Annotated in this window: 48 protein-coding genes and 4 tRNA genes (1 of these 52 running past the window's edge); 17 read left to right on the top strand and 35 right to left on the bottom strand. The window is 54.1% G+C overall.

What is annotated here, in order from left to right; translation table 11 throughout:
• Positions 1–567, top strand: partial view of a GntR family transcriptional regulator gene (locus tag ACLHIJ_RS05415; RefSeq protein WP_411296528.1) — the 3' portion only. It extends 135 nt beyond the left edge of the window; only the last 567 of its 702 coding nucleotides appear in the window; the start codon falls outside the window, past its left edge; it ends in the stop codon at positions 565–567.
• 583 nt (positions 568–1,150) lie between these two features.
• On the opposite strand, the gene ACLHIJ_RS05410 is transcribed toward ACLHIJ_RS05415, so the two are convergent.
• Positions 1,151–2,080, bottom strand: coding sequence for a sugar phosphate isomerase/epimerase family protein (locus ACLHIJ_RS05410; RefSeq protein ID WP_411298608.1), 930 nt, complete (start codon positions 2,078–2,080; stop codon positions 1,151–1,153).
• A 417-nt stretch (positions 2,081–2,497) separates the two neighbouring features.
• Between ACLHIJ_RS05410 and ACLHIJ_RS05405 the strand changes: the two genes are divergently transcribed.
• Complete coding sequence (locus ACLHIJ_RS05405; protein WP_411298607.1) at positions 2,498–3,265, top strand: SDR family NAD(P)-dependent oxidoreductase; 768 nt, start codon at positions 2,498–2,500, stop codon at positions 3,263–3,265.
• A gap of 65 nt (positions 3,266–3,330) precedes the next feature.
• Positions 3,331–4,698 carry a GntP family permease gene (locus ACLHIJ_RS05400; protein WP_411298606.1) on the top strand — a complete coding sequence of 456 codons (1,368 nt, stop codon included), beginning with the start codon at positions 3,331–3,333 and terminating at the stop codon, positions 4,696–4,698.
• Between the two features lie 470 nt (positions 4,699–5,168).
• On the opposite strand, the gene ACLHIJ_RS05395 is transcribed toward ACLHIJ_RS05400, so the two are convergent.
• The 7 genes from ACLHIJ_RS05395 to ACLHIJ_RS05365 form a co-directional block, all read right to left on the bottom strand.
• Complete coding sequence (locus ACLHIJ_RS05395) at positions 5,169–7,787, bottom strand: ATP-dependent Clp protease ATP-binding subunit (protein ID WP_411296532.1); 2,619 nt, start codon at positions 7,785–7,787, stop codon at positions 5,169–5,171.
• 216 nt (positions 7,788–8,003) lie between these two features.
• A complete protein-coding gene (gene dtd / locus ACLHIJ_RS05390) occupies positions 8,004–8,609 on the bottom strand; it encodes a D-aminoacyl-tRNA deacylase (protein WP_411298605.1) in 606 nt (201 codons plus the stop codon).
• Positions 8,609–8,974, bottom strand: coding sequence for a hypothetical protein (locus ACLHIJ_RS05385; protein ID WP_411296534.1), 366 nt, complete (start codon positions 8,972–8,974; stop codon positions 8,609–8,611). The genes dtd and ACLHIJ_RS05385 overlap by 1 nt, the downstream gene beginning before the upstream one ends.
• Complete coding sequence (locus tag ACLHIJ_RS05380; RefSeq protein WP_411298604.1) at positions 8,971–10,431, bottom strand: YgfZ/GcvT domain-containing protein; 1,461 nt, start codon at positions 10,429–10,431, stop codon at positions 8,971–8,973. The genes ACLHIJ_RS05385 and ACLHIJ_RS05380 overlap by 4 nt, the downstream gene beginning before the upstream one ends.
• An 11-nt stretch (positions 10,432–10,442) precedes the next feature.
• Entirely contained in the window at positions 10,443–11,111 is a 669-nt protein-coding gene (locus ACLHIJ_RS05375; RefSeq protein WP_411296536.1) for an FABP family protein, read from the bottom strand.
• Positions 11,112–11,120: 9 nt separating this feature from the next.
• Complete coding sequence (locus tag ACLHIJ_RS05370; RefSeq protein ID WP_411298603.1) at positions 11,121–12,119, bottom strand: hypothetical protein; 999 nt, start codon at positions 12,117–12,119, stop codon at positions 11,121–11,123.
• A 565-nt stretch (positions 12,120–12,684) separates the two neighbouring features.
• Positions 12,685–13,542 (bottom strand): purine-nucleoside phosphorylase, encoded by an 858-nt coding sequence (locus ACLHIJ_RS05365; protein ID WP_411296538.1) that lies wholly within the window; start codon positions 13,540–13,542, stop codon positions 12,685–12,687.
• A gap of 252 nt (positions 13,543–13,794) precedes the next feature.
• On the opposite strand from ACLHIJ_RS05365, the gene ACLHIJ_RS05360 reads away from it, so the two are divergent.
• Complete coding sequence (locus ACLHIJ_RS05360) at positions 13,795–15,291, top strand: purine-cytosine permease family protein (protein WP_411296539.1); 1,497 nt, start codon at positions 13,795–13,797, stop codon at positions 15,289–15,291.
• Positions 15,292–15,803: 512 nt separating this feature from the next.
• Here the strand turns inward: ACLHIJ_RS05360 and ACLHIJ_RS05355 are convergent.
• On the bottom strand, positions 15,804–17,339 hold the full coding sequence (locus tag ACLHIJ_RS05355) for an alanine/glycine:cation symporter family protein (RefSeq protein WP_411298602.1): 1,536 nt from the start codon (positions 17,337–17,339) through the stop codon (positions 15,804–15,806).
• A gap of 265 nt (positions 17,340–17,604) precedes the next feature.
• Here ACLHIJ_RS05355 and ACLHIJ_RS05350 point away from each other — a divergent pair, with 265 nt between their 5' ends.
• Positions 17,605–18,234, top strand: coding sequence for a DUF47 domain-containing protein (locus tag ACLHIJ_RS05350; RefSeq protein WP_411296542.1), 630 nt, complete (start codon positions 17,605–17,607; stop codon positions 18,232–18,234).
• Between the two features lie 3 nt (positions 18,235–18,237).
• Positions 18,238–19,239, top strand: a complete 1,002-nt coding sequence (locus ACLHIJ_RS05345) for an anion permease (protein WP_411296543.1) — start codon at positions 18,238–18,240, stop codon at positions 19,237–19,239.
• Positions 19,240–19,889: 650 nt separating this feature from the next.
• On the opposite strand, the gene ACLHIJ_RS05340 is transcribed toward ACLHIJ_RS05345, so the two are convergent.
• The 4 genes from ACLHIJ_RS05340 to ACLHIJ_RS05325 form a co-directional block, all read right to left on the bottom strand.
• Entirely contained in the window at positions 19,890–20,864 is a 975-nt protein-coding gene (locus ACLHIJ_RS05340; RefSeq protein ID WP_411298601.1) for an NUDIX hydrolase, read from the bottom strand.
• Positions 20,865–20,894: 30 nt separating this feature from the next.
• Positions 20,895–23,249, bottom strand: a complete 2,355-nt coding sequence (locus tag ACLHIJ_RS05335) for an RNA degradosome polyphosphate kinase (protein WP_411298600.1) — start codon at positions 23,247–23,249, stop codon at positions 20,895–20,897.
• A gap of 19 nt (positions 23,250–23,268) precedes the next feature.
• Positions 23,269–23,883, bottom strand: a complete 615-nt coding sequence (locus ACLHIJ_RS05330) for a hypothetical protein (RefSeq protein WP_411298599.1) — start codon at positions 23,881–23,883, stop codon at positions 23,269–23,271.
• Positions 23,884–23,991: 108 nt separating this feature from the next.
• Complete coding sequence (locus tag ACLHIJ_RS05325) at positions 23,992–26,577, bottom strand: VaFE repeat-containing surface-anchored protein (RefSeq protein ID WP_411298598.1); 2,586 nt, start codon at positions 26,575–26,577, stop codon at positions 23,992–23,994.
• Positions 26,578–26,811: 234 nt separating this feature from the next.
• On the opposite strand from ACLHIJ_RS05325, the gene ACLHIJ_RS05320 reads away from it, so the two are divergent.
• Positions 26,812–27,987, top strand: coding sequence for a glycosyltransferase (locus tag ACLHIJ_RS05320; protein WP_411296548.1), 1,176 nt, complete (start codon positions 26,812–26,814; stop codon positions 27,985–27,987).
• Between the two features lie 198 nt (positions 27,988–28,185).
• On the opposite strand, the gene ACLHIJ_RS05315 is transcribed toward ACLHIJ_RS05320, so the two are convergent.
• The 12 genes from ACLHIJ_RS05315 to mtnA form a co-directional block, all read right to left on the bottom strand.
• Complete coding sequence (locus tag ACLHIJ_RS05315; RefSeq protein ID WP_411298597.1) at positions 28,186–29,244, bottom strand: glycosyltransferase; 1,059 nt, start codon at positions 29,242–29,244, stop codon at positions 28,186–28,188.
• 247 nt (positions 29,245–29,491) lie between these two features.
• Entirely contained in the window at positions 29,492–30,274 is a 783-nt protein-coding gene (locus ACLHIJ_RS05310; protein WP_411298596.1) for a nucleoside phosphorylase, read from the bottom strand.
• 87 nt (positions 30,275–30,361) lie between these two features.
• Positions 30,362–31,144, bottom strand: coding sequence for an MTAP family purine nucleoside phosphorylase (locus ACLHIJ_RS05305; protein WP_411296551.1), 783 nt, complete (start codon positions 31,142–31,144; stop codon positions 30,362–30,364).
• A 63-nt stretch (positions 31,145–31,207) separates the two neighbouring features.
• Positions 31,208–31,969, bottom strand: a complete 762-nt coding sequence (locus ACLHIJ_RS05300; RefSeq protein ID WP_411298595.1) for an SDR family NAD(P)-dependent oxidoreductase — start codon at positions 31,967–31,969, stop codon at positions 31,208–31,210.
• Positions 31,970–32,194: 225 nt separating this feature from the next.
• Positions 32,195–32,821, bottom strand: a complete 627-nt coding sequence (locus ACLHIJ_RS05295) for a class II aldolase/adducin family protein (protein ID WP_411298594.1) — start codon at positions 32,819–32,821, stop codon at positions 32,195–32,197.
• Positions 32,822–32,823: 2 nt separating this feature from the next.
• Positions 32,824–33,597, bottom strand: a complete 774-nt coding sequence (locus ACLHIJ_RS05290) for a GntR family transcriptional regulator (protein WP_411296554.1) — start codon at positions 33,595–33,597, stop codon at positions 32,824–32,826.
• Between the two features lie 135 nt (positions 33,598–33,732).
• Positions 33,733–34,194: a cupin domain-containing protein gene (locus ACLHIJ_RS05285; protein WP_411298678.1), complete on the bottom strand. Its 462-nt coding sequence runs from the start codon at positions 34,192–34,194 to the stop codon at positions 33,733–33,735.
• A gap of 23 nt (positions 34,195–34,217) precedes the next feature.
• Positions 34,218–35,117: an ABC transporter permease gene (locus ACLHIJ_RS05280; RefSeq protein ID WP_411296555.1), complete on the bottom strand. Its 900-nt coding sequence runs from the start codon at positions 35,115–35,117 to the stop codon at positions 34,218–34,220.
• Positions 35,110–36,246: an ABC transporter permease gene (locus ACLHIJ_RS05275; protein WP_411296556.1), complete on the bottom strand. Its 1,137-nt coding sequence runs from the start codon at positions 36,244–36,246 to the stop codon at positions 35,110–35,112. Before ACLHIJ_RS05275 ends, ACLHIJ_RS05280 begins: the two co-directional genes overlap by 8 nt.
• A complete protein-coding gene (locus tag ACLHIJ_RS05270; protein WP_411296557.1) occupies positions 36,246–37,757 on the bottom strand; it encodes an ABC transporter ATP-binding protein in 1,512 nt (503 codons plus the stop codon). Before ACLHIJ_RS05270 ends, ACLHIJ_RS05275 begins: the two co-directional genes overlap by 1 nt.
• A 122-nt stretch (positions 37,758–37,879) precedes the next feature.
• Complete coding sequence (locus ACLHIJ_RS05265; RefSeq protein WP_411296558.1) at positions 37,880–38,932, bottom strand: BMP family ABC transporter substrate-binding protein; 1,053 nt, start codon at positions 38,930–38,932, stop codon at positions 37,880–37,882.
• Between the two features lie 130 nt (positions 38,933–39,062).
• Positions 39,063–40,085, bottom strand: a complete 1,023-nt coding sequence (gene mtnA, locus ACLHIJ_RS05260; protein ID WP_411298593.1) for an S-methyl-5-thioribose-1-phosphate isomerase — start codon at positions 40,083–40,085, stop codon at positions 39,063–39,065.
• 284 nt (positions 40,086–40,369) lie between these two features.
• On the opposite strand from mtnA, the gene ACLHIJ_RS05255 reads away from it, so the two are divergent.
• Positions 40,370–40,651: a hypothetical protein gene (locus ACLHIJ_RS05255; protein ID WP_411296560.1), complete on the top strand. Its 282-nt coding sequence runs from the start codon at positions 40,370–40,372 to the stop codon at positions 40,649–40,651.
• A 140-nt stretch (positions 40,652–40,791) separates the two neighbouring features.
• Here the strand turns inward: ACLHIJ_RS05255 and ACLHIJ_RS05250 are convergent, their stop codons facing one another.
• The 3 genes from ACLHIJ_RS05250 to ACLHIJ_RS05240 all read right to left on the bottom strand — a co-directional run bounded on the left by ACLHIJ_RS05250 (position 40,792) and on the right by ACLHIJ_RS05240 (position 43,172).
• A complete protein-coding gene (locus tag ACLHIJ_RS05250) occupies positions 40,792–41,490 on the bottom strand; it encodes an ABC transporter permease (protein WP_411298592.1) in 699 nt (232 codons plus the stop codon).
• 106 nt (positions 41,491–41,596) lie between these two features.
• Complete coding sequence (locus ACLHIJ_RS05245) at positions 41,597–42,568, bottom strand: ABC transporter ATP-binding protein (RefSeq protein ID WP_411298591.1); 972 nt, start codon at positions 42,566–42,568, stop codon at positions 41,597–41,599.
• Positions 42,569–42,782: 214 nt separating this feature from the next.
• Positions 42,783–43,172, bottom strand: a complete 390-nt coding sequence (locus ACLHIJ_RS05240) for a YccF domain-containing protein (RefSeq protein WP_411296587.1) — start codon at positions 43,170–43,172, stop codon at positions 42,783–42,785.
• Positions 43,173–43,919: 747 nt separating this feature from the next.
• Here ACLHIJ_RS05240 and ACLHIJ_RS05235 point away from each other — a divergent pair.
• The gene (locus ACLHIJ_RS05235) at positions 43,920–44,342 is read left to right on the top strand and encodes a hypothetical protein (RefSeq protein ID WP_411296563.1); all 423 of its coding nucleotides are present in this window, start codon (positions 43,920–43,922) and stop codon (positions 44,340–44,342) included.
• A 116-nt stretch (positions 44,343–44,458) separates the two neighbouring features.
• Here ACLHIJ_RS05235 and ACLHIJ_RS05230 read toward each other — a convergent pair.
• From ACLHIJ_RS05230 to ACLHIJ_RS05205, 6 genes are all read right to left on the bottom strand, one after another.
• Positions 44,459–44,530, bottom strand: a tRNA-Lys gene (locus ACLHIJ_RS05230).
• 256 nt (positions 44,531–44,786) lie between these two features.
• On the bottom strand, positions 44,787–45,737 hold the full coding sequence (locus tag ACLHIJ_RS05225; RefSeq protein ID WP_411296564.1) for an EamA family transporter: 951 nt from the start codon (positions 45,735–45,737) through the stop codon (positions 44,787–44,789).
• Positions 45,727–46,653, bottom strand: a complete 927-nt coding sequence (locus ACLHIJ_RS05220) for an AEC family transporter (RefSeq protein WP_411296565.1) — start codon at positions 46,651–46,653, stop codon at positions 45,727–45,729. The genes ACLHIJ_RS05225 and ACLHIJ_RS05220 overlap by 11 nt, the downstream gene beginning before the upstream one ends.
• Positions 46,654–46,891: 238 nt before the next feature.
• A complete protein-coding gene (locus tag ACLHIJ_RS05215; RefSeq protein ID WP_411296566.1) occupies positions 46,892–47,662 on the bottom strand; it encodes an endonuclease/exonuclease/phosphatase family protein in 771 nt (256 codons plus the stop codon).
• Positions 47,663–47,671: 9 nt separating this feature from the next.
• Positions 47,672–48,076, bottom strand: a complete 405-nt coding sequence (msrB, locus tag ACLHIJ_RS05210) for a peptide-methionine (R)-S-oxide reductase MsrB (protein WP_411296588.1) — start codon at positions 48,074–48,076, stop codon at positions 47,672–47,674.
• Entirely contained in the window at positions 48,069–49,928 is a 1,860-nt protein-coding gene (locus tag ACLHIJ_RS05205; RefSeq protein WP_411296567.1) for a mechanosensitive ion channel family protein, read from the bottom strand. Before ACLHIJ_RS05205 ends, msrB begins: the two co-directional genes overlap by 8 nt.
• 148 nt (positions 49,929–50,076) lie before the next feature.
• On the opposite strand from ACLHIJ_RS05205, the gene ACLHIJ_RS05200 reads away from it, so the two are divergent.
• The 7 genes from ACLHIJ_RS05200 to ACLHIJ_RS05170 all read left to right on the top strand — a co-directional run bounded on the left by ACLHIJ_RS05200 (position 50,077) and on the right by ACLHIJ_RS05170 (position 55,872).
• Positions 50,077–50,149: transfer RNA gene (locus ACLHIJ_RS05200), tRNA-Glu, on the top strand.
• Between the two features lie 70 nt (positions 50,150–50,219).
• Positions 50,220–50,293 (top strand) — tRNA-Asp (locus tag ACLHIJ_RS05195).
• Positions 50,294–50,333: 40 nt separating this feature from the next.
• Positions 50,334–50,409, top strand: a tRNA-Phe gene (locus ACLHIJ_RS05190).
• The gene (locus ACLHIJ_RS05185) at positions 50,409–51,638 is read left to right on the top strand and encodes an ATP-grasp domain-containing protein (RefSeq protein ID WP_411296568.1); all 1,230 of its coding nucleotides are present in this window, start codon (positions 50,409–50,411) and stop codon (positions 51,636–51,638) included. Before ACLHIJ_RS05190 ends, ACLHIJ_RS05185 begins: the two co-directional genes overlap by 1 nt.
• Positions 51,639–51,655: 17 nt before the next feature.
• On the top strand, positions 51,656–54,118 hold the full coding sequence (gene murJ / locus ACLHIJ_RS05180; RefSeq protein ID WP_411298590.1) for a murein biosynthesis integral membrane protein MurJ: 2,463 nt from the start codon (positions 51,656–51,658) through the stop codon (positions 54,116–54,118).
• A gap of 909 nt (positions 54,119–55,027) precedes the next feature.
• Positions 55,028–55,549: a phage holin family protein gene (locus ACLHIJ_RS05175; RefSeq protein WP_411296571.1), complete on the top strand. Its 522-nt coding sequence runs from the start codon at positions 55,028–55,030 to the stop codon at positions 55,547–55,549.
• Positions 55,546–55,872 (top strand): DUF3618 domain-containing protein, encoded by a 327-nt coding sequence (locus tag ACLHIJ_RS05170; protein WP_411296572.1) that lies wholly within the window; start codon positions 55,546–55,548, stop codon positions 55,870–55,872. The genes ACLHIJ_RS05175 and ACLHIJ_RS05170 overlap by 4 nt, the downstream gene beginning before the upstream one ends.
• A gap of 217 nt (positions 55,873–56,089) precedes the next feature.
• On the opposite strand, the gene ACLHIJ_RS05165 is transcribed toward ACLHIJ_RS05170, so the two are convergent.
• Positions 56,090–56,299 carry a BldC family transcriptional regulator gene (locus ACLHIJ_RS05165; RefSeq protein WP_411296573.1) on the bottom strand — a complete coding sequence of 70 codons (210 nt, stop codon included), beginning with the start codon at positions 56,297–56,299 and terminating at the stop codon, positions 56,090–56,092.
• 864 nt (positions 56,300–57,163) lie between these two features.
• Between ACLHIJ_RS05165 and ACLHIJ_RS05160 the strand changes: the two genes are divergently transcribed.
• The gene (locus ACLHIJ_RS05160) at positions 57,164–57,379 is read left to right on the top strand and encodes a DUF3073 domain-containing protein (protein ID WP_411296574.1); all 216 of its coding nucleotides are present in this window, start codon (positions 57,164–57,166) and stop codon (positions 57,377–57,379) included.
• The last annotated feature ends 292 nt before the right edge of the window (positions 57,380–57,671 follow it).

Below are 57,671 nucleotides of genomic sequence, written 5' to 3'. Positions count from 1 at the left end.
GTCCGAGAAGCTCTGGCCGAGCTAGAACACACCGGCTTAGTAACACGCGCCGCCCTCAAGGGATACCGCGTCGCACCGCCCATTACTGCCGAGCAAATCCGTCAGTTAGTGGATGTGCGTATCATCCTAGAAGTTTCTGCACTAGAACGCGCGTACCCACACCGTGCAGACATGCGCGACCGCCTTCTGACCACCCTCGAATCGCACCGGCGCGCCGCCCAAGATCTGCTGGCCGCCCACGACGGCGATACCTTGCCCTCTTACAAAGCATATTTCGCCGAGGATTGGGGCTTACATCAGGTATTCCTTGACTACTGCGACAATCAATACCTATCTGATATGACGAATTCTTTGTCATTTAATATGCATCGCATGCGCCAAGCCGTCGGTACGAACACCACCGACGCTGAAGACGCAGTGCGGGAGCACGAGGCTGTCGTTGAAGCTTTCCTCAACGGTTCACTCGAAGAGGCAAAAGCTGCACTGGTCACCCACCTACGCGGAGTTCTCGAACGTTCAGTTTCTGACGTGGAAAAGGCACATCCGGAGGCTGGCACGCGCAAATAATTGCGCGCATCGATAGTAGCCCAGTATCTAGCAACGCCGATAGCGATCCAGAAATATGCCGCGTCCTAGCTGCGTTCCATCGGCGTATTCGCCGACCTGCCGCATAGTAGCGCCCAGCCCCCATCACAGCTACGCACCGCCCCTCTTAAAAGCGTGCCATCTGAGGCTAGCGGCGGTAATACCCGCAGCTAAACCCATAACCTCGGGGTATTAGGCAAAATGTGTGGGCGGAATGTAACCCTGGCTATGTTCTAGTGCGGCAAGCTCTCAGCACATCTTAGTAACCATACATGACAGAAAGAATTAGCTTTGACCACCGCAAAACATTGAGAAGATACTGCCGTGCAAGAGGTGATAGGTAGCGCAGGACCGCTCGCCGACGCTGAGGTCCGTCGGTTTTCCTCAGCTTTTACTGTTATGGCACATCCTGCTTGCCGCCGAAAGGCATGTGAGGCACGGGAACATACCTATGCACCTACGGTAGCGGCACGTTATTTATGGCGAATACCAATGTGGGGCGCGGGAACACAACGACCCACACCCCACATTCGCTATAGCCGACATCTCGACGTCGAGCTGCTCACTACTCCTCAATCAGATACATCGCATTGCGCAAAACTCCGCGAATAAACGCCATATTCTTTGCTCCGACGCTCAGCCAGTCGCCACCGTAATGCTCCGTTTGGAACACTCCACGATAGCCGGAAGCAACTGCTTGTCGGATAATCATGCGGTAGTCAATAAGCCCATCCTCCAGCGGAACAGGGAAGGAGAAGTAGGCTCCCGTGGCTGGATCAAAGTCCCGCATATAGTTCTTAATATGCCAGAAATTGATATACGGCATAACCAGATCAAAGCTTTCCTGCCACGGATCAATCTCCCGATGCAGTCGAATCAGATTCCCGAAATCCGGGTTGATTCCTAAGCCCTGTGGGCCACAATCCTCAATGAACTGGACGGCGTCACGCGCACTGCCCAAGAAAGTATCCTCATAGATTTCCAGGGAAATCTCCATATCGTTGCGCAAGGCATGATCGCCCAACTCACGGATACGCTCCAGAGCCAGATCCCGCTTCGTAGGGTCATCCTTATGCCCGTCAACATGCCAGAACCACAGCGCCTTTTCCTGCTCTGGCGTCAAGGCCTGCATAAAGCCGATATTAACGATCTTCGCACCCAGTTCGCGCCCACGATCCAACATCCGATGCATGGATTCCACATGCGCTTGCCCATTTTTATCATCAATAGGCGAGCGGCGACCGAAGGAGATAGCCGGCACTTTCACGTCGAATTCATCCAGCAGCCCACAAAACTCTGCGAAGCGCTCATCAGAAATATCGGCAAGCTGGATCCAATCATCAATGGGATCAATGTATTTATATCCCATGTCTGCCACCTGGCGAATCTGATCCGCCCATACGGATACTGGCGCGTCATTAACGTGCCGCCCCTGCGCGTCGCGAGCAGGGAAGTTCATCTTGGCCGCAATTGGCCACGTCTCAGCGGTATACATCGTTGTACCCTTTCAGTTTCGAATTCAGCGCGATAACATTCCCCTGCTCTAAGGAGTAGAACAACGCCATACGCCGTGCACTCGTCGAGTCATGAATCTACATTCGACATCAAACATTCTATAGGATTTTCGTCAATTGCGATGCGTGAGCGGCACACATGGGCAAATATCCAGCGCCTACGGTAGAGAATCGCACGGTTTCACGAATGTTTTAATCTCTAACCCACATCTATTAAATATGATATAGGATCTATTCTGTGGCGATTGGCTACAGGCTCTCAAAGTCGAGATCCCCTACCCCGCTAACCGCCTTCTCAAGCGAAGAAGCTGGATGAATAACCGACGACCTGCCGTACATTCCATGAGCTTCTCTACCTGAGAGCCACAAGACAATGACCTAGTTACAAGGAGCATGACATGACCTACCCCACCGAAAAAGCTGCAGTTGTCACCGGCGTTGGCGCCCCGTCAGGAATTGGCCGCCACATTGCTCGTCGGCTTTTGAAAGACGGATTCGACGTTGCCGTGGGCGACATCCAATTCGATAACGTTGATTCATTCGTCGAGGAAATCCGCACCGAATTCCCCGAGCGGAAAATCATCGGCCTGCACCTGGACGTCTCCTGCGAAAAATCCGTCACACAGGCATACGAAAAAGTCGCAGCAGAGCTCCCCCAGCTCGTCGCCCTCGTCAATCCCGCCGGTATCGCCTGCCCCATCGCTATGGAAGACATCAGCGTCGAAGAATTTGATCGCGTTTTTAACGTCAATTGCCGCGGCACCATGCTCATGATGCGTGGCGCATACAAACTCATGAAGCCACACGGCCTAGGGCGAATGGTTAACTTCTCCTCCATCACCGCTTACGATGGCGGCGGCACCTTCTCGAAATCCACGTATGCTGGCGCTAAGGCCGCCATTATCGGTCTCACCCGTGGCGGCGCCCGTGAATTTGGCACACATGGCGTGACGGTAAACGTCATCGCCCCTGGGCCAATTGACACCGAAATCATGGGCGGAAAGCTCACCGACGAGCGCAAAGCCGCTATGTCCTCGAATATCCCGCTAGGTCGCGTTGGCCAGCCCGAAGAAATCGCTGCCCTGTGCTCGTTCCTCGTCTCTGAGGATTCCTCCTTTGTTAACGGCGACGTCATCAACGCCGACGGCGGAAAGCACATGCACTAATCCAGCTCATACCTGCACCGCTTTCCTGTGTTGCCACAGGAAAGTACAGATAAGGAGGTCCTGTGATGAGCCCAGGATTAATGATTGTGCACCTCGTACTGGCAATTGCGATCATTTTGATCGGCATTATCGTCCTCAAACTCAATGCCGCTATCTCTATGGTTATTGCCTCCGTCTATCTCGGCATCGCCGTCGGTCTGCCACTGATGGAAACCGTTGACGCAGTAGGTAAAGGATTTGGCAATATGATGGCAGGAATTGGCCTGCCCATCGGATTCGGCATCATATTGGGGCAATTGCTCTCAGATTCGGGCGGCGCAAACGTTATTGCGGAAAAAATTATGGCGGCGCTACCGGAACGTCGAGCTATCTGGGGTGTATCGCTGGCGGGTTTCATCCTGTCAATCCCCGTCTTTTTCGACGTCACTTTCGTGATCCTTATTCCCATCGGCATCACCATCGCAGCCCGAATCAACGTCAAAATGGCCTACGTTACTGGCCTGCTGACGATTGGGGCAACCACTGCGCACTGCGTCGTGCCACCTACGCCCAATCCTCTAGCCGCAGCCGAGATATTCAAATTTGATCTCGGAATCATGCTCGGTGTCGGCCTGGTGGTCGGGTTGATTACTGTGATTTTGTCGAATTTCATCTACATCTGGATCCATGACAAGTTCAAGATCTGGAACGAGAAGAAAGACGTCAATCACTCCTCAAACATCACAGCTGAGCTGATCGCCCGACGGGAAGCCGGATTAGAATCGGGAACGCAGCGCCCATCCCTGCTGCTCGCCCTGGTTCCTATCATCGTCCCCATCGTGTGTATTCTCGTCGGGACGGTGGGCAAAGCCCTGTTTGATACTCAACCCGTATGGTCGAAATTCCTAGGCGACAAGACCATCGCTATGCTGCTGGGAACCCTAGGAGCCTATGCGATTTCAGCGAAGTACATCGGCCGCAACAAGCTGGAAGATTCCGCCGGTGAAGGTCTGAAATCTGCCGGTGTCGTGCTGCTGATTACCGGCGCTGGTGGCGCTTTCGCCAACGTTATTGCCACCGCTGGCGTGGGAGATTCGATCTTGTCACTGCTGAACACTGGCACAAGTTCCAAACTCGCAGCCATGTTCCTTGCTTTCACTATCGGTCTGATTTTCCGAGTTGCTCAAGGCTCGGGAACAGTGGCCGGCATGACGGCAATGACGATCATGGCCTCAATGGCGCCCGCTATCGGTATTCATCCGGTGTGGATTGCGCTGGCATGCCTTTCCGGTGGAAACTCGATTGGTCACGTCAACGATTCGGGCTTCTGGGTGGCGACGAATATGTCCGGGTTAACCGTCACCGGCGGGCTAAAAACCTACACCCTCGGTTCGTTCATCTCGGCAATTTTGATCTTCATTCAAGCGCTACTTGGTGCAATGATTATCGGATAACGAGCATACATACCGCTTAGGCGTGACCGTCAGAAAGACGATAAGGCGTCACGCAGATAGAGCAGTAAATCGCAATGGAGCTGCTTGTCACGAAGGATTCCCTTTCGGCAAGCAGCTCCATTGCGCTGTGTCTTGCGGTTATACGATTTTTTCTCGTCAGCAGCTTCGCTTTACTTTTCCGTCACGGTTCCCCGATGTGAGCGGGTATCCGTTTTAAGAACGGACGCGCTTTCGAGCTTTATATTTCGTCATCCCGCTGCGGCATTTTGTGATCGGTGCAGCAAAACTGAAAGATATTCAGGTTTATTCTTCAGAAGATGCAAAAGCCCAGGGTGCATAATGTCTAAGCACCCTGGGCTCGATGATTTTATTGCACCATCTAGCGGTGTTTTATGCGGCATCTAGCAGCGCCGTATCGCGACAGCCAACAATCTGGCAACGCGCACACGTGCTAAACGCCGGTGGGCTCGCTACTCCTCGGCCAGCCCAGTGCCGGGATCCATTGCCCGCTGCGAGCGTTCCGCGTCATCATAGTTCGCTTCACCCTCCGGCACAATTGAGGTCGGCTGCGCTAAACCGTCAATCTCTTCCGCATCCGGCGACGGCTGCACCGCAACCGGCAACTGGTACTCCGAATCATGCCCCGCGAAAGTGAAAGTCTTAGGAGTGGCACTCGCATCCACATCCACGACGATCGTCTGCCCCTTCGTGAACTCACCAAACAGCAAACGCTCAGAAAGCGCATCCTCGATCTCCCGCTGGATTGCCCGACGCAACGGACGCGCACCCAACACCGGATCGTAGCCGCGATCCGCTAACAACTGCTTCGCGTCTTCCGTCAGGACAATCGACATACCCTGATCCCACAAACGCGCACCCAACTTGGCAATCATCAGATCGACAATCTGCAAAATCTCTTCGCGCTGTAACTGCGGGAACACGATGATGTCATCGACACGGTTCAAGAACTCTGGCCGGAAATGATTCTTCAACTCCTCCGACACCCGCGACTTCATCCGCTCATACGAGGTGCGCGTATCGGCATCGAACTGGAAACCAGTTTGCACACCCTTCGCAATATCTTTCGTTCCCAAGTTCGTCGTCATAATAATAATCGTGTTCTTGAAATCGACGACGCGCCCCTGAGAATCCGTCAGACGCCCCTCTTCCAAAATCTGCAACAACGAGTTGAACAGATCCTGGTGAGCCTTCTCGATCTCATCGAACAGCACGACGGAGAACGGCTTACGGCGCACCTTTTCCGTTAGCTGACCGCCCTCGTCATAGCCGACATATCCCGGAGGCGCACCAAACAGCCGCGAAACTGTGTGCTTCTCGGAGAACTCCGACATATCCAAAGTAATGAGGGAATCTTCATCACCGAACAGGAACTCTGCCAATGCCTTAGCCAATTCCGTCTTACCGACGCCCGTCGGACCAGCGAAAATGAACGAGCCACCCGGGCGGTTGGGATCCTTCAAACCAGCGCGCGTCCGGCGAATAGCCTGCGACAACGCAGTAACCGCCTCGTACTGACCAATCACACGCTTGTGCAACTCGTCTTCCATGCGCAGCAACTTCGCCGACTCCGCTTCCGTGAGCTTAAAGACTGGAATACCCGTGGACATCGACAGCACTTCAGTAATGAGATCCTCATCCACCACCGAGACAACATCCAGATCGCCCTCTTTCCAGGCACGTTCCCGCTCCTGGCGCTTCTCGATTAACTGCTGTTCCTCATCACGTAACGAAGCCGCCCGCTCGAAATCCTGCCCGTCAATCGAGGCCTCCTTGAGACGCTTAATATTCGCGATTTCTTCATCCAGTTCACGTAATTCTGGCGGCGCAGTCATCTTCCGAATCGCTAAACGCGCCCCCGCCTCATCAATCAAATCAATCGCTTTATCCGGCAAGAAACGGTCATTAATATAACGATCAGCCAACATCGCAGCCGACTCCAAGGCCTCATCCGTGATCGTCACACGATGGAAAGCCTCATAGCGATCCCGCAATCCTTCCAGAATTGCAATCGTCTCTTTCACCGAGGGTTCATCTACCTGGATTGGCTGGAACCGACGCTCCAATGCCGCATCCTTCTCAATGTATTTGCGGTATTCATCAAGTGTCGTCGCCCCGATGATCTGCAACTCGCCCCGAGCCATCATCGGCTTCAACAAAGACGCCGCATCCAATGCACCCTCTGCTGCACCAGCTCCGACCAGCGTATGCACCTCGTCGATAAACAAAATAATATCGCCGCGCGAATTGATCTCCTTCAAGATCTTCTTCATACGCTCTTCAAAATCACCGCGATAGCGCGACCCAGCAACCAAGGATCCCATATCCAAGGAATACAGTTGCTTCTCTTTGAGCGTTTCCGGCACATTCCCAGCAGCGATAGCCTGCGATAGCCCCTCGACAACCGCCGTCTTACCCACACCAGGCTCACCAATCAAAACCGGATTGTTCTTCGTCCGACGGGACAGCACCTGCATAACTCGCTGCGTCTCCGTATGACGGCCAATGACTGGATCAAGCTTATTTTCACGCGCGGCCTGGGTGAGATTGCGACCGAACTGGTCAAGGATCGTCGAACCAGCCTTTTGACCTTCCCGCGGCCCGCCGCCACCGACGCCCACAGCTTCCTTACCCTGATAGCCAGAAAGCATCTGCGTGACCTGCTGACGAATCTGTTGCAGATCAGCACCTAGTTTCACCAAAACCTGAACTGCCACGCCATCTTGCTCGCGACACAAGCCCAAGAGCAGATGTTCCGTGCCGATATAGGAATGACCTAATTGCAGACCTTCCCGCATGGCATACTCAAGGACTTTCTTTGCACGTGGAGTAAAGGGGATATGACCCGTCGGCTGCTCTTGACCCTCACCAATAATCTCAATCACGCGCTCTTGAACAGCCTCGTAGGTGATCCCCAGAGATTCCAGCGCCTTTGCAGCGACGCCTTCACCTTCCTTAATTAGACCCAGCAAGATATGCTCCGTGCCGAGATAGCTATTCTTCAAGCTGCGTGCGGATTCCTGAGCGAGCACGATGACTCGCCGTGCACGATCGGTAAACCGTTCAAACAATGTACGACTCCTCGTCCAGATGATTGCCGCCTGGGCAGGTGCAGTCTACCCAGTGGTCCTTTCTTAACAGTAAACGAGGAGCTATTGAATCTACGGTGCTATTTCGCCGCAGGCGTGAGAAATTGCGGGTAAATCCGGAGCTTATGCCCAGCTACACCGCATGCAGACGATCAAATTTCCGCGTTAGCGCAGATCTCACCGGATCCCATCGCCCATTTAGACCTCGGCGATAATCGTCATCGGCCCATCGTTAACTAATTCGACGTCCATCATCGCGCCAAATTCTCCGGTATGCACCTCAACACCGTGTGCTCGCAAGGTCTGAACGAGCTGGTCAAAGAGTGGCTCAGCCACTGGAGCTGGCGCCGCATGAGACCATGACGGTTTACGCCCTTTGCGCACATCGGCATATAACGTAAACTGAGAAACGAGCAGCACCGGAGCGCCACTATCCTCAACGCTGACCCGATCCCGCGCGTCATCACTACCGCAGGAAGCACGCAACAGTTTCAACTGCGCAATTTTGCGCGCCATCTTCGCTATCTGCTCTGGGCCGTCCTCATGAGTGATACCAATAAGCACACACAATCCAGAACCAATCTGCCCTACAAGCCGCCCTGCCGGCTCTGCCAGCACATCTACCTGCGATAATCCTTGAGAGGAGGAGGGCATCCGTGCCACCGACGTCGCGAGCGCCCCACTACCGCTAGCACACTGAGTATCGCTATGCGATCCGCCAGTTTCCGGATACTGGTATTCCTCCGGTACATCGTCATGCACACGAACGCTGGCCCGCTTCACCCGCTGAATAACCGCTCGCATTACCAGCCTCCTCGCGATCCGCGCCCGCCACGGAATCCGCCGCGAGGCCCTAACCTTGAGCGTTCTGGACCCAGGTAATACACCAAAGCAATAATTAACAGCAAACTAATCCACGTCGCCCCCGGTATCCACAACGGGAGAAACCACAAGGCCGCATAAACTAATCCCCCGATCCCTAACAATCGCACCCAAAACTGTTGAGATCGGGACGCATTGTAGAACTGGGAGCGCGGGCGGGTGAGCGCGTCAGCGAACGCCAACGCAAAACAGGCCACAATAATCAGCGGTAACACCACGTTCAACAGCACCGAGAAAGTATGCGATATTCCGTAAATCAGTTTTCCGTGCACCACCACCAGGGTCATAATGTGCCTCCACAATTGCCGTGCGGCTTTCTCTCAGGCATATCACCTACATGCTCCGCCTGCTGCCTGGCTGATCCCTGCGCCATATCAGAACCAACTCGACCAATCCCCCGACGGAGATTCACACCCGGATGTTGCGGCAAGGACACCGACGACTTCCCATCCGCACTGACGATCACCTGCTGCGAGGCACAAAACTGCCCAACCTGCAGCACCGCCTCAGCACTGGTATTGCGTTTGATAAGCGCTAACGCAACTGGCCCCTCATCTACATCCCGTGCCACTGACGTCAGATAGCCGACGTTGCGATCTCCAAGAAAAACCGGCGTGCCCGGCTCCGGCAGATCACCGTCGGGTCCTTCAAGATATAGATAGGTCAGGCGTCGCGGCGGCTTACCAAGATTAACGATCTTCGCCACCGTCTCCTGCCCGCGATAACACCCCTTATTGAGATGAACGGCCGTGCGTAACCAATCGAGTTCATGCGGTAAAACGCCAGCATTCCAGGCACGATACGCCCTCGAATGCGCGCCGGCAGGCACCTCACTCCCATGATCTCCCTCCACAGCCGAGGAATGATCTCGTAGCCGCGTACCAACCTCTGCGGCTAAGCGTGGCCGCCAATGCCGAATACGCAATGCTTCCCACGCCATCACCCCAGCCATCGGCATATTTTCTTGCCGACACCATTCACGCACATCCGCCTCGGCGATACCCGCTCCACGCATATCCCGCTGAGCCGCACCTGGCGTAGCATTTCCCAACTCAGCCCCAACCAGCGCAGAAGTCTCCACGTCAACTCCCGACCGAGGAATAACACATAGTATTCGTTGAACACCATATCCAGGATGGCGCTCATCGCTCACCCCGTAATGCGCCCCGCCGGCGCGTACCCGCGGCCACGGATCTACCCAGATAATCTGGCTAGCTCGCACCACAAAATCTGGTACTGCTTCGCGAGCACACATCACGCCAACAACATCGCAAGCCACTGGTTCTACCGTCACGCGCAACATAAAACGCATAGACTCCAGAAAAGACACCAGCCCCTCCGAGTAGCCATGATCGGTAATGAGCCAGGTATATTCTCCATCATCAACCACGCCAGCCGCATATTGAATATGCCCATGCGGATCAAGAATCAGTAACTCGCCACTCTCCCCAGGCACTAAAGATTCCATATCGCAGGTCGTGAGGTTATGTAACCATTTCGCGCGATCTACACCGCCCACCCGAATCACCTCGTGGTAGCTCAGATCGCACAATGCCCGCCCATCAAGCAACATATTCTGCTCGGCAAACGGATTGCCATAATGCGCTGGAACACCCAGCTCCTCGTCATACACCGCACCATTTACCGCCGACCTCGCATTACCCGTCAACTCCGGAAAGACGCAGGACTCACCCGCTGGGGTACTTCCCCCGTCGGAAGATGATCTGGGTTGTGTTGCTGCCATCGCCCGACCTATTAGCTTTCGCTCAGATCTGCTGGCGTAGCGGAACTACGTGGCTCATCGCCCAGCTCGCCATCACTAAACTGGCTCGCTGGCGCGTCAACCTCATCATTAAATTGCCGCGATAACCGCCCTGCTAAATAGCTTCGCATGGGTGAGCCAAAGGCCTCCATGTCATAGGCGTAGAAGAGATCCGACGCAACATTTCCAGCAATCAGTTTGGCCCCATCAAGCTGCGCGCCGCTACTGGAACGCACAATCGTATCCGTAACCATCTGCAAACGCGGGCCGTTAATAAGCCCCACCCACAGTTGCGCAGTCCCGCTCGGAGCGGCAAGCATCGCTTCCAACTCGCTCGCCCCATCTGCACGCTTGCTCGCCTGCGGATTAACTCGCAGATAGCCAGTTACCGCGCTCCACAACCGCGCTTTCGTCAAGGAGTTGTACGTGTATTGCCCGGAGGCTTCTTTATCCACTGCTTCAGCCGGCTCATGCGCTAACCAAATACGAGACATAAGCCGCACGTATGGTCCGGCATCACGCGCGTCAATCGTCAATTCATGAAGATACGCCGCCGGTTCAATACCCTCGTATTCAAGGACGCCACCACCACACCACGAGTCAAGCAGCCAGGCAATCGGATAGTTCTCCGGCGCAAGATTTTCTGGAAGTCGAATAGCCATAGGGCTAGATTAAACGACAAACCAGGTCAACACCCAGCCGACAACGCCCACGGCGCAATGGACCGACACAGCTTTCGTCACCCCATGAATCCACGGTAACGGCGGGGAAACATTACGTAAGGCCCGACGCATAAACGCATACGCCACCGCCACTGCAATCCCACTGGCTATTCCTACCGCCCACAGCCAGCCCACATGCCGACCAAGCGGCATTTCCGCCAGCCCAAGACCACTCAACCCACCGACGATCGCGCCATTGAGAATTGCCAGAAGATCAGTGCGTGGCGAATCCACACAATAAATAATTGCGCACACCGCAATACTGACAGCTATCATCCATCCGACCGCAATGCCCGCGTTCGCCGAACTCACCCCGAGAAGATCATTCGTGCGCGGCAAATTCGCCCCCAGTGACACTTTTCCTGGCTGGTGGGTCAGCTCCCCAAGCCGAGCGACATGAATCCACAGCGACGCGCACACAATAAACAAAGCGCCAGCAGCGCCAGCAGAAATATGCTCGATGAGTTTTCCTCGGCCGTCGCGACGGCACATCTGCCCGATAAATGAGGCGATAATCGCGCCCGCAGCAACCATCATCGTCGTATCAATCGACCCGAAATAGGCTGCCAGCACTGCACAAGGCAAGGTCAACAACATCACGATCCGAGTAACCCGACGGTTATCCAAACCCAAAAGCACCGGCCAGCCAGGAATGAGTAACAACCCGATGAGGCTCACGACAATAGCAGTGGCCCGAACCCCTAATCCCATGCCAAGAGCCAACAAAAGTGCACATCCGACGCTCACTGCAGCCCACATGACAAGTGAATATTGGCCATGCCGAGGGCGCAATGGCGCCAGCGGATCAAAAACCTTCCCAATAGCGTTTCGCATGCGCACACCACGACCACCAGCAGCCGCAGAGGAATCCACGGCAACAGGGTGAGCCGCCAATCCTGCAGACACGGCAGGCGGAACGGCAGATTCTGGGTGGGCCGACAACGTCATATTCGTAATACTAATGCCCCAAGGACCACACCGACGAGCTGAGCACACCCCAAAGCCTGCGCGTGGACTCTACCAGAGCCGACGCAGATTGGCAGGCACAACCAGACACATACGAAAAACGTGCAGACAAGCACCGACGAAGAAAGAAAACGTGCGGTGCATAAACATGACATCTGCAGTAAAAATCAGTTACGCTGGCAACACGACACCGGATCGCGAAAGCCCCGGGCTCCAAATATTTGCCGCTACGAGCGGCCTTCGCGCCGACTGGCGCTCTCAGGTTCGGTGTCCATCCAAAAGGGGTCACACGCGAGTGTGACCCCTTTTGGATGAGATATGTGCGGTTAGCCAGTTAGTCTTTACTGGCTAACCGCACTCGCACTATCTGATAACCGCGCTCGTAGCGGCTGGCACTGCCACTTTCTACACCCAGCTACGTGCTACGTGCCGAAGCGAAAACCCGAACCCTGATCCCCATCAGCACAACCACATACGCACCTGCCCTACCGCGATTCGCCGCAGGGCACAGCGTTACCGATCTGCCACACTGATGGAGTTATTCGCGTTATTCGCCGTCACTACCCTCACCAGCCAGAACCTGTAGCACCCGCTCAATCCCCGCACGCACTGTGCCATGTGCGCGCTGAGCAGCAGCAACCACCTCGGCGGGATCCGTCGGCGCATCAGCAAAAGATAGATCAGAAACCACTGACATCCCACACACCCGCACGTTAAGAGCATGCAACATGATTGCTTCCATGATGGTAGACATGCCCACGCAGTCAATCCCCATGTGCGCCAAAATCTGCGTCTCCAAGCGCGTCTGATATTCTGGCCCCCGCAAAAACCCGTAGGAGCCCTGACGTTGGCACACCTGAGCGAGCTCAGCAGTCAAAGCACTATCCCACACACCAGAAATATCAACAAAAACGGGACCATCAAAGGGAGATACTCCGGCAAGATTAACGTGGTCGTTGACCGCAACCACATCACCCAACTCCCAATCACGCAAACATCCGTTGGCATTGCACAAAATCGCCGCACGAATTCCAGCCGCATAGGCAACTTTAGCCAACGCCGTAACCGCATCGACACCATGCCCCTCATAGACGTGCGTGCGCCCAAGAGCCACACCGACGCATAACCCCGTCCCTCCGGCATCCCGATAAATTCGGAATTCATCTGCATGACCATCAGCAACCGGAGCATAAACCGTCGGAATATCACTCAAAGCCAGCGTTTTCGTCGGTTCACCCCACGCACGGCCTAAAGTATCAGCCAATCCGGATCCCAGAACCACCAAAACATCCAATGGGCCTCCTGCCTGCTCACGCAGCCACGCACCACCTTCGCGGCTGTCCTGCGTCACTACATCATCGGCACACCGTGCAACACTCATCGTCGGTTCCTCTTTCCCGTCCATAGCAATCCATCCCTACATCTGCTTCGCCTACATCTGCTTCGCCTGGTATCCCCTGATTTCGCGCCCTTATTTCTCGGCCGTATCCGCCCTGACACGCACATTGCACACCGAACAACGTCCTCGTCGTTCAACCAAAACAGACCTATTCAGTGTAAACCTCCAAAGGAAGATATGGAGTACAATTTTGCCCACGCTACTGAGCGTATTCGCACACCGAAGATCCGACAGCACTCCGGATAAGGAGGAGGAAAAATGGAAAACCACGATTCTGCAGCAGAATCTACGGGACGTTCCGGTATTGAATTAACAGGCATCGAAATCGTCTCCGAAGAAGAGCGTTACGCCAAACCCCACCAGCTATTTTTGCCGTGGTTTGCCTCAAACATCTCAGTCTTTGGCATGAGCTATGGCGCCTGGGTACTTGGATTTGGTATCTCATTCTGGCAGGCAACAATTATGACAATCATCGGCGTGATCTTGTCGTTCGCTATCTGCGGCGTGATCGCGCTCGGCGGCAAACGCGGCTCGGTTCCCACCATGGTCATGTCACGTTCAGCATTCGGCGTGCAAGGCGCCAAAATCCCTGGCGTCATCTCCTGGCTCACCTCAATCGGTTGGGAAACCTCCCTTGCCATCACTGCTGTTTTGGCAACAGCAACCATCTTTGAGCGCCTAGGCTGGGTCGGCTCGGATCACACCGCCATCTCCATCATCGCCGCGATTATCGTTGCGGCACTCATCGTCCTTGGCGCAGTTGCTGGCTATCACATCATCATGAAGATGCAGGCAGTCTTAACCTGGCTGACGGGCATCACCACAATCATCTACGTCATTCTCGTCGTCCCATCCATCAAGTGGGACGTCCTATTCTCCGTTCCCTCCGGAACACTGCCAGCCATGATCGGCGCTATGACAATGGTTATGACGGGTATGGGTCTAGGATGGGTCAACATCGCTGCTGACTGGGCACGCTACCAATCTCGCGATTCCAAGGGCTCCCAGATCATTTTCTGGAACACCCTTGGCGGCTCTCTTGGGCCGGTCGTCCTGATTACCTTCGGTCTCATGCTGGCTGGTTCATCCCAAGATCTCTCTAACAACATTGGCATGGATCCCATCGGCGCCTTGGCTACCCTGCTGCCCACGTGGTTCCTCGTGCCATTCCTACTGACGGCAATCCTCTCGCTCCTTTCCGGCGCAATCAACGGTATTTATTCCTCTGGTCTGACGCTGCTGACCTTAGGTATCAAGGTGCCGCGTCCATTGGCGTCCTTGATTGACGGCGTTATCTTGACCTTGGGCACGGTTTACGTCGTGTTCTACGCACCGAGCTTCATTGAGCCGTTCCAATCCTTCCTTATCACCCTCGGTGTGCCCTTGGCTGCCTGGGCTGGTATTATGATGGCCGATATTACGCTGCGTAAGAAGTTCTACGACGAGTACGCCTTGTTCAACTCATCTGGTCGCTACGGAGCAGTGAACTGGCTAGCATTGGCCATCATTGGCGTGTGCTGTGTGGTCGGCTGGGGTCTGGTTATCAACTCCTACGCCGACGCTGCCGCATGGAACAACTGGCAGGGCTACCTGCTATTCCTTATCGGCGGCAAAGAGGGCGTTTGGGCATCCGGCAATATCGGCGTGATTGTTTCGCTCATCTTGGGATTCGGCGGGTATTTCGCCCTGTGCGCTGGTCGAGTTCGCCAGCAGGAAGCAACCCAGTCAGATGAGGGATCGCGGATCGCCAACTAATTGATTGAGCCCATGAGCCCAATTAACTCATTGATCTCAAACCCAATTGCCCACTGGATCGTTACGTGCCACCCATTGCTTGGCACGTAGCGGTTCACCTGGCCAGTTACACAAGGAATGAGCGAAGATCGCCAGCGGATAGTCAGGCTGGCTGGGAATCACCGATGAGTATTAGAAATCTCAGAATCGCTCATATAAGGGCGACGATCACCTAAGGATTGTGGGGAGGAAAGGGCTTACCCTTTCCTCCCCACAATCCTATGCGCAATCTCTAGGAAAACTTCGTTTTCTCGCTGTTCTCTTGCCCTTTTCTCGCCGCACTAGGTAGCGCAACTTCTCTCCCGATATTTTCGGAACCCCTCTTCTCACTCTCAGCCTTTTCCGCCACGCTTCCTGGGCTGACAGCCGAGGAGTGGCATACTTCCCGTCCACCCCCATTCGCAACATATCCAGGCAGATCATTGCGTTTTTAGCCGCGCGTATTAACCCGCACAGTTTTCCTTATGCAATATCTAGCTGAGGTGCTGCGCCGACTCGACAGCCTTCTCCCAGGCCTTTGCGTCATAATCCCTCGGCACATCTAATGCATCTGGTTGAAAAACCGGCTCGATAACGCGAATCATCCGAGCACCATCACGAGATGCCACTTCTAGGTAGCCATTTCGCCGGATGCGCGCAACCTGGCTCTCATAATCACGCATCGCTACAATCACCCACGAGCCCAGAGCGAGAACGGTGAAAAGGTTTATCATCGTCACGACGAACATCGTCAGATCCATCAACGCCCAGACGAACGTCAACGCCAGTAGCGCTCCCAATGCCGAGAACACAATCGTCAGCACTTTCGCCGCGAAATGCACCTTCGCGCCAGCGCGCAAAAAGACCAGCGAGGCCTCACCATAGGCGTATGCGCCAAGAATCGAGGAAAAACCAAAGAAGAAAATAATGATCGCTATCGGCCACGCCATCCACGCCCCCAAGCTCTGAGTAATCGCCGATGTCGTCAAATGCCCAGCATCGTCAGGGCTAAGAACAGTTCGATCGAGCAAACCGGAAGTCATAATAATAAATCCGGTGGCCGTACAGATCACCATCGTGTCAAAAAACACGCCAAGGGATTGAATCAGTCCCTGCTGAACTGGATGAGCAACCGTTGCCGTGGCAGCCGCATTCGGATTCGTCCCCATACCAGCTTCATTGGAGAATAATCCTCGGCGCAAACCATTCATTATCGCAGCCATAATTCCGCCCGCCACTCCGGCTGCGGCTTCCCGCATACCAAAAGCCGAGAGGAATACGTCGGTAAAGAATTGCGGAATCTGCCGGAAATTCACAGCAACGACGCTCAGTGCCACGACGAGATAAACCACCGCCATAATCGGTGAGATAAATTCCGTTGCCCGCGCAACGCTTCGCACCCCGCCAAGTAACACTAAGGCCGCAAGGATCGAGACAACCACTGCAGTCACCCACGCCGGAACATCGCGCGATGCCGCCATAACCTGTGCAATCGTATTGGATTGCACCATAGGCATAGCGACGACCATCGTGAACACCATGGCGAGAGTAAACACAATCGCCAACGATCGCGATTTCAACCCATAGCGCATGTAGGCCATCGGCCCGCCGCGGAACGTCCCGTCATGATGTGGGATTTTGAAGATTTGCGCCAGCGTCGCCTCCGCAAACGCAGTCGCCATCCCGAGGAAAGCCGCAACCCACATCCAAAATAGTGCGCCTGGCCCACCGAGAATCAGAGCTAAAGCAACGCCGGTAATATTCCCAATTCCGATACGGGTTGCCATTCCGATCGCAAAGGCCTGGAAGGAAGATATACCCCCATTTGCGCCTTTACGTGAACGCATAAGATAGCGAAACATCGCCGAAAAATGGCGAACCTGCAGAGCCCGCGAACGCAGCGTCAGATAGATACCCGTACCGGCCAGGCACGCGATCATGACATAGGTGTACAGCCAATCACTCACCGACGATAGTGCCTGCGTTGCCGGACCTGTCACCTCATCAAACCACTGTTGAATCGCGTCCAATGCTGTGTCCTTTCGTTAGGTGCGTGCCGTTAGGCGCATGGTTAACGTGGATACCTTGCCACAAAGTCAATGCCTCACTGTGCCCTGCTCACCATGTGACATGCCACCCCAAAAATGGCTAATCGTCAGTAAAAACCAGAAATCGGTGGCGAACTTCAAAAAGGGAATGTGCCTTAAGTCTTTGCTCGGTTAATACATCGTGCCGTACTCTGGTTTTACGTAAACCATACCCACTGTTGTACATACGCAGAGGAAACTAACGCCCATGGGTAATTTATTTGGTCGCTTTAAGGGCCAGCATGAAGTTCAAAAGCTCCTTAATGAACAAGCAAACCATCTCGTCCGTGCCGCGGCCGCGCTCTCGGAACTGACGAGCGCCGATCCGGCAGCGCGCCCTAAGCTGAATATCCAGCTTCACGAAATTGAAAACGACGCTGATTCTGCCTCGCATCAGGTTCTCCAGGAGATTGGCACCAGCTTCGTGTTGCCCTTCGACCGCGGCGACCTTATCAATCTCACTGGTCAGATTGATAACTGTGTTGACATGATCGACGAAGCCGGCAATAACGTCGTGCTCTACAAGATCGAGGATCTTCCGGAGAAGATCTTTGAAATGACGGATATTATCCGTTCTTGCGCCGAACGTGCCGTCAACGCAGTAGGCAAGTTACAGCGCATCGACCAGTCCATTCGTTCGGAGTGGTTGGAGATTAACAATCTGGAAAACCGCGCCGATACGCTCTATCTCGATATGGTTGTTGAGCTGTTCAACTCTGACGCAGATGCGAAAGAGATTATTGTGCGCAAGATCCTGCTGGATTCCTTTGAAGCCGCAGTCGATTCATTTGAAGAGCTCGCCTCTTGGATTGAGCTCCTGACGTTGAAGGAGTCCTAAACGGTGGATCCGTTAGTAGCGATGGTCGTTCTCGTCGTCGTTATCTCACTGGTATTCGATTACACGAACGGTTTCCATGACGCCGCAAACGCAATTGCAACTTCGGTTGCTACGCGTGCTCTGACTCCGCGCGCCGCCCTGATGATGGCTGCCGGTATGAATTTCGTCGGGGCCATGCTCGGTACTGGGGTGGCAATGACGATCGGTTCGGGAATCATTGATACTCCGACGGGCACTTCTGGTCTTGTGGTTGTGCTCGCTGGGTTACTCGGCGCGATTTCCTGGAATTTGATTACTTGGTGGTTTGGTCTGCCCTCGTCATCCTCGCACGGTCTTATCGGTGGTTTGGCCGGTGCAGCGCTGGTGGTATCTGCCCCAGTACATTGGCCGGTCATCGGGGAAAAAGTCATTATCCCAATGTTCTTATCCCCGGTCGTCGGCTTCGTCTTAGCATTTTTGCTGATGACGTTGATTCGCACGATTTTTAAGCGCGCACCATATAAGACGACAATGAAGCGTTTTCGGGTGGCACAGACGATTTCCGCCGGTGCGACCGCTCTCGGGCATGGCCTACAGGACGCCCAAAAAACGATGGGTGTTATGGTGTTGGCCCTGGTTGCAGGCGGTTTCCACGACGGCAAATCCGTACCGATCTGGGTCATGATGTCGGCTGCTGGGGCAATCTCCTTTGGAACGTATGCCGGTGGTTGGCGAATTATGAAGACGCTCGGCACAAAGATCGCTGATCTTTCCCCCGCACAAGGATTCGCTGCGGAGTCGGTGGCTGCGTCGGTTCTCTATGTGATGGCCTTTGCGTTCAAAGCGCCCATTTCAACCACGCATACCATCACCGCCTCGATTATGGGTGTGGGAGCAACGAACGGTAAGTCTGCCGTGCGTTGGGGAACTGCCTCGAATATCGTCGTCGCGTGGTTCATTACTTTCCCTGCCGCCGGCGCGATTGCAGCAGTGTTCTGCTTTATTTTGCACCTCTTTATTCACTAGGAGATGCTTTGTGTTGGGGCGGCCGTCACGCAGGAAACGTGGCGGCCGCTTCGCTATATGTGCTTAGAACCGCTGGCTGTAAACGCACTCGCGATAAAGCTCAATAAGCATGCTAATGCTAAATGCCTCACTGTTAATGCTCTGGGGTAAAGGGTTTGGGGCTTGTAAACCCGTAACTGTGAGATCTCTTGAGATAGGGCGCTCCGATGTAAACGCGCCTATACAGACGCGCGATATGAGAATGGTAGCGGTACGTATTGCACAAAATAAATGAAATAAATGCAGGCTGGCTCCCTGGATAAACAGTAGACCTTCGGATAAATAAAACGCCTTACATACGTAACAGCTCGTTTAGATACATAAAAGCTTGCTTAGATAATTAATAGCTTGCCTTAATAGATAACGACTGCCCCTGATTGCCTAGGGTTTCTTCATCTGCACGACGTTATTCGTTGTGGGTATGTGGGCGCATATACGAGTATCCAGGCAGCTATAAATCGGATTGCCAGCATCTGCAAACCCGATAGTTGCGGTATCTCCCCCCCCATCGCTGTTTGCCATACCTTTCATTCTGAACGCTACCGCTGAAAAAGTTGCTTTCCCCAGTTCCCGGCGGTGTGGGCTCTGTCTGCTCTTCTGCTCAGCGTCACCTACTTCCCTGTTTGGCCGCATGAATCGGCTGGGCGGAAACGTTCCACCGCAACAATACGTGGCTGTGATTGCGATGGCAGGGTGTGTACGACGAGCACTTCTGCGGTTTTCAACCACGGATCGTCTGCAGGAAAGCGTCGGCGAATCGCGGGTTTAGCGTAACGACCAAGAATATCGAGTATCGCTGGCAAAGTTGGGCGATGTACGCATGCCGCAAGGGAATCTTGCGTACACATTATTGTTTTGATCTCGTTAGCAAAGGCGTCAGGATGGTGAAGATACGCCGTCTCCGTCAGGGCTGGGCACTTTCGCAATACGATCCGAGAGCTGCGCGCATAGCTACGCAGGGTATGCGCGCAGCGTTTCCACGGCGATGTAACGAGATCACGCACCCCATACGCACTGAGGATTGCATTTACTCCCGCTGCACGTCGTTGCCCAGAACGAGTCAGTGGCCGGTCGCTTTCTTCTCCTGCCCACGATGCACGTTTACGGGCGCGGGCATGGCGCACCCATATTTTCACGACGTATTCGGCAGCGCCAGCGTTAATCGCGGCAACTGCCTTTTCTAACGTGGTGCGATCTGCGGCAGTTGACAGCTTCTTCCGAGCCGTTCGCACATCACACCATATAACCTTATCTACCTCGGAACGCGGAGCGCGTTTTATCGCTGGCCGCGCCCGTAATAGATGGGCTTCGCTCAGCTCTTGCGCCAGCCAATAACGCACCTCTTTACGCTTGCCACCCGGCAAGCGATAGCGTTGGACGTCAATCGGAATACCCAGCACAATATCAACGCCGGTTTCTTCTTTGATCTCGCGCACGCAACACTCTGGCAAGGTTTCCACACCTTTGACCTTGCCTTTGGGGATGGACCAATCGTTCCACGTCGGGCGATGAACGAGCAGCACCTCAATCTTTCTTCCTCGCCGACGCCAGACAATCGCTCCCGCAGCTCGAACGTGAATTCGCACTGGCTATTCCTTATCCATGATCGCTATTTCTCACACATGGTCTGCGACGCTTTGCCGCGCTCGTGCCATCAGATAATCCTGCAGATGACCAAGTTTATTGCCAGCCGCGTCATGGGTAACGTGCTGCCATCCTTCACTGGTCATGTGCCAAGATTGGACCTCGTCTGAGCAGGCTCGTCGGACAAGATCAATAAGGAATTCTTTATGTTCTGGATCAGTAATGCGCACTAGCGTCTCAATTCGCCTATCCAGATTTCGGTGCATCAAATCTGCCGATCCGATCCATACCTCTGGATCGCCGTCGTTAGCGAAGGCGTAGATCCTGGAGTGCTCAAGGAATCGACCCAAGATAGATCGAACCGTGATGTTTTCAGATAGCCCCGGGATCCCCGCTCGCAAACAACAAATTCCGCGAACTTGAATCTCCACCGGCACCTGCGCCTGCGAGGCTCGATATAGCGCGTCAATAATGCGTTCATCAACGATTGAATTGCACTTCAATCGCACCCACGCCTCTTTTCCAGCTTTCTTATTCTCGATCTCGCGCTCAATGCGTTCAATCAATCCGGATCGGATCCCAATTGGCGCAACCATGAGGCGATGGAACTTTGCCTTTGGCGCATATCCAGAAAGCTGATTGAACAGTCGCGTCAGATCTTGGCCGGTATCGCGATCACAGGTAAACAGGCCAATATCTTCGTATCCACGTGCCGTCTTGGGATTGTAATTTCCTGTTCCGATATGGCAGTAGCGACGCAAACCATCTGTTTCCTGGCGAACAACCAGGGCAAGTTTGCAGTGAGTCTTTAACCCGACGATCCCGTAGACCACATGAACGCCAGCTTGTTCTAATTTTCGCGCCCACTCGATGTTGTTCTCTTCATCAAAACGTGCCTTAATCTCGACGACAGCCAGCACTTGCTTACCTGCGTTCGCTGCACGAATCAGAGAGTCAACAATTGGGGAATCCCCCGAGGTTCGATACAGAGTCTGTTTAATAGCTAAAACCTTAGGATCTTCCGCTGCCTGCCGGATGAATTGTTGCACCGAAGTTGAGAATGATTCATAGGGATGTTGAACCAGGATTTCGCGACGGCGTATCGCTTCAAAAATATCCGGCGTCTGTGCAGTTTCCACCTCAACGATGCCGCGAGCCGTCACCGGAACGAATTTCCGGTATTTCAGTTGTGGCCGGTCCAAATCGTGAATGACGTTTAAGCCTGTTAAATCCAAAGGTGGCGGCAGATGTAAGACGTTATCATCACGCACTCCAAGTTCGCGCACCAGGAGGGAACGTACCCGATCCGAGATATTTTCATCGACTTCTAGCCGCACAGCCGGACCAAAACGCCGCCGCAACAGCTCGCGTTCTAAGGCTTTAAGAAGATTTTCTGCGTCATCTTCTTCTACCTCCAGATCCTCGTTGCGCGTTACCCGGAACGTCGAGTATTCCACGACGTCCATCCCTGGGAACAGCGACTGCAAATGCGCGCCAATCACCTCTTCTAACGGAATATACGAGGTGTTGCCGTGCTCGTCAGTCGGGACGTCTTCTGGACGATATGGCCGACCCTCAGAATCCACTGCAATAAAACGGGGAAGCAATGGGGGAACTTTTACCCGAGCGAACAGCTCTTTATTCGTCTTTCGATTACGGACCAATACCGCAAGATTTAATGACAATCCTGAAATGTATGGGAAAGGATGCGCCGGATCGACAGCCAGCGGGGTTAATACCGGGAAGATTTGTTTACGGTAAAACTTCGAGAGCCGTTCTTGTTCGCTCTCCCCTAGCTCATCCCAATGGCGAATAACAATACCGACGGATGCCAGCTTCGGTTGAATATCATCGCGGAATACTCGCGCATGGCGCTGCTGCAATTCTTGTGTGCGCGCAATAATCCCATCAAGTACTTGCCGAGGAGTTAGCCCCGAGGCTTTCGTGACGGCCATCCCCGTTGCAATGCGGCGCATAAGACCAGCAACTCGAACCATATAAAATTCATCGAGATTCGAGGCAAAAATCGCGAGAAACCACGCCCGTTCCAGAATATGCAAATCTGGATCTTCGGCTTGTTCCAAAACGCGCTCATTAAACGCAAGCCAGGATAATTCTCGATCGAGAAAGCGCCCTTGTGGTAGATCGCTTTGGCAGTAGACGTCCTGCTCATGTTCAACTTCGCGCACAGCTTCTTCCGCCTCTTCGATCAGTTCCTCAGTAGTGACCGGCGTACCCATCCGAATTTCCTCAGCAACTCTAGCTCGTAGATTCACAATCTCAGGAGCCCCAGAAGCACTGTAGTAGTCGGTACTAGCTTCCTGATCGGGTATTCTGATGTGATCTGAGCGGTCTGCCTCGCTCCACTCGATTTTCTCGTCACTCACTGCTGCCTACTTTCTCCGATTAATTCAACTGACCGCTATCCAGCAACTGCTCAGCCTGCCAAAACTCTTGACTAGTTCGCAGCATTGCCGTATCCCGACGGGTTACTTCCGTAGCAAGCGGATGCCCGTCATCATTAATCCATACGGGCTGAACACACCCAATAAAATCCGTGAAACGAGCCGAGATATGTAATACCTGGGCGAAGTCACCAGTATAGTTTCCCTGAAATACCTCCGCCCAGGCCTGATATACCTCGTTAGGCTCAGCGACGAGATCTTGTTGCTGCCCACTATCTTCCCGCATAGCGCATCGGGCAGCAGCAAGACGTTCCCGTGCTTCTAGCGGGAAACGCCGTAGCCATTCGTGTAGCAAGTACCCCCGCCATAAAATACCTGGGAGCGAATCTTCCGGAGAATGTACCCACGACTCAGCGAGCACATCGATACCTTCTGACTGAATGAGATCGACAATACGAGTGATAACCTCATCAGGTTCTTGACGGAGAGAACCGATGCGAACAATAGCTTGCGCTGAGGTATGTGCCAGCTCAGAAATTGCTGCGGTATCAGCCTCACCTTCAATTAGCTCAATCTGCTCCGGAGTTAATTGAGCAGGGCGACGGGGTCGATTCATCTTGCCTCCATTTCCTTACCTGTATTGTCTAACACTTCCCACACGGATGGAATACAATTCCGGCGAATTCCTCAGTGCTGCGGCGCAATACGCGCAACACCACAGCGATTAACGACGAACTGAGATTCGGATTGCCGCCGCGCCAGCGCCAAGTAAAGCAAGGGCTACTACCCCGATCAGCAGTGTTGCCGATCCAGTGCGCGACAATCGAGGAGGAACATTGGGAGGTAGCGTTACCCGCTGGGCTGTATCCTGGAGATCTCGATGTGCAGCAACCAACACGCCTTCAGCATATATCTCTTCAAAGACGACAACCGCATCCCCGCTCACTGTTCGCGCATCAAATTCCACATTAATCTGCGCACACTGTTGGGGATCATGAGGCTGAAACGCTGTTTCTTGCACATCTCCTGCACTGTTCCTGACGAGTTCACCGCGCTCATCAACTAACCAGGTACGGACTGTGTACTGCGCTCCCGGAACGAAAGCCCCACTTGTTTCGCAGACGGTGTCAGTAATCACTTGCCCGGCAGCTCGCGCTATCTGCCCAGATGGCGCGGACGCTGTGGTCTGCAGCGCGCTGACGGGCAGCGTTTGTTTTTCATCGCTGAGTTCTCGATGGGAAGCAACCTCTTTTCCGTCGTGATACAGGCTCTCCATAGCGACGATATGATGCCCGGCTAAGGCACTGGCGTCTACAACAAAACTGACGTCCACACATCCGGAGGATTGCTCTGCCTGCAGGGTAACTCGGGACGTATTCGCTTTCCCATTGCTATCGGTTAGTGCTGCTCCCGTATCGCGATCATATAATTCACCAACAATCTCATAGCTAGTACCTGGTGTTACATTCAGATAGCACACCTGATCGACTACCGGAATATGATTGAGCGCCGGTATCGGTAACCGAGTGTTGTGATAGCGCAAGGTGGTATGCAAACGTGGCTCCTTGCCGATACTGAACTGCTCTGTGGTATCGCTAACCGAAGAGCGGAAAGGAGCAACGCGGCTATCCCCAGCAAATTCCGTTACAAAAACATACGTACCCACTACTGGATTACCTTGCTCATCGGTGCGTACCCGAAACTGCGGCGAGCCACTCGTGGGATAGAACCCATTACGTGCCGGAATCTCAACTTCGGCAATCTTTTCAGCGTGTTCTATGTTTTCATCGCGCACTTCCACGCCTTCGGGGAAAAAGAGGAGGCGTTGAGTCAGCGTGGCAACGTCTGGGGTGAAGCGCTCATCGCCGGAAAATGATCCATGATCCTCCGGAAAACCGCTAACCCAAATATCATCAACCAGGTATATCCCTGATTGAGTTGTGCGTATCGCCGCAGCAGTATCCACTTCAATACGACGGTGGTGCGAAACAGTTTCCTCAGCCAATCCATAGTGATCCGACCAATCGCCATGAATATATGGCTGACTCTGAGCAGGTTGATCGGCGTGGACAACCCGCCAAACTACCGTGGCAAATCCTGGAGGTGCCCCCGTGAATTGCGCAGAGATCTCCCCTGGCCCAACCGCCGTCACATGTTGCACACCAATTACCTGTGCCGCTGCTGGAACATCTGCGGTTGCAGTAATCGGATGATCGCCAATGTAGTATGCAGTTGCTTCATAAACTACGGGAACTGGCGCCCCACCGACTTCTAACCATTGCCCACTCCCATAATGCGGATCAGCCTGAGCGGTGAACACGTCAACAAAGCTGCCATCTGTGCTGATTTTATCGACGTGTGAGACGCCAATTGGCTGAAAATCATATCGCACTGACCAGCTATTACCGGAGACGGTAACAAAATATGGATCAGATAGTTTGGGCAGTTGCACGGTGACTTGAGTATTTGGGTTACCTAATTGGCTCAGATAATCGAGATCACCGGCGAAGGTGGTCTTGAGATTAACTCGCCCTGTTCCCGTTGCCCGCCACTCCAAGTTCAATGGCTGATCTGCCGACAGACCGGACCACGTCTGTGTGCCCGTCGCGCTAAATACCGCTGGACCTTCCATCGTTACCGTCAGGGCCTTGCCTGCGAGATACTGCCCATCGGCATTTTGCACACCAATACCACTAACCTGCCCGTTAAGAGCATCTGCGTTTCCTCCGATACCTGGCTGGTAGTTGATCGCCGCACTCTTTCTCGCTTCCGCGGCCATTTGCATAGCCTGGGTATGCAGTGCCGGGGCAGTCTTTTTCACTTGCGCCACAAGATAATCCACTGCTTCTTGAGAGCTTTGCACAGAGGGATCTGTTGTCTGCTCTAAATTCGCGTGAATCACATATGACAGTGCTGACTGTATTCCGCTATCGCGTGAGTATTGATATTTTGCCATTAGCCAGGCAAGCTGTGCCGTCGTCATATCTAATTCAGGTGGACCCCACATCTGCGAATCACGCAGAGTCGCAATCGTAACGCTGTCATGGATGCCAGGCTGATTTTTTGCCATATCTGTGCAGTAAACCGGATTGTCATTTCCAGAGCCTACTGGCGGGGCGATAGCCCCTAAGCGAATCCAGCCACCATCATCCGTTCGCCATTTTTGTTGCGATCCTGGGAAGTATTCCTCGGCATACGCGCTGGGCATCGTAGCGAGATAACCGATGACGATACTGAGCATGATGAATCCTGCTGCTAGTATCCTCGTCGCTTTCCGCTGTACTGGCTCAAGTGTGTGATTTGTGGACATCACGCAATGATTCCTCTCTCGTCTTTCCTCTCATGTGGCGAGGGGCACCCATTCTTCGAGCACCTCCTGCACTGTCGAGATCGTTCCATGCGTGTTTCTCTGCAGTTTTTGCTTTCCACATACGCCGAAATATCCACAACACCAAAACACAAACAAAAGAGAATGTTTTTGCTTTCCATCGCGTTCGATACGATTACATTCAAAGAACACCGCTTAAGAACAGAGCGAGAACCCATGCCTGCCATGATTTTTCACACCGCCTACCCCCTGAACCGCAAGGCGGTCGGCGCTTCCGGACTGCGCCCAGTCGCCATGCGCGACGCCTTCGAAGCAGCCGGATACACCGTATTCGAGATCACCGGCTATGCCGCCGAACGCAAACAACGCATCGCACAACTGCGTAAAAAGCTCGCCGCCGGGCAACACTTCGAGTTCCTCTACTCAGAAAACGCAACCATCCCCGCGATGGTGACCGAACCACGGCACTTCCCACCGCATTTTCTCCTTGATTTCTCACTATTCCGCCTCTGCCGCGCCCACCATATCCCCACGTCAGTTTTCTATCGAGACGCCTACTGGCGCTTCCCGCTCTACCGGGAACACGTCAAAGAACCACTGCGTTCCATCATGAAAGCGACCTACCGCTACGAACTGCGCGGATATGACGCATACGCCGACGTACTCTTCCTGCCGTCACGCGAAATGATCCCCTATCTGCCTCCCATGCGTTCAGCCCGCTGCATCCCGCTACCACCCGGCGCCTCCATCATTGACGACGGATCAATCATCGGCGATGCAGCCACAGCGACCTCCCTCGTCAGCACCGATACCACTACGCCCGCAGCACACACCGCCACACCATCAGCCCACAAAACGCTCAATATTTTCTATATTGGCGGCCTCGGCGGGCACTACCGCCTCCTGAACATGGTTCACGCCGCCGCCACCATCCCAGACATTCACTTCACCATGTGCGTTCCCAAAGATAACTGGGAACGCTGCCAAGACGAATACCACGAGGTATTGAGCACCCCAAACATCACGCTGATTCACGCCTCTGGTCCGGAACGCGACGCCTTATACGCCACAGCCGACATCTGTTACGTCCCGATGGAGCCACATTCCTACGGAGCCTTCGCCGCCCCGCTCAAGCTCTACGAATACATCGGGCGCGGCAAGCCGATTATTGCTGTGGATAACACCGTCACCGCTAACGTCGTCACCCATAACGGCATTGGCTGGACCACAGAAAATTCCGCCGCAGCCTTGAGCGAGCTCATTCATTACCTCCTCGCACACCCTGACGATGTGCAGGAAAAACGCGAACAATGCCGACGTATCCGCAACGAACACACCTGGGAACGCCGCGCCCAATACGTCGCCGAAATTCTCACGCAAAAATCCCAGTAACTTGGGACGTGGATACATCCGCGCATATATCCACACCGGCATGCGAACCGTGGCGCACAAGCACACACCCAACGCATAGAATATCTGCGTTTCTCTCTGCGCTCCGCGGTTGCCTGCCTAGTTAACGCGCCACGCCGGCAAAACACCAGAGCCCATCAAGGCACTACCGCGCACACCTGCGTATATCCACACATCCAGCTACTTTTCGCCTAACACCTCTCGGTACACTCGCTCCACAGCCGCGAGCGCCACCTCAACACCATGCCGCTCCATAACCCATTCGCGCCGCAATAAAGCATTATCGGGACAATCAGCCAACACATGATCCCCCGCGCAGATCGCCTCAACCAGATTCGCAATCTGCTGCGGATCACGGGCCGTCAAGCCGGTATGCGGCCACAGCCGAAAATCCCCAGGCATCGCATGCGGATATTGCACCGACGAAGGAGCAGTGCGAACATCCACCGCCGCAATCGGCGCACCCTCCACGCTGGCCGCCGCAATCACTGGCCTGCCCAAACTAAGCGCCTGATAATCCGTCATGGTCAACAAACTGAATTCCACCTGCCCGACGACCACCTGCGCGCTCGCCAACAACTGCGCAAACTCCGAGGGGGTACAATGCGGGAAAAGCCGAACCCCAGCGTTGCGTGCCTGCGCAGTATGCGTCCCCCAGTCAACCCCCACTACCTCATATCCACGTTCCACAAGCTCGCGAGCCAAAGGAAGCAAAACATCTAAACCTTTAGTGAGATCCCAGCGAGACGAAAGAAAAATCCGCCTCGGAATGACGGGCGCAGGCGGCGCTGTTACGTACTGTGGAGGAAGCGGATTGGGCAGCCAACGCGCATCCGGACGCACCGGACGCACCCACTCCAAAAGATCAGGCGTCGCACACACCACCGCGTCGGCACGCTCCAAGGTTCGTGAAATCACATATCGCAATCCCGGACGCTGCCAATCTTTGCGAACATCACTACCGTGCAGATGAAGCACCAGCGGGATTGATCCCCAACCGTAATAGCCATTCGTGGCGTAATGCAGATCAATAAGATCGGCCTGATGGGCAAAACGAGAAAACCGTTCAAGATCAACCAGGCGCGAACCGAGAACCCGCACCGGGCAGCCACGACCTGCAGGAATCCGGTGCAATGCCCACTGTTTTCCACTCTGCCGAGCATGAGCGACGAGCGTACTGGGCACATTAGCTACCTCGTTAATATGCAAGATCCGCGTCTGAGGACCATACGACGACATCTTCTCCGCCCCTTCCTGCTCCGGTCACGCCACAGCCCACGTCACACAATGCGCTCCAATGCGCCAGGCCCAGACGAACCACCGCGCAACCCGATCCGCGCTATCTAGCTGACGCGCACCACCCGATCATCTTTATCGTAATAGAGCTACCTCGCACATACGACACATGGCACAACAAGAAAAATGGGCGCGCAATGCAGGTACCATATTTCATGCCTGCATTGCGCGCCCGAGAGACCACCCCTTATTACAGTTCCACCGTCGCTAACGTATCTAATGCGGCCTGCAGAGCACTTTGCACTGCACGATCCACAATCTGCCGATCCGGCTGATAATCCGTCATCGCCTCGTCATTATCTTTCAACGGATTACCGTCAATAGCGACCAAAGCACCCGCACGCACTCGGTGCAAACCACAAATCGTGAACAGCGCAGCCACTTCCATTTCCACCCCGACAGCTCCAGCGTCACGCCACAACACCTGCTCATTAGGCAAGACCGGCGAAGGATAAAACGAGGCCATCGTCGCTAACACCCCAAAATGCACCGTCAAACCCGATTTCCGCGCCTGCCGTTCCAGCTCCACCGCCACATGAGTATCAGACACTGCCGGATACTCCAACGGCACAATCCGCTGGCTCAAACCATCAGCCCGAACCGCCGCAGTGGCCACCACAATATCGCCATCAACCACATCATCTTGTAGCCCGCCAGCAGTCCCCGAACGGATAACGAGCTGCGCCCCGCCACGGCACACCTCCTCAAAAACAGCAGCCGCCCCACACGCGCCCACACCGTGGGAAATAACCGTGATCGGCACACCATTCCAGCTACCGTTAAAACTCCAGTATTCGCGGTTCTTCGCCAATTCCTGCATATCGTCAAGCATGCTCGCCACACGCTGTGCCCGCGCTGGATCGCCAACCACTAAAACGCGCGGGCGCAAATCCTTCGTTATCACCCGCGTTAACGGCAGTACCTCGTCTGCTTTAGTCCGTACCAGCTCCATTTTCCTCGTCCCTTCCGTCATTCCTTGCCTATCCGCAACGCTTCACACCCTCATCTAACATCCATAAGGCGTACCGCTACCAGGCATTACAAATCTGCGAAATACCTACTAAATATCTGCTAAAGCCTCATGACATGGGCAGCTCGGATCAACCACAACCGCGTCAACGATGGCCGCCAACGCCGCCTTAATACGCGGCTGAGCCTCCGCCACACGACGCCAAACCATGCCCGCCGTCACCGGCTCATCTTGTAAGCCCTCAATACCCGCATCGAGATCAGAGACGAAAGACAAATTGAACACGCACATCCCTGCCTCACGCGCAAGCGTCGTCTCCGGATGTTGCGTCATAGAGAGCACCGAGAACCCTAACTGCTGGAAAACCCGTGATTCCGCCCGAGTAGAAAAACGTGGACCTTGAATAACAACCGAGGTTCCCCCGTCATGGAACGTCTCGTTAAGCGATTCCAAAGCCGCAACACCCGCATCGTGCATACGAGGACAATACGGATCAGCAAGCGAAACATGGACGACCTGCGGGCCGGTAAAGAACGTCGATTCGCGCCCCCACGTCCGATCATAAAATTGATCCGTGATAACAAAATCTCCTGGCTGATAATCAGCTCGCAAAGATCCGACGACGGAAGACGTAATGAGGGTCGTCACCCCCAGCTCCTTTAATGCCGCAATATTGGCACGATAGTTAATCATATGAGGTGGCACGGCATGAGATTTACCATGACGAGTCATAAAGGCCACCTCTTTCCCGCCGATCCTCCCCAAAGAAATCTCCGATGAAGGCGTCCCATACTCCGTATGGACCACCCGATGCTCTGGCTCGTCTAATAACTCATACAGCCCAGAGCCCCCGATAATCCCAATCTCAACCACTGTTTTCTCCTTCACATACACCACAGACGCATAGCTAAACGCGCCATTTTCACGCCCACACCATCACCACGCGGCAACGGCTGACATCCCACCATCAACAACCAGATCATGACCAGAAATAAAACTCGCCAAATCAGAAGCCAGGAACACGCACGCCTGCCCAATATCATCCGGAAAAGCCGTGCGTTCCAGCGGTACCGCCGCCATCCACGAGCCATAGCCTTGCGGCCACTGCTCGGCTAAATCACCCCGATCCACCAGACCCGGCGACACCGAATTCACCCGAATTCCGTACTTACCCAGCTCTAATGCACCACTGCGGGCATACATCTTCACACCCGCCTTCGCCGCGTCATAGTGCGAATGATTCTTCGCCGGCAACGACGCCTCAATCGACGCAATATGAGTAATCTGCCCGCCTTTACCGTCGGCCCGCATCAGGGGCGATACCGCCTGAGTGACGACGAAAGTTCCCGTCAGATCCACATCTACCGTCTGTTCCCACGTGGCTTTATCCATTTCCTCCATGGCACACAGCGGCTGAATCCCAGCGTTATTCACCAGGACGTCGATCCGCCCAAAACGATCCGCCACCGCCGCCGCCACGGCCGCCATCTCGGCTTCACTGCGAATATCACCCGTGACGTTCATCGCCTGCTTACCGCTGTCACGCAACCGCGCAACCATCTGCTCTGCCCGCTCGCTCGGACCAATAGCATGAACCGCAATATTGGCACCTGCCAGCGCGAACTGACGGACGATGCCCTGGCCCAAACCGCCGTCTGCGCCTGTGACGAGTACCGTCTTTCCTGAAAGATCAATCATGAGTTCTCTTCTCCGTTACACTTCTGTTTTCTTCCCGCACCATGAGAAATGCCGCTATTTCACTTTGCATTTCGCGCACCTTCGCGCCTATGGCAAACGGGCGTCCCTATTTTCGACCTCGCGCACATCATCCCTGACCACGCTCACATGCCGATTCGTCATTTAAGAATTGCGCCGATGTGCCGGCCTTATCCACCGGCAGCTCAGCCTAATTTTCGCGTCAACCTATTTGTGGATAAGCTCCACGCCCTCCGGAAAATGCGACGTCGTATCCCCAAGCAGCAGGGCTCGGTACGTGTTCTTTGCCGCCTGTTCCAACAAACATGCGCGCCGGTAGGCCATCGCCAGATCCTCACCGAGACACGAACAGCCGTGATGTTCCAAAATCACGCAGTTATGCTGCTGGGCAGCCGCTGCCGCCGATTCTGCCAACTCATCTGAAGCGTTAGGGGCGTAAGGAACCTGCCCATAACTCTTGACGTACAAGGCATCATCAAGAGTAAAAAACCGAATCTTCTTCCCGATAGCACTCAGCAACACCGCGTACTGCGGATGCAGATGAATAACCGCATTAATATCTGGCCGAGCCACATACGTTCGCTCATGGAGCTTCCACTCCGAGGAGGGATTACCCGTCGGCCATCCGTCACAGCCTAATTCCACTTCGCAAAAAGAGTCCGGCGTCAATGCGTCAAACCATGTTCCAGACTTCGTCACGATGAAGCTATTGCGCCGTTGCGGGTGACGAACGGAGATATTTCCGCCTGAGCCTAACACCAGCCCAGATTCTACTGCTTTCTTACCTATAGAGATCATTGAGTCGATGAGCACATCGACGTCACAGCTCGCCATTGTTATCCTTTTCGTTTTCTCATCAGCGAGAACTCGAAGAAGCTCTCCCTGAAGAATGTCCGTGAATAAAAGACAGGAGTGCCCTCGACGGTGAAATGCAGTTGATATAACCCTAAGAATGATTCGTAGCGCGCTTCCAGATGGAGTCCGAGATCTTCCCCAACCACAGCGTGAATCCCCGTATCAGCATAGGCAATCGGATACCCGATGGATTCCAAATATTTGAATAGGGATCCCGCTAAGGTATCGACGTGGAAACCTTGCGGAAAAATATCGGCTCGCAAAATATCGAAAGAGATCGCCGCCATCGCGCCATCAGCTTCCACCTGACGGCGTGTTTCGTACACCAGATCATCTTCTCCAATGCCAAAGCGCCGCGCATCGACCTCACCAGCCGGGCGCGAACGCCGAGCCGTGTAGTTCATATACGCTTCCATTCCAGCATTGACGATAATGTCCGTCATTGAGGTCAGTTCGGCAATATTTGTTGCCACCGACTGCCCCATTTGTGTGACGTAAGATCCCACACCGTGTTTGGTGACGACCCATCCTTGAGTTGCCAGCTCTTGGATCGCGGTCCGAATCGTCCCGCGCGCCACCGCATATTCTGCGGCAAGCCCAAACTCAGAAGGAAGCGGATCGCCTGGTTCCCATTCTCCGGCGCGAATCCGGCTGCGAATGTCATCCGCCACCACGCTCGAAATCTTCTGCCGTTTGACGCGCTTGACGCCCGCAGCCGCAGAAAATGACGAGTGCTCTGATGGTCGAGACGACATGTGTAACCCTTCCTTTTTTATCTGATTATGCATACCTTAGCGGAATTACCGCTATCTACGTAGGATTACGTGAACTTTTCTTCGACGAGGTACTCAGGCGCAATAACCGCGCATCACGCCCGATTCGATACATAGTTATTCGACCGGCAGCAACCTCCGAATCTCGCATTCATATTGCGGGTATTGTGCTATGAGTTTCTCCGTCGCCAACTCGAAACCCTCCGGAGTGTAGCCAGGAGCCATCGTTGTGCCCACTAGCGTCCACGAGCCGCTCGAACGCGATCCTTGCCAATATCCTGCTGGCACAACCAGTTGGGGGACCTGCCCTGCTGGCAAATCCATCCCCATGAGGCGAGTACACCCATTACCCTGCGGATCAATCGTGAAGATCTCTAGGGGCGCGCCCCCATACCAATGGTATGTTTCCTGCCCGGTTAGCCGATGTAATGCGGAAAAGGCGTCCCCACCGACGAGGAAGTAGATCGCGGTCGAGTTTTTATCCGCGTACGTCTGCCGATAGAACCCTCCTTCGCCTTCTAGCGGAGCAAGATTCAAAAGCGCAATGACCTCCTCGCGCGTGAGATCGCTCCCCTGCATATCCACTCGTCTTCGCCTCTTTCCTAGATATTTCGCTTCTTAAATTGTTTCGCAGTGAACAGCAGAGCGATTAAGGTCACGACGTAGGGCGCCGCGTCGGTAATCTGTGCCGGCAATCCTTGGCCTTGCAGCCGGAATCCAATTGCCTCAGTGAAGCCGAAAAGTGTTGCTGCCCCGAGCACCCCAATGGGATGTGAGCGCGCTAGCATCACTGCCACAACAGCGATCCAGCCTCGCCCAGCCGACATATTCTCCGAAAATTGCACCACATTACCTAATGCCAGTTGTGCTCCAGCTAAACCGCACAGCACACCGGAGGCCATGATGGCCGCATACTTGTAGCGATATGGGCTTACCCCGAGGGTTTGGGCCGCAAGCGGGTTTTCTCCCACGCCGCGTAAGCGCAGCCCCCAGGGGGTTGAGAAGATCAACACCCACAACACAAAGACCAATACGAAAGACAGATAGCCCAGTACCGTCTGATCGAATAGTGCTGGCCCAATCCACGGCAGATCAGCTAATCCGGGGATACGGATACTATGCAGACCCGCGATACGCGGATTTTGGAATACTCCTTGGACGTTGAACAACCCCACCAGCAGGAATGACGTCACCCCGACAGCCAAGATATTCATTGCGACGCCCAGGACGATCGGTTCGGCTTTGCGGGTAACGGAACCGAAAGCCAGAATCACTGTGAACAACAGCGAAGCGAGTACCCCGATGAGCACCCCAACGAAGGCGTTGCTCGTGTAATAGGATCCCGCCACTGCCCCGAAGCAGCCCACCAGCATTTGCCCCTCTAACGCGATATTGAAGATACCTGCTTTATCGCAGATCAATCCGCCAAGGGAAGCCAACAAAATGGGGATGAGGGCTCGAACAAGGGACTCAATGAGAGCACCATCAAAAAAGCTACTCACGAGGCTCTCCTTCCTTCGCCGTGATGCGTTTCCTTAACTTCGGCCAGCCCACGTGGAAAGCCACCAGGATAATGACCAGACCTTGAACAACCGCAGCGATCTGCGGGGACATCCCAAGTTCTCGGCTCATTGCGCCCGAACCAGCCATGATCGCTCCGAAGAAGATACCTGCCACCAAAACTGAGGCTGGTCGATACATCGCGAGGAGGGCGACGAGTAGGCCCGTCCAGGCGTAGTTCGTTGAAACAATGGCTCCTTCGATTAAGCGCGTATTTGGTGCGCCAATGACGAAAATTGTTCCGATCAGCCCGGCAACTCCGCCTGAGATCGCCATAGTGGAAAAGGTCAATGCCCGAGCGTTGGCGCCGCCGTACTGGGCGAAGCGCGCATTCAATCCTGAGATCCCTGATTCGTAGCCAAAGACCGTCCGTTTATTGACGAAGAGCATGAGCACGACGATGGCCAGGACGATAAACAATCCCCAGTTCACCTGGGTAAGCAGGGTCGGCAAAAATGTGCCCCGCCCAAAGGTTGAGGTCAGGCTCTGCCCCAATCCCGACTTTGGCGGAACTAACATCGGTAATTGCGTTGACGGATCGAATTGCCGCGTGGCCACCATAGAGGATTCCGGATCCTTAAAGGGGAAACGCACTAGCCATGAGGATAGATAGCGAGCGGGGTACGCGAGCAAAAGCGAGGAAATAAGGATCGGCACTCCGGGCCAGAATTGGAAGAGCGCGGCGATGATTCCCCACAGCGCACCGCCCGCAAATCCTGCGATCAGGGCCAGGAATAAAACGCATATCCCCGGGCCAGGCACGTACAGCACAACCAGAGCGGAAACCGTCCCGCCGACGACCATCTGCCCTTCCGTGCCGATGTTCAAAATACCGGCACGGAAGGCAATCGCCGTTGCCATAGCCATACCAACCAGAGGAATAGCTCGTTGAATCGTATTGAGCACGCCGAGCGGGCTAAAGATGGAACCATGCAACATCGCCGCATAGGCTCCACCTGGCGAATATCCCGCCAAGGCAATAAAGATTGCCCCAATGGCAAATGCCAATACGATAGACAGCAGAATCGGCCCACTCACAAGCCGAGTGAGGCTATCGCGAAACCGACGCATCAGTCTCCTACCTTTCCGCCAGCCATCAGCAAGCCAAGTTTTTCTTCAGTGGCACATTCAGCGGGAAGTTCCGCTACGATCCGCCCCTCGTACATCACGAGAATGCGCGTCGATAGCGACATAATCTCGCTGAGTTCTGCCGAGATCAGCAGCACTCCTCCGCCGCTATCGCGATATGAGGTTAACTGACGATGGATAAATTCAATTGCGCCAATATCGACGCCTCGGGTGGGCTGCTCAGCGATGAGAAGCGGGGATCGGTGTTCCATTTCCCGCGCAACCAAAATCTTTTGCAGATTTCCACCCGATAGCGTCCCTACCGCAACATTTTCATGGGCAATACGCACCGAGAATCGTTCGATGAGATCTCGGGCAAAGGTGGCCATCGCGCGGCGATTTAATAACCGACGTGGGCGAATCGGCGCACTGCGATGATGACCCATCGCGAGATTTTCTGTAGCGCTTCCTGTTGGTGCGGAGCCGACCCCTTGGCGATTTTCTGGGATATAGGCCAATCCGGCCTGCCGACGTTCCCGCACACACGCACGAGTGACGTCTTTACCGGCGATCTCAATCGATCCCTTGCTCGTCGGGCGCAAACCTGCAATGGCTTCTGCCAGTTCGGATTGGCCATTACCTGCCACCCCAGCAATACCGACGATTTCACCGGCACGGACAGTTAAGCTCGCCCCGCGCACTGCCTCTAAATCTCGCTCAGATTCGATTTCCACATCGCGCACCCGCAGTACGATGTCGCCGACCGGATTTGTCGCTGGCGACATGGTTAAATCCACATCACGCCCAGTCATATATCGGGAAATTTCCTCGGGGGTTGTCTGTGCAGTCTCCAAACGCGCGGTCACTTTTCCATCGCGGAGTACTGTCACACGATCAGAAATTGCCATCACTTCCCGCAATTTATGGGTGATGAAGATGATTGTGTGCCCATCTTCGCGCAGGGTGTGCAGCACCTCAAAGAGTCGATCTGTTTCCTGTGGGGTCAGCACCGCCGTCGGTTCATCCAGAATAAGAATCTTTGCTTCGCGGTATAAGGCCTTAATAATCTCAGCTCGCTGCAGGATTCCCACTGGAGCGTCGTGTGCTTTCATATCCGGATCAATATCTAAGCCGTATTTATCCGCAATTGCCATGACTTTGCTACGCGCTTGAGCACGGTCAATACGGCCTTGACGGACGGGCTCTTCGTGGAAAACAATGTTTTCTACAATCGACATCGAACCGAATAGTTGAAATTCTTGAAAGACCATCCCCACTCCGGCGCTAATCGCGTCAAGCGGGGAATGAAATTGTTTTTTCTCTCCACGAATAATGATCTCGCCTGCGTCTGGCTGATATAAGCCTGCCAACATCGACATCAGGATCGATTTGCCGGCACCATTTTCTCCCATTAGGGCATGGATCTCACCAGGACGCACGAAGAAATCGACATTGTCATCCGCGATCACACCCGGGAATGTTTTGGTGATACCGCGCATCTCAACTTCGTACATGAAACTCTCTTTCCCTCGTGACGGTGGCGGGACGTCAGACGCTATGGAGCGTTTCTGAACGATCCCGCCACCATTCACCTCGCAACAGCACCTATGAGGCCCGTACACCTCATCTGCACTGTTTACTTGTAGACGCCAGTGGCATCTACGGGCTTCAATGTGCCGTCAATGATCTGCTTCTTGATCTCTTCGAGCTTGGTCACGACCTCCGGATGCTCCATCACGGTACAACCGGAATCCTTTGCCCCCTCATGCAGGGAGACGATATCCATACCGCCTTCTTTCAGACCGTAGGAATTCACTGGTTCTGCCGTCCCGTCGTTAATCCGACCGATCAGATCCGGGATGAGCGTATCCATCAGTTTGAGCGTGCCATCGCCGATTGCACCTGGCTGATCTGGGCACTGGTTCACGTCCACGCCGTAGGAAGTAATCTTTGCTGCTTTTGCTGCTTCAAATACGCCACCGTTGGAGCCAGAGGCAACAGCGAAGATATGGTCCACATTGGTTGCCGTCATTGCGGCAGCCTGTTCCTTTGCTCGAGCTGGATCGGAGAAAGGATTTTGACCGCCGATGAAGAGCTGATGATCGGAAACCGCTGGGTTGGCAGCCTTAGCGCCTTCCGCGAATGCGTCCGTATAGCGATGAATGAACGGAATATCGACGGCGCCTACCGAGCCAATTCCGCCGGTCTTTGTCAGCATGCCAGCTTCGTATCCCAGCAGGTAGGCGGCTTCATGTTCGCGGAATACCGCGCAGTACATATTGGATGGCTGGTCTTTCGCCGGGCAGTCGTCGATGAGGATAAATTTCTGATCGGGATGGGCCTGTGCGAATTCCTTTGTCATATCGGTAAAGTCGAAGGTAATCGTCACGATGAAGTCGGGCTGTTCTTGGATGGCAGCTTCCATATTTTGCCGCATGGACGTCTCATCGGAGCCTTCATAGACTTTCGCGGTTCCGCCGAATTTCTTTGCAGCGGCCTCAACGCCGGTCTTGCCTGATTCCAGGAATTTATTGACCCCGATGGGATCGTTGGTCAGGTAGATGTAATGCGGTCCATCGCCGTTTCCCGCATTATCTGCGCCTTTTGTGTCGCCACCGCAGGCAGCGAGGGTTAATGCTAGCGTTACCGCGCCTGTGATGGCTGATAGCCGCTTCATGGAAGTTTTCATGGGAGCCGTCTCCTTTGTGATGTGCACACACATCGGCTTGGTTACTACTTCGTTGTTGTGGGTTGTATTTGTTTGGTGCGACGGGCAGTGCCGCCGCTGTTATTTATGGGTGTTATTTTGTTATTAGGTGTTACTTTGCGCGGATTTCACCAAGAGGTGTTGTTTGTGGGGTTTCACCGCGATCAACTCGGATGACTCGTCGGTCCGTCACGATTGCGGTGATATTCGATGTCGGTGTGACATCAAAAGCTGGGTTGATCGCTTGTGTGCCTTCCGGCGCAGTGCGCACACCGTGGAAGTTTGCCACTTCTTCTGATCCACGATCTTCGATCGGAATATCAGCGCCAGTGGCCGTAGAGTAATCAATCGTTGATTCTGGAGCCACGACGATGAACGGAATACCTGCAGCTTTAGCACCTAAGGATAAGGAGAAGGAGCCAATTTTATTTGCCGAGTCGCCGTTGGCCGCAATACGATCTGCCCCGATAAAGACGGCCTGGGCCGCACCACGGGATAGCAGGAATGGTCCCGCCGAGTCGCAGATGAGGCGGAATGGCGCGCCCATATTCGTCAGTTCCCAGGCGGTGAGTCGAGCGCCTTGTAATAACGGGCGAGTCTCAACTGGTAGCGCTTCTTCAAGTTTTCCACGCTCAAAGAGCGTTTGGATAACCCCGAGTGCCGTTCCGCGTTCTACGCAGGCCAGGCCGCCTGTGTTGCAGATTGTCATGATTCGGTAGGTATCCGTGTCAAGAAGCTCATCCATAAGATCTGCTCCGTACTGCCCCATCGAATAGCACGAGGCAATATCGTCATCTCGGATTTTCAATGCTTCTTCTAATAGCGCGGGAAAACCTCCGTCGGCTTTCTCCATCGTCTTTTTTACGCCCCAGGATAGGTTTACGGCTGTTGGGCGGGCATTAGCTAGGCGTTGCGCTTCTGATTCCAGGGTTGCTCGATCGGGATTTCCTTGAGCAATTAGCGCAACCCCCATTGCTCCGGCGACGCCCAACGCGGGTGCGCCACGGACGGCGAGACGCTGAATATCGTCGATGAGGTCATCAAGTGTTGTTACTTTTCGGATGACGAGTTCGCCTGGCAGTTTCGTTTGATCGATAAGTTCGATGTGGTCGTCAACCCAATCAATAGTTCTCACTGCATCTCCGTTGTTGCTAGTCAAGATATTGCTGGCTGTACCGACATACAGCCATAGCACTTGTCCAACATCTCAGTTGTTATGTTGCTAGATGTCCAACAACTGTGCTGTTATAAAATCTATACCTCGATGCCATCTAACGTCAACGGGTTTTCTCACATACTGACACGAGATCGCAATGTCCGGCATAGCACCGACGACACGACGCGACGACGAACAGTGCACAAAGCAGCAATGGCGCTTATCCTGGAATACCCGACTCCACGCACGGAAAGGACATACTTATGTTTGAGACTCGGACGATTCTTGAGATTTTTGGATGGACCGGCTCCCTCATGGTGATCTGTTCCCTCATCTTGGCCAGCCAGGTCAAATTCCGTTGGTACAACCTGATCGGATCACTCATCGCCACTATCTACAATGCCATCCTCGCGGTATGGCCATTCATGGCAATGAACGCCGCTATCGTCCTCATTGACGCCTACTGGTTATGGCGTTTGGATCGCGAAGCCAAAACCCACGCCCAGCACACCGCGAACACCTCCGACACCCCTCAGGTTTCCTAAGAGCCGCGCCAGCGAGAACTCGCGCAAACACTAGAAATATACGACGCAACCACACACCCGTACTACAGCCGGGCGGCGGTCAACGCGCCTGACGCACCGCGCCGTAAAGCGCCTACTAGCCGCGCCGTCTACCTCGAAACTCAACGTCGCGTAGAACGCCTAGACGCCAGACGTATCCCAAGTAACAACAGCACTAACCAGACTGCCACGTTGATGAGAGATTTTGCTTCCAGGTGCTCCCAGCCATAGATAGGGCAAGTCACCAGGCGATTCGCACCCCAAAACGGGGTGAACTGGGCAATCACTTGCAGGGGTTTAGCCATCTGATCCAAAGGAATGAAAATTCCGGAGAGGAATCCCAAGATAGCCGTCCCACCACCAAGCACGGAATATGCCTCCTCGCCACGCACTACCAGCCCCACAAGCAGCCCCAAAGAAGCTGACAAAAGTGCAGTTGCCGTCACCAAAAGGAAGGTCTGCACGATGACGAGTGGCTCCATGCGCGCATCAGTAAACAGAGCCGCCAGGTACACCAAAGCAATGCTGACCATCGTCACAAACAAACTTGCAACGCAACGCGCAGAAATATAGCGGTTAACTCCCAGCGGAGTCAGGTATATCGTGCGCAGCCACCCCTGAGTCTTTTCCACCGCAATGCTTGCACCCGTCATAGAGGTCGCCACAATCGTTCCATACTGGGCCATCGCCACTAAGACCGTCGCAGCAACGTTACCGTGCCCCACATCAATCCGGCTATACGATTGCCCAGTACCGAAAATCAGATACATACACAGCGGTAAACCGACCGTAAATAAGGACCACACCGATAACAAACTCATTCGAAAATGAGCTGCTACCACTGCACCAAAGCCACGAAAAGGGCTCGGCGCGCGACGATCGGCAATCTCCGCAGCAGATAACGAATTGCAGATAGTAACGCTCATATTAAGCCCTTTCCGCTTCAACGAGAGTTGTGTAAACATCCTCTAACGACGATTGTGTAATCGTCACATGACGAATACCGGGTACACCCAAGGCAATGCGCGCTACCTCATCAAGATCTTTTCCAGTGATCTTCACCTTCCCTGGCTCACACACCACCTCGCAGTCACATCCCGCTAAGACATTCTTTAGTGCCGCTTCTTCTCCGCTATAAGAAGCCAGCAGGGTGTAATGCGCAAAGCTATCTCGCAAAGCTGCCGTTGATCCATCGGCAATAATTTCACCGTTGCGCATGATAATCGTTCGAGCGGCGTAGGATTCAGCTTCTGCGAGATAGTGGGTCGCGAATACGATGCTTCGCCCGCGCCGAGCCTCCCGCTCCATAAATTCCCAGAATTCCCGACGCCCATCCACATCCATCCCCGTCGTCGGCTCATCCAAAATAAGCAAAAACGGATCGGAAAGTAGTGCAATAGCCAGACGAATTCGTTGCTTTTCTCCACCTGAACACTTTTGCACTTTGCGGTTGGCCAGGTGGGCAATACCTGTCGCTACGAATACCTCATCAACGGATCGCGGTTTGCCGTGCGTCGCCGCAATCATCTTCACCATCTGAGCGACCGTCATTTCTCCGCGCAACGTATCGCTCTGCTGGACCACACCCACTAAACCGCGTCGAATCGCAGTATGCGGATCCATGCCAAAAAGCGTGGCCGAACCGGAATCCGACGTAATCAATCCCAACGCAATATCGATAGTCGTTGTCTTTCCTGCCCCGTTAGGGCCAAGTAGCGCGATAACCTCACCGGGCTGCACCGTCAAACTCAGATCATTGACTGCCTGCACATTGCGGTAACGCTTAGAAATATGGGTTAATTTGATCGCGGTAACGCCGTCAGTTGCTGGTAGGGTATTGGCGCCAGCCGCTGCCCGCACGGCATCCATTGCTGATGACGATTCCCGATGCATACTCATGACCTCCATTAGAACACCTCCAGGCATAGCCTGCTACCCCCCCCTATTTCGAAACATAGCTCACATCGTTTTTACTGACGTGCCGCGCCTCCAGCGGGGCTGATGGAATCTGTCAGGTGTTTTAGGTACAAACCGTGGCGAACGCAAAGGAAGGGTGAGCGTCGATCATTTGAGAGTTAAGCGCGGATAGCATTGCTCAACAGACCTCAAGAACTTAGAAAAGCGTATTCGTCCCGCGCGCTACTACCTGCTTACCAAAGGGAAAACACGTCACTGGAATGAGCTTAATATTTGCCACCGCAAGCGGAAGCCCAATAATCGTCACCGCCTGAGCACAAGCAGTAATCACATGCCCGATCGACAGCCACAATCCAGCACATACAAACCAAATGATATTAGATACCTCCGAGAGGGGTTGCACATGCGGGCGGGAAACAACCGTCAGACCAAAGGGCCACAGCACGTATCGCGCAATCCGAAAACATGCCAAACCAGCCGGTGCAGTGATAATGAGCAGGCAGGCGATCACGCCGAAGAATACGTAGCCAAGGAATAGCCAGAAACCACCGAAAACCAGCCAGATCACATTAAGGACCAAGCGCATAACTCCACCGCCTTCCGCGTAGCAACGAGAAGATTCTTCCAGATTTGCCGAGCACGTGGTGGCGAGCACGCTCCGCCTGCAGCAGGATTACTCGTACAACAGTATGCGCTGCCCGATCTGGGGGTATTTACCGCAGGTCATCCGGCAATTGCACGTGCACAATCATCGCAAGGTTCCAGCCACCAAGGATTTCCGGCTCAGTTTTCGGGAGAAAGGCAGTAAGGCAGGCGAGGGCCGAGCTGCCCCAGAGCAGATCATATCTAGCGACGGCGAACTGGCTATATCACGCCAAATCATGCGGAATGTATCTCGTCATAGAAACTGGCTGCGCGCAGGCACCACCAACCATGCCGAGTCGCGTTAGATTAACACATTAGGCATATCAAGCTAGATACGTCTGCCATACCCTAGGCCATATCGCTACACCCTAATTGCTATATCTGGGTACATACCTTGGATATACCGAGACGTTCCAGACGAGTACACCACCTAACAGAATAGTTTTTCTCATACATATCCCGTCTGAAATACGAAGGCCCTATCCTGATACGTTCCACTGTTTCTGCCCTTGGCATTCACCTATGAATTACGCCCAGGGAATATCTCAATTCACGATTTTGCCCCATACCCTTCACCTTACTAACACCTTGCATACGCACAGCTTTCATCGTCAGCTATGACGAAACAGTCACTTCCCCACTGCCCGCTTCCAGGCTTTCTACACCGCGGAGCACTAGCATAGACTCCATGAAAACCAAGATCATGATTTCTATTGCCGCCACGTTGGTGGCGCTAACCGCTTGTAGTTCATCTACTGAGAGCAAAACTGACGATAATGCTTCAGCGCCTGCGAATGACAAGGCGATCACTCTTTGCACGAATTTTGATAAAGCCGTCGCGAAGTTTACCGATCCCAGCGAACCGCTGACGTATCGGTTAAAGACTGCCCTGCCCCGTATTCGCCAAATCGCAGTGAGCGCAGACCCGATGGATTTGCAGCCCGCTAACCTGAAAACTGCTTTCCACGACGCTCACACCAAGTATGACGCGTGGGCACACACCATCTCTCCAGGCAACTTCCAAGGAGATAAGAAGCTCTACAACGAGTTGAAGACTTCCCTGCAGGAGACGGTAAAAGCATGTGATGCTGCGGGGTATCTGAAGAAATAGGCTTGCAGAATAAGGCGTAATCCTATTCGCTCTGGATACGAATGCCGCAAATATGTGCGCATAAAGACGCCGGTGGCTGGTTCCCACAATTGTAACCAGCCACCGGCGTCTTACAGTAGGCCCCGTGGGACTCGAACCCACAACCTACGGATTAAAAGTCCGCTGCTCTACCATTGAGCTAGAGGCCCGTGCACTGATCTTGCGCACACACGCCAGCGGGTGCGCCACCAACAGATCCCTATTCAACGATGTGAATGAGGGCTCACCGGCAGCTAAGCGAACCTAGCATCACGCATGCCACTGACTCGCACAGAGTCTACCTGAGGAATCCCCGCGAATAAAATTCAAATCCCCACAAGTGATGAGATCGCCACCACTTTCCCTGCTATCTCAGTCATTTCTCAGGCTAACTCAGCCTTATTCGCCCATACGGATCAGTGCTAGCTACATATCTGGCCTGGCGTGCCGACTTCGTATCGACTCACTGCTGACCAGCAGAACCGCACAGGTAACAAGTGCAATCCCCACAATATCTCCCACCCCTGGCAACTGGCGTAGGAGGAAAACGGCCACCACGGCTGAGGTCGCCGGTAAAATCGCATTGAACAACGCATACTGACCAGCCGGTATATTGCGCAGGATACGTGCGTCAATAACGTAGGGAACTACTGACGAACAGATTCCCACAATAATCATCATCCCGAGAAATCTCGGGTGCGCAAAGATAACGCCAGTTTGTGACACCGCGAGCGGAGCGTAACACAGGCAACCGATTCCCATACCTACTGCGAGCGCGCTGTACCCGCCCACCATTTTCGCTATTTTGCCGCCAATCCACAGATAGCCCGCCCAGGCTATTCCCGCCGCAAACGCTGCTCCGATTCCCAGCAGCACTCCTGTTTGTTCCAGGCGCACACCTGCCCAGGAAATCGCCCCTACACCGCAGGCGGCACAGGCTACCGCAAGATAGATTCGTCGGGTACGCGCCGAACATACCGCAAGGAGAATTGGGCCGATATATTCCACAGCGACTGCAGAACCGAGCGGAATACGTGAAATCGCAATATAGAACAGCATATTCATCGTTACCAGCGTCAGCCCGTAACATGCCGCCCATCCCCAGGCGCGCCGAGCAAGACGGGGACGCTGCCAGATCAACATCACGAGCGCACCAACCGCAACGCGCCCCCAGCCCACCGCAAGGACTGCCGCCACTGCAAATAACCGCACAGCAACGGCCGCTCCGACGTACTGGATCACCCCCGAGAGGATTACTGCTCCGGCGGCACCCAGATGAGCAGTGGCACTCATATTGGCGGTGTTTACGTGGGGATTGGCACTGACCTGGGCATGTGAAGCCCCCGCATTAGAACTCGAAGACAGCTTAGGAAACATGGAACACCGCAGCAATAATGAGGAGAGCGGGCATGGAAGCCAGTGCCGTCACCACCACAGAATCCCGCACTAGCCCAACATTTACGTCATATTGCTGGGAGATAGCAAACAGGTTATTCGCTGTGGGGAAAATAGAGACGACCATCGCCGCCAACAGCGTCATCCCCCGCACACCCAAGGCCATTGCAAGCGCATACGTCAGTATCGGGCTAAGGACAATACGGAAACATATCGCAGTAAATAGCGGCAGCGATTCTCGGTTCAGTTTCGGAGGATTCGCCGTCGCAAGACTCACTCCCATAGCGATCATCATGATGGGAATCGTTGCGTCAGCCAGGGTATTAACCGGAACCCAGACCACCCGCGGAACAGATATTCCGGCAAGCATGACGGCAATGCCGGCCAATAATGCCACCAGTGGCGGCTGGCGGAAGGCATGGGCAAGTTGCAGTATCATCCGCGAGCTAGAGCGGCCGGTTGTGCGATCAAGGAGGACGAATAGCGTCGGCACCAGGATAAGAACCTGGAATAGGATGATGCCAGCGGCTGCCGTCGCCTCCCCTACGGTCGCAATCAAAAACGGGATACCAATATTCCCAGCATTGGTATATCCCGACGCGAATGCCCCCAGAATCTCCTGCCCATCACGCAGGCCAAATAGCCGACGAGCGATGAGGAGATAACCTGCCATAAGCGTTATAGCGACAATAATGTTCGTTGCCAATCCAAGCGAAAAAACGTCATTAATGCGCGCTACGCTAACCGTGCGAAAGAGCATGGCAGGCATGGTGATATAAAAAACGAGTTTTGATAGTTCTCGATCGTCGCCCGGGTTGAGGATTCGCATTTTGACCAGAACGAAGCCGATCATCATAAATACGACGAGCACCCAAACGCTCAGAACGACATCTCCCACGCTCACACCCTACGCCGGCTGTAAGGAACGTGCAGTTTTGTCCATTTGCCGCACTGGTTCTCACTGCGTTGAAGTATGTGGTATTGGGCTATGGCCTGCACTAACGCACTAACGCACTAACGCACTAACGCACTAACGCACTAACGCACTAACGCACTAACGCACTAACGCACTAACGCACTAACGCACTAACGCAGCGTGCCACAACTCGCCATCTCACTACTAAGAAAAACACGCCTCAGGAACACGAATATTTTTCATCAAGACGGACGAATAATCCCGCATGGTCAGAGATCGGGAAAGAAACTACCCGCGAATCGATGAGGCGCACCCCGCGCCCGAGGATATGGTCAATTTGGAAGAACGGCTGCCAATTCGGTGAAGCATTAGCCCGAACAAGCGGCATTACTCCCAGCTGTGGCGATAGCGCTTCCTCGATATAAGGCAAACGCAAGTTCATATCGCCCATGAGGATCATGGGCAAACCGTGCGCAAAATCTGCCAGATGCGCTAACGCGGCGTCCAGTTGAGTCAGTGCAACGCGGCGAACCGTCGATAAATGCGTAACCCCTAGAGCAAGTGGCCCACCCTCGCTTTCAACAATCCCATATAGGCACGCCCGCGGATCTGGCCATTTAATCCGCCCGCGAGGATGCACCGTATCGGCAGGAATCCATGGGCTACGCCGCCCCGGCAATCGCCGCACATGTACCTCATGCACGGGATAGCGAGTGAGCAAGCCCATGCCGTAATGCCATTTCGTGCGGGCAAAATAGGGCTGTAATCCCGTGTGTTGGGCAAGAACAGCTAGTTGATCTACCCATGCAGAACGAGGCTTTCCTCGATCCACTTCTTGTACCCCCACAATATCGGGGGCTAATTGGGCGATACTCCGAGCTAGCAGCGATATTGATTCGGGACCGTTGCTACGCAACTGTGGGTCGGCAATCGCATATCCCACGGGCACAGGTTGACCGTACTGGATATTGAGGGTCAGCAGTTTCGTCATCAGAGTGCGCTATTCCTCGTCAGCCACAAACCTCAGAGCAACAGAGTTCATGCAATAGCGCAAACCTGTTGGCGTGTGTGGCGCATCGGAAAAGACGTGCCCTAGATGCGAATGGCATCGAGCACAACGAACCTCCGTGCGAACCATACCGGCTGAATGATCCCTCACGTAGACCACTGCCTCACGCTCGTCAGGATCGTAGAACGAGGGCCATCCGCAATGCGAATCAAATTTTGTTTTTGAGGTAAATAGCGGTTGATCGCAGGCGCGGCAATGATACATCCCTGAACGCTGCTCATATAGCAGTTCGCCGCTCCCTGGCCGCTCTGTACCGGCTTGCCGCAGTACGTGATACTCAATCGGAGTGAGGAGCTGGCGCCACTGCTGTTCCGAATATTGTGCCGGATTATCCATTTTTGCCTCTCTCCGGCGAATCACTGGCTGTCGAGCTCCCTGCTGCCGGATTACCTCTTACTGAGTTATCTGCTGTTTCAGGGGTCTCTACCGCTGCTTCACCTGCTACCGGAGCACCCAATGCCGAATTGCCCACTACCTTCGAGGCAGAATGTCGCATTGCACGCTCTGCCGCCACATATTCGTCGTTATCAGACTGGTCACTTAGATATTCAGCGCGTTCACCGCCTAAGTGGATGGGGTTTTCTGACACAGGCGTATTGCCGCTATCGTTGCTCGCCGTTTTTTCCGGCTCATGAATTTCCTCTGGGTATTGCCTCTGGCTACGCATCTGCGGATGGAGATTTCTCTCTAAAGTTCGCTGACGCTCCTCGTATGCAGCTCGCCCTGGACCAGCGTATTTCTCTGCCAATTTATCCGCTTCTGGCGAGCCAGTGAAGAGTGCAGACTTATGCCCGTCGGTAATGACCGTCGGATGGGAAACCATCGGCCCGGTAACTCCCTGCTGTGCTAACTGCGCGGCTCGTTCCCGCACTGGAATCCGTAATAGTTGTTCAACTGCTTCGGCTGAGATCACTTCTGTTTCACGGGTATCGCGGGCTTCATCATGGGCCACTGCTGCCGGCATGAACGTCGGCGGGCGATCCTCTAAACGAGCCGAAACCTGCGCCAAGGTTGCTTCATTGAGCTCAACCACTGGTTGCATATCGTCGTCAATCTTCCGAATATGCGGCATGGCATAGGTGGCTTCGTACTGGATCCACTTCACGAACTCTTCACGCACGTAGTTCTTCAGGTCCGTTAACGTCGGAGAATCTTTTGCCGAGATGATGGCCCGCAAGGTCAGCGAGCTATTGCGTGTGGCGTCCGAGACTTGCATGACTCCAGTACGCCCATCCCACAGGTCTGTGCTGTGCAGGATATGTTCGAGTTGCATGCGCGCTGCGTCAATGGGAACCGCCCAATCCACTTCCCAGGTGACGTCACCCGTCATTTGCGGCGCACGGCGAGTCCAATTCTCAAAAGATTTTGTGGTCATGATCGTTGAGGGAACAATGATTCGTCGCCCATCCCACACCGCGAGGACCACATAGGTCAAAGTGATTTCTTCCACGGTGGTGTAGTGGGTTTCGTACATGACGATATCCCCCACCCGAATCGAATCAGTGAACGCAAGCTGGAGTCCAGCAAAGACGTTACCTAGCGTGGTTTGCGCAGCTAAACCAGCAACGACGGAGATGATGCCGGCTGAGGCAAAGATGGAGGCGCCAGCCGCCCGTGCCGCCGGAAAAGTCAACAGCACACCGGCGATACCGAGTAGCCACAGCACGCATACCAGCACGCGACGCAAAATTTGAGTCTGCGTCTTTACTCGGGCCGCACGCCCCTCGGAGGCTTCTGCCATGCGCAGATTTATCGCTTCGATCAACCCGTTAGCTAAACCGACGACGCACCAAGTGACGGCAAGAATAACAACAATAAGGAAAATTTGATCGAGGACGGCAACCCATGCCGGCTCTAAACCAGGCAAAATCGCCCGCCGCCCGTGGATCAATCCCATCCAGCCGCCGATAATAAGGAGCAGGATTTCCAACCGGCGCGATACCGAACGCGCAACCGGATCGACGTAGTGATGGCGACGCCCAACTGCTCGCAAAATTCCCACGACGATAAATCCGACCAGTATGCCGATTCCCACCCCAATTGCCACCGCCATTGCTAAGGCGAGGACGTCAAAGGTGGCGGCAACTGCTTCTCCAACTGGCGCGCTAATATCGCCAGGCGTATCCGTACTATCTGGCGACGGAGAGGCAAGAAATGCCGATGACAGAGCCCAAATACATGCATGCATGAATACCAGCCTAGGCGAGGAACGCCCCACCCTGCTCGAACGTGTCCCAGACCACGCCTTTTTGATTTTGCATTTTCACTAATTCCTGCCTATGCTAGTCGAGTTCCTCCAAGTAAAGCTGGTTCGGAATAACGACGAGAGTCACTAAGCCCCCATCGTCTAGAGGCCTAGGACACCGCCCTTTCACGGCGATAACACCGGTTCGAATCCGGTTGGGGGTACTGCTTCTTCGGAAGCGCTGATACAAATGGCAGATATGCCGTCGATATCAGCACAGTGCGAAAGCACACTGGCCCTGTAGCGCAGTTGGTTAGCGCGCCGCCCTGTCACGGCGGAGGTCGCGGGTTCAAGTCCCGTCAGGGTCGCAGGAGATTCGCCCGGTTTATTCGGGCGTTTTTTCTCACTGGCTCTGTAGCTCAGTTGGTAGAGCGTCCGACTGAAAATCGGAAGGTCACCGGATCGACGCCGGTCGGAGCCACCATGGATGTTCCACCAATCGTACCTGTGGTTTTTGGGGCTGACCTAGCCGAGTACTCGGTCGCCCGACTTTTTCATGAAACGTATGGAATAAAAACCCTCGTTCTTACCGATTGGATGCGCGGCAATATCAACCATTCTCGGATTCTTGACGTGCGCATGTTGCCCTCCGGCTCCCTGACTGATCCTGCGCGTCTCGTTCCCATCATGAAAGATATTGCTGACGAACACAGCGGAAAACATCTGCTCATGCTGGGAAATCTCGACGAAGCCCTGCGTATTGGAACCACCCATCGAGCTGAGTTAGAGCCACAGTGGTTCATTCCGGCGCCACCGGCTGAGGTTATTGATGCCGCTAATGATAAATCGCAATTTGCGCACTACGTTGAGCAGGCAGGCTGCCATTACCCCGCTTCAATACACATCCAGCTATCCGATCGCAGTAGCTGGGATAATGTTCGCCATCTGCGCGCGCCGTATGTTGTAAAGCCTGCTAATGGCCCGGATTACTTGCGACTACGTACCTGTGGAGTAGAAAAAGTGGCTCCGTTCGCCACGTGGGAAGATCTCTATGCCTATCTCGATCATATTGCGCCAACCGGAATTAATATGATCGTTCAAGAGCTCATTCCTGGCGACGATACGACTCAATGGGTTGTCAATGGCTATATTCGTCGCGATGGGCAGCTTGCCGCCGTGGGTTCGGGTCAGGTTCTCTTGGGTCTGCATGATCCAACCCAACTCGGAAACGCTGGTCTGATTCTCGTGTGTGACCACCCCGAACTTGTCCGGCAAGGGCTGGCAATTGTTGAACGTATCGGGTTAACTGGTTTCTTCTCCCTGGATGTCAAAATAGATCCGCGCGATGGAACCGTCTACTGGCTCGACTTGAATCCGAGAATGGGGCGAGGAAGTTATTATCTGAATGTCGGCGGGGTCAATGTTGCTCAGGCGGTTACCGACGACGCGCTCTCACGCCCCTGCGGGTCGATCCAACGCCTCCAACGAGAAGGAATTTTCGCCGTCCTGCCCCGTTTTTTGGCTTCTCGGCGATATATTCGAGATCCGGAACTGCGCCGACGGATTCGCGCTGCTCGCGCCAACACCGTCAATCCGCTTGACTACTGGCCAGATTTTCACCCCCAACGACTGTTTTTCCGTGCCGCTTCGACCATTAACCATCTGCGGCGCACAAGACACTACTATCCACACCCCACTGACTCTGGGTTCTAATTCGTTACCATTACTGTATGAATTTCGGGCTGTCGAGCTACAAGCCGCGTCATGGCCGCGGAGCTGAACCTCTTATTCCTCGGTCACATTCCGATCGAGGCACTCACAGCACCCGAATAACATCAGGTCAGCGAGATATTTCTGTGCACCCATCTGCGCCTGCTCGCTCACACAAGGGCGCGGAGCCCCGTACCGTTTCGCCGCACTCATACCGTTCTGGTGCTCCTGACCGGCGCACACCACAGCCAGCTCCCAGTAGCCAATCGCATACGTCCACTGCACACTCATCACTGATCATGTTCTTAGGGACGTTGACCTCCCGCGTCTTAGGGATGGTTCGCTCCCCTATTCTGCTTGGCGCCGTTGTCGGTCTTACCTCGTCGGTATCTAATTCTTTTGATGTGGCTAACTCTGCCCCCAATCTGCTGTATATGGTGATTGCTGGTGGTTTAGTCAATGCTGTGCTGGTGCCGGCTATCGTTCGTGCAATGAAAACGTCCAGCGATGGCGGTCAGGCGTTCATCAATAAACTGCTCACGTTGTCGATTGTGGTCTTAGGGGCACTGACGATCCTCATCGCCCTATGCGCACCGATCGTTGTTAAGCTCTTCGCTGCGTCCATGCAACCGCAGTGGTATCGCTTGACTGTCCTGTTTGCTTACTGGTGTTTGCCACAAATCTTCTTCTACGGCATGTACACCATTTTCGGTCAGATTCTCAATGCTCGCGAAAACTTTGGGCCGTACATGTGGGCGCCGGTATTGAATAACGTGGTAGCTATCGCTGGCTTGCTGCTCATGTTGGCGCTGTTCGGTTCAGAAAATGCGGCTTCCCCATCAACCGCCGATCAGTGGATGGGATGGCGGGCCTGCCTTTTAGGGGGCGTCTCGACGCTGGGAATCATCATCCAGGCGCTCGTTCTCGTTATCCCTATGCGGCGCTTAGGGATTCATTTCCGCCCTGATTTCCGTTGGCGTGGCTCAGGTCTTGGCAAAGCTGGGCGCGCCTCGACGTGGATGATGGCGACAATGATTACCGGGCTATTTTCCACAATGGTACAGACGAACGTCTGTGCGGGAGCGACCGCCAGAGCAAGCCGCGCGGGCATGGAACTGGCGCAAATCGCAGGCAACTATGCCTACACCACGGCTTATGCCGCATATTCCTTGCCTACGTCATTAATCACTGTCTCGATTACTACCGCTGTTTTTACCCGTTTGGCCCGCTCTGCCATCAGCGAGAATATGAAAGCGGTGCGCGCCGATACGTCCTTGACTTTGCGCACCGTCTCCATGTTCAATGCCTTGGCTACTGCGGCTTTGATTGTTTTGGCGATTCCGCTGTCGCGGTTGCTCGTCCCCTCGGTTAGTGCCACCGATATTGTCACCTTGTCTCGCGTGCTTGTGGTCATGTCGTGCGGTCTGGTTGGCGTCGGTGCAGCAACCGTCTTTAATAAGGTCTACTACGCTTTGGAGGATACCCGCACCGCATTCTTTGTCAGTTTGCCGTGGCAAATTTTTGGTTTCCTCGGCTTCATCGTCTGCGGTTTCCTGCCCCCGCGCTGGGTAACTATCGGGGTTGGGATCGTCATGGCCAGCGCTAATATTTTCTCTGGTTTCGTCACGTATTATCTCCTGCATCGTCGCCTCGGCGGATTGGAGTTGCGCCGCGACGCGATCACGCACAGCAAACTGCTGGTCATTGGTATCCTGACGGGGATTATCGGCTGGCTTCCTATCCGCATGATTGGCTCGTGGCAGCTAGCGAGCAGCTTATCTCGATCTTTGTTGGCTTTCGTCGGCGTGGGCGCCATGATGTGTGTGGTGTTCCTGATCCTGATGGCGATTTTCCGAATGCCTGAAACTTACACTGTCATAGGCTATCTACGCAGATTAATAGCCCGTTTTACCCGACGGGGAACGCCACCTACTAATGGTGGGTCGCCTCAATCTGCAGGATCATCGCGATCTGCGACCTCATCTCGATCTGGGCGCACCTATGCTGCTAAGACTCCAGATGGGCGTATTCCGCCTTATCCTCCGCGCCCACCACAGAGCAACGGGGGGTATGGCTCTGTTCACTCCTCAGCAGCTCCCGGAGCAGAGGGGCAACGGGCTGATCGCCTGCGCACGGTTCGCCCCACGCCGCGCACCAACGAGCGGTCACGCCCTGACGAGCGAAAGTACCCGAAAAAGAAGCAGCCACACAATCCACGTTCTGCAGATGGCGCGTCAGGGCGTGCGACCCGAGGTTCTTTTGCTGGCGGTAATCAGTCTTCTTCAACTCGTCAACACACCGGAAAGCCACATTCGGCTCAACAACAGCCTGAGCGTACCAATCGACGCCGTGGCGATCAGGCAACGAAGAGCTCAAAACAGTATCCGGCACGCTCCACCCAAAAACGTCAATCCTCGCCGCAGAGCGGGCGTTCTGGGGAATCATCTGATCGCCGCTCTCCTCGTTCGGATAAACAGCGCTGAGGTCTAGGTAGCGGCGCTGCTCCGTCACTACCACACGCAGATAGAGCGGTATTCAGCAACCTTAGCTCCACGGATACTAAGGCATACTTAAGCTCGGTAGCGTTTGGCTCGGCGCGATATTCACACAGTAAGCGTTTGGGATTGGCACAGCGCGCCACGCAGCTAGCGTATTCGGATTGCCCCGATCTCGATTGGTGATTGCGTGGTTTAAGTAGTCTAGTCAGGCTAACACGAGGCCCAGCGCCGAGATATACATTTAGGAATAAGGAATACCCTGGCACATAGCGCGCTTATCTCCGTGCTCTAGTGATGGTGCGCTAGGCGCTTTGCTCAGCTCCTACCGAGCAAAGCAACACGCAGCAGGCTATCCGTCATCTCTATCCATGATTCTTGAGCCCGAGGTGGGGATCCTTCTTCTCCCACACACGAAGTCCATAGGGCCGATAAATTGCGCCCGGAATAATGGAATCTAGTCGTATAGGCTGCGTCTGCCTCGTCCTTTTCCCCCAAAAAAAGCATCGGCTATCGCCATATCCAGCTTTAGTAGGGCGCTCTAGGATTTTTGCCGGTGATCCCCCTCCCCGCCCCAAAAAAAGAAACTCATCTTAGCTAGCACGTATTGGTGCAATGTGGCATAGCCAATAGCGCTATGCACGCTGGCAGAATCACAGGCAGCTTTTGCATATATCAGTTATTTCTTTGCCGCATGGATTCGCTATATCACAAGAAAAATCCCACTTTTATCCAGCGATGGCAACACGTAGATAAGACGGTTTTATTCTCTTACGCTGGGCTAGTGCCTTTCACCTTGCGTGCATTTGCCAACAACGAGTCGAAAGAGTGATCATTCCGTGCAAAAATGGGGGAAACACTCGGGCGTGCCGCGCGCCCATCTGAAGGAGTATATCCGTGACTGATAAAGACAACACATCGCGCACAACGGACAGCGAGAAGATCTCCCTTTCCGGGGATTCTCGTCCGGCACCAACAACCCATTCGGTTGAAGGCCCTCAGACCTTATCGGGTCGCAGCCCAGTGAAGTCTGGTCCGGGAACGCAGTCCATCGGGGAACTTGTCGCCAAGGTGACGGCTCAGTTCTCTGCCTTGGTGCGTGACGAGATTACGTACACCAAATTGCAGGCTACCCAAAAGGTCAAGAATCTGGGCACTGGCGGGGTGATGTTCGCTATCGCTGGCGTGCTCGCCCTGTATATGTTCGGCATTTTGTTGCTGGCTGGCGGCTATGCGCTCTCCCTTGTCGTACCGCTGTGGGCAGCATTTTTGATTGTGGCTGGTATCCTTCTCCTCGTCATTCTCATTCTCGCTCTCATCGGGAAGAGCAAGATGGATGCGGCTAAAAAGAATGTGATCGATCCTGCTGGCGGCATGAAAAAGAATGTCGCAGCCGTCAAGAAGGGAATCAAGAAGTGAGTAGCGCACAGTACAAGAAAGCTGCCGATTATGAGGCCCCTAAGAACGTGCCAGATAATCGCAGCGCAGAAGAAGTGAGCCGCGATCTAGAGCGCGTGCGTTCCGAGCTGACGGATACGGTTAATGAGTTGGCAGCTCGCCTTGATCCGAAGAACCTGAAAGAGGACGTCAAGGTTGCCGCTCAGGAGAAGCTCACTCAGACGAAGAATCAAGCGCAGAATCTTGTTTCTGACGCAAAATCCGGCGATAAGAAGGCGCTTGCCATCCTCGGCGGAATTGGGGCTGGAGTGGCGCTCCTGGTATTGCGCAAGATCATGAAATAGTGCCCTTGCACGGGATAGCGTGTGGGTGGTGTTGATATATCAACACCACCCACATTGTGTTAATACAGGTGTGGGCGGCAGGGAATTCCCTGCCGCCCACATGTTTACGTCTTATTTATCTCGCCTAGCTGGTCGGATCATCCACCCGGGCGAACCTCATGCACGATATCGCAGAATCGTCTGCGTATCGAATAGGACGATGTATTTGCGTGCTGCTTTACTCTGCAGTTTCGTCCGTGGTTTCCTCGACGACCTGTGCCCGGTTCATTGCCTCAAGCACCTTGCTCCGCGGGAAACGACGGTGACCTCCAAGCGTGCGAACTGATGGCAGATCGCCGTTATTAGCCCAGCGGGCAACCGTCTTTGGATCAACACGGAAGAGTGCTGCCACCTCAGCAGGCGTCATTAGATCATTATCAAAAGCCATAGTATTTTCCTCGCTTTACCACATTACAACCTGTTTGCAACGTAGCTTTTTGGCTACAAAGACGAAGATCGACAGCGAAAACATGCTTGCGCAAAAAGCATGCTCCCATCCGCAAACCTTCCTCCATGTCGTGAATTATACCTGTTATATGCACGCGATCACATTCAGCTATGACCTAAATGATACGTATTCTCATATAGGTCACTCAGTTCAGTGAACGTGCTGCAGCATCGTCTCACGCCAACGGTACGAACAAAGTTCACCCAAGCACGAAAACGATGCATTACCCGAAACCTTATATGTGAAACACGACAAACGAAAGTACCGCACCGAGATAGCTCCCAAGAGGGTGCTATTCCACCGTCAAAATGGACGATAAGTAGAACATTCACCTACGACCAGCATTTATATAGCTACTCTCTCATTCACGCGGAAATCGCGCATATAGGCTCTGACCTGCTCTTTTAGTTTTAGATGCACGGATAGCGAACTCCGAATTTTTAGCACATCACACAGCTAGCATCGCCCAAATACCCTCTACCCCATTCGCCGGAATTCGTTAATAGTGAACACTCCCGCATGTCGCTCGCTCACATAGTGACACATCCCGTGCAGGCCTCTCATACTGAATCCACAACTTTACTTGCCATATCAAGCATTCATATTCGCACTACAGATCTAGTTCGCACAGGTATCGCCCACAATATATCCACGACGTGATCTGCCTAATGCCATCACCCTTCTCACGACGTAGAGATTACCTATCGATTCAGGGTAAACTAGATCCCACGAACCATTAGAAGTATGAGTGGAGCCGCACGGATGTGCCTGCTCCGAGACGAGTTGAGGGGGGTCGAGCCAAATATGGGGCGCGGCCGTCAAAGAGCCAAGCAACGCAAGGTTGCACGTAACCTGAAGTACTACAGTCCCGAGACGGACTATGCCGCACTGGAGCGGGAGTTAGTCGGCGGGTCAGAACCGGAGTACGAGGCTGATGACGAATTCGACAAGTGGGCAGATTATGATCCAGACGCCGAATTCGATCCCGATGCCTACGAAATCCCACCTGCCACGGACTAAATCCACAGCTCGGTATTCGAAGCGTCTGTCGCCCCAGTCCCCCTGGGGCGATTTGTCGCGCCCAGAAAGGCACTAGAGCTAAGCCAAATCTGGGGTTAAAGGTCAAAATCTGCCACTTATACGCTGCCCTGTAACCCATAAGCTGATTGCGGATCCTCGCCTGTTCGGGTTATAGGACAAAATGTGTTGCTATTTTTCGGGTTTTTCGTTGTGTTGATGCGCGAAAGTGGGGGTTTTAGTTGGTTGTAGTCAACTAATTGGTCGGACAAATTGTGTTGCTTTTGTCGGGATT

The organism is Trueperella sp. LYQ141 (assembly GCF_046599555.1).
Lineage (GTDB): Bacteria > Actinomycetota > Actinomycetes > Actinomycetales > Actinomycetaceae > Trueperella.
This window is presented reverse-complemented; position numbering and strand designations above follow the sequence as displayed.

Bases quoted from the DNA above. Each gene is read 5' to 3' on its own strand.
- ACLHIJ_RS05410 (WP_411298608.1), bottom strand. From the start codon at position 2,080: ATGTATACCGCTGAGACGTGGCCAATTGCGGCCAAGATGAACTTCCCT.
- ACLHIJ_RS05405 (WP_411298607.1), top strand. From the start codon at position 2,498: ATGACCTACCCCACCGAAAAAGCTGCAGTTGTCACCGGCGTTGGCGCC.
- ACLHIJ_RS05400 (WP_411298606.1), top strand. From the start codon at position 3,331: ATGAGCCCAGGATTAATGATTGTGCACCTCGTACTGGCAATTGCGATC.
- dtd (WP_411298605.1), bottom strand. From the start codon at position 8,609: ATGCGAGCGGTTATTCAGCGGGTGAAGCGGGCCAGCGTTCGTGTGCAT.
- ACLHIJ_RS05385 (WP_411296534.1), bottom strand. From the start codon at position 8,974: ATGACCCTGGTGGTGGTGCACGGAAAACTGATTTACGGAATATCGCAT.
- ACLHIJ_RS05380 (WP_411298604.1), bottom strand. From the start codon at position 10,431: ATGGCAGCAACACAACCCAGATCATCTTCCGACGGGGGAAGTACCCCA.
- ACLHIJ_RS05375 (WP_411296536.1), bottom strand. From the start codon at position 11,111: ATGGCTATTCGACTTCCAGAAAATCTTGCGCCGGAGAACTATCCGATT.
- ACLHIJ_RS05370 (WP_411298603.1), bottom strand. From the start codon at position 12,119: ATGACGTTGTCGGCCCACCCAGAATCTGCCGTTCCGCCTGCCGTGTCT.
- ACLHIJ_RS05365 (WP_411296538.1), bottom strand. From the start codon at position 13,542: ATGGACGGGAAAGAGGAACCGACGATGAGTGTTGCACGGTGTGCCGAT.
- ACLHIJ_RS05360 (WP_411296539.1), top strand. From the start codon at position 13,795: ATGGAAAACCACGATTCTGCAGCAGAATCTACGGGACGTTCCGGTATT.
- ACLHIJ_RS05350 (WP_411296542.1), top strand. From the start codon at position 17,605: ATGGGTAATTTATTTGGTCGCTTTAAGGGCCAGCATGAAGTTCAAAAG.
- ACLHIJ_RS05330 (WP_411298599.1), bottom strand. From the start codon at position 23,883: ATGAATCGACCCCGTCGCCCTGCTCAATTAACTCCGGAGCAGATTGAG.
- ACLHIJ_RS05325 (WP_411298598.1), bottom strand. From the start codon at position 26,577: ATGTCCACAAATCACACACTTGAGCCAGTACAGCGGAAAGCGACGAGG.
- ACLHIJ_RS05320 (WP_411296548.1), top strand. From the start codon at position 26,812: ATGCCTGCCATGATTTTTCACACCGCCTACCCCCTGAACCGCAAGGCG.
- ACLHIJ_RS05315 (WP_411298597.1), bottom strand. From the start codon at position 29,244: ATGTCGTCGTATGGTCCTCAGACGCGGATCTTGCATATTAACGAGGTA.
- ACLHIJ_RS05310 (WP_411298596.1), bottom strand. From the start codon at position 30,274: ATGACGGAAGGGACGAGGAAAATGGAGCTGGTACGGACTAAAGCAGAC.
- ACLHIJ_RS05300 (WP_411298595.1), bottom strand. From the start codon at position 31,969: ATGATTGATCTTTCAGGAAAGACGGTACTCGTCACAGGCGCAGACGGC.
- ACLHIJ_RS05295 (WP_411298594.1), bottom strand. From the start codon at position 32,821: ATGGCGAGCTGTGACGTCGATGTGCTCATCGACTCAATGATCTCTATA.
- ACLHIJ_RS05290 (WP_411296554.1), bottom strand. From the start codon at position 33,597: ATGTCGTCTCGACCATCAGAGCACTCGTCATTTTCTGCGGCTGCGGGC.
- ACLHIJ_RS05285 (WP_411298678.1), bottom strand. From the start codon at position 34,194: ATGCAGGGGAGCGATCTCACGCGCGAGGAGGTCATTGCGCTTTTGAAT.
- ACLHIJ_RS05275 (WP_411296556.1), bottom strand. From the start codon at position 36,246: ATGCGTCGGTTTCGCGATAGCCTCACTCGGCTTGTGAGTGGGCCGATT.
- ACLHIJ_RS05270 (WP_411296557.1), bottom strand. From the start codon at position 37,757: ATGTACGAAGTTGAGATGCGCGGTATCACCAAAACATTCCCGGGTGTG.
- ACLHIJ_RS05265 (WP_411296558.1), bottom strand. From the start codon at position 38,932: ATGAAAACTTCCATGAAGCGGCTATCAGCCATCACAGGCGCGGTAACG.
- ACLHIJ_RS05255 (WP_411296560.1), top strand. From the start codon at position 40,370: ATGTTTGAGACTCGGACGATTCTTGAGATTTTTGGATGGACCGGCTCC.
- ACLHIJ_RS05250 (WP_411298592.1), bottom strand. From the start codon at position 41,490: ATGAGTTTGTTATCGGTGTGGTCCTTATTTACGGTCGGTTTACCGCTG.
- ACLHIJ_RS05245 (WP_411298591.1), bottom strand. From the start codon at position 42,568: ATGAGTATGCATCGGGAATCGTCATCAGCAATGGATGCCGTGCGGGCA.
- ACLHIJ_RS05240 (WP_411296587.1), bottom strand. From the start codon at position 43,172: ATGCGCTTGGTCCTTAATGTGATCTGGCTGGTTTTCGGTGGTTTCTGG.
- ACLHIJ_RS05235 (WP_411296563.1), top strand. From the start codon at position 43,920: ATGAAAACCAAGATCATGATTTCTATTGCCGCCACGTTGGTGGCGCTA.
- ACLHIJ_RS05225 (WP_411296564.1), bottom strand. From the start codon at position 45,737: ATGTTTCCTAAGCTGTCTTCGAGTTCTAATGCGGGGGCTTCACATGCC.
- ACLHIJ_RS05215 (WP_411296566.1), bottom strand. From the start codon at position 47,662: ATGACGAAACTGCTGACCCTCAATATCCAGTACGGTCAACCTGTGCCC.
- msrB (WP_411296588.1), bottom strand. From the start codon at position 48,076: ATGGATAATCCGGCACAATATTCGGAACAGCAGTGGCGCCAGCTCCTC.
- ACLHIJ_RS05205 (WP_411296567.1), bottom strand. From the start codon at position 49,928: ATGCATGCATGTATTTGGGCTCTGTCATCGGCATTTCTTGCCTCTCCG.
- ACLHIJ_RS05185 (WP_411296568.1), top strand. From the start codon at position 50,409: ATGGATGTTCCACCAATCGTACCTGTGGTTTTTGGGGCTGACCTAGCC.
- murJ (WP_411298590.1), top strand. From the start codon at position 51,656: ATGAATTTCGGGCTGTCGAGCTACAAGCCGCGTCATGGCCGCGGAGCT.
- ACLHIJ_RS05165 (WP_411296573.1), bottom strand. From the start codon at position 56,299: ATGGCTTTTGATAATGATCTAATGACGCCTGCTGAGGTGGCAGCACTC.
- ACLHIJ_RS05160 (WP_411296574.1), top strand. From the start codon at position 57,164: ATGGGGCGCGGCCGTCAAAGAGCCAAGCAACGCAAGGTTGCACGTAAC.